General features: G+C 68.4%; 50 protein-coding genes and 1 riboswitch (2 of these 51 only partly in view). Of the genes, 26 read left to right on the top strand and 24 right to left on the bottom strand.

Annotation, left to right across the window (positions count from 1 at the left end):
* The 7 genes from ASE22_RS27330 to crtY all read right to left on the bottom strand — a co-directional run.
* Window positions 1-133, bottom strand: the 5' portion of a protein-coding gene (locus ASE22_RS27330) for a Thivi_2564 family membrane protein (protein ID WP_012049385.1). Its footprint begins 41 nt before the window's first position; 133 of the gene's 174 nt are visible here — the first part of the coding sequence; it begins with the start codon at window positions 131-133; the stop codon falls past the left edge of the window.
* Window positions 134-292: 159 nt separating this feature from the next.
* Window positions 293-1,222: an electron transfer flavoprotein subunit alpha/FixB family protein gene (locus tag ASE22_RS15890; protein ID WP_056361727.1), complete on the bottom strand. Its 930-nt coding sequence runs from the start codon at window positions 1,220-1,222 to the stop codon at window positions 293-295.
* On the bottom strand, window positions 1,219-1,968 hold the full coding sequence (locus tag ASE22_RS15885; RefSeq protein WP_056361725.1) for an electron transfer flavoprotein subunit beta/FixA family protein: 750 nt from the start codon (window positions 1,966-1,968) through the stop codon (window positions 1,219-1,221). The genes ASE22_RS15890 and ASE22_RS15885 overlap by 4 nt, the downstream gene beginning before the upstream one ends.
* Window positions 1,969-2,163: 195 nt before the next feature.
* Entirely contained in the window at window positions 2,164-3,363 is a 1,200-nt protein-coding gene (gene sucC / locus ASE22_RS15880) for an ADP-forming succinate--CoA ligase subunit beta (protein WP_056361722.1), read from the bottom strand.
* A 124-nt stretch (window positions 3,364-3,487) separates the two neighbouring features.
* Window positions 3,488-3,934, bottom strand: a complete 447-nt coding sequence (locus tag ASE22_RS15875) for a hypothetical protein (protein WP_414886673.1) — start codon at window positions 3,932-3,934, stop codon at window positions 3,488-3,490.
* 94 nt (window positions 3,935-4,028) lie between these two features.
* The gene (locus tag ASE22_RS15870) at window positions 4,029-4,613 is read right to left on the bottom strand and encodes a TIGR00730 family Rossman fold protein (RefSeq protein WP_056361719.1); all 585 of its coding nucleotides are present in this window, start codon (window positions 4,611-4,613) and stop codon (window positions 4,029-4,031) included.
* On the bottom strand, window positions 4,610-5,743 hold the full coding sequence (crtY, locus tag ASE22_RS15865) for a lycopene beta-cyclase CrtY (RefSeq protein WP_235536447.1): 1,134 nt from the start codon (window positions 5,741-5,743) through the stop codon (window positions 4,610-4,612). The genes ASE22_RS15870 and crtY overlap by 4 nt, the downstream gene beginning before the upstream one ends.
* A 93-nt stretch (window positions 5,744-5,836) precedes the next feature.
* A riboswitch (TPP riboswitch) is annotated at window positions 5,837-5,941 on the top strand.
* A gap of 46 nt (window positions 5,942-5,987) precedes the next feature.
* Here crtY and thiC point away from each other — a divergent pair.
* From thiC to ASE22_RS15825, 8 genes are all read left to right on the top strand, one after another.
* Window positions 5,988-7,862: a phosphomethylpyrimidine synthase ThiC gene (gene thiC, locus ASE22_RS15860; RefSeq protein ID WP_056362457.1), complete on the top strand. Its 1,875-nt coding sequence runs from the start codon at window positions 5,988-5,990 to the stop codon at window positions 7,860-7,862.
* A gap of 106 nt (window positions 7,863-7,968) precedes the next feature.
* The gene (locus ASE22_RS15855) at window positions 7,969-8,958 is read left to right on the top strand and encodes a DUF4272 domain-containing protein (RefSeq protein ID WP_056361713.1); all 990 of its coding nucleotides are present in this window, start codon (window positions 7,969-7,971) and stop codon (window positions 8,956-8,958) included.
* 420 nt (window positions 8,959-9,378) lie between these two features.
* The gene (locus ASE22_RS15850; RefSeq protein ID WP_056361710.1) at window positions 9,379-10,071 is read left to right on the top strand and encodes a hypothetical protein; all 693 of its coding nucleotides are present in this window, start codon (window positions 9,379-9,381) and stop codon (window positions 10,069-10,071) included.
* A 100-nt stretch (window positions 10,072-10,171) separates the two neighbouring features.
* Window positions 10,172-10,642, top strand: coding sequence for a hypothetical protein (locus ASE22_RS15845; protein WP_056361708.1), 471 nt, complete (start codon window positions 10,172-10,174; stop codon window positions 10,640-10,642).
* 104 nt (window positions 10,643-10,746) lie between these two features.
* A complete protein-coding gene (locus ASE22_RS15840; protein WP_056361705.1) occupies window positions 10,747-11,295 on the top strand; it encodes a 2'-5' RNA ligase family protein in 549 nt (182 codons plus the stop codon).
* 88 nt (window positions 11,296-11,383) lie between these two features.
* Entirely contained in the window at window positions 11,384-12,172 is a 789-nt protein-coding gene (locus ASE22_RS15835; RefSeq protein ID WP_056361701.1) for a hypothetical protein, read from the top strand.
* A gap of 292 nt (window positions 12,173-12,464) precedes the next feature.
* Complete coding sequence (locus ASE22_RS15830) at window positions 12,465-13,088, top strand: hypothetical protein (RefSeq protein ID WP_056361698.1); 624 nt, start codon at window positions 12,465-12,467, stop codon at window positions 13,086-13,088.
* 208 nt (window positions 13,089-13,296) lie between these two features.
* Window positions 13,297-13,887, top strand: coding sequence for a permease (locus tag ASE22_RS15825; RefSeq protein ID WP_235536448.1), 591 nt, complete (start codon window positions 13,297-13,299; stop codon window positions 13,885-13,887).
* 157 nt (window positions 13,888-14,044) lie between these two features.
* Here the strand turns inward: ASE22_RS15825 and ASE22_RS15820 are convergent, their stop codons facing one another.
* The 4 genes from ASE22_RS15820 to ASE22_RS15805 form a co-directional block, all read right to left on the bottom strand.
* The gene (locus ASE22_RS15820) at window positions 14,045-14,509 is read right to left on the bottom strand and encodes a pyridoxamine 5'-phosphate oxidase family protein (RefSeq protein WP_056361696.1); all 465 of its coding nucleotides are present in this window, start codon (window positions 14,507-14,509) and stop codon (window positions 14,045-14,047) included.
* A gap of 58 nt (window positions 14,510-14,567) precedes the next feature.
* Window positions 14,568-15,221 (bottom strand): GNAT family N-acetyltransferase, encoded by a 654-nt coding sequence (locus ASE22_RS15815; protein WP_056361692.1) that lies wholly within the window; start codon window positions 15,219-15,221, stop codon window positions 14,568-14,570.
* A gap of 7 nt (window positions 15,222-15,228) precedes the next feature.
* Complete coding sequence (gene ung, locus ASE22_RS15810; RefSeq protein ID WP_056361690.1) at window positions 15,229-15,936, bottom strand: uracil-DNA glycosylase; 708 nt, start codon at window positions 15,934-15,936, stop codon at window positions 15,229-15,231.
* Window positions 15,937-16,005: 69 nt separating this feature from the next.
* Window positions 16,006-18,432: a hypothetical protein gene (locus ASE22_RS15805; protein WP_056361687.1), complete on the bottom strand. Its 2,427-nt coding sequence runs from the start codon at window positions 18,430-18,432 to the stop codon at window positions 16,006-16,008.
* 112 nt (window positions 18,433-18,544) lie between these two features.
* Here ASE22_RS15805 and ASE22_RS15800 point away from each other — a divergent pair, with 112 nt between their 5' ends.
* The 4 genes from ASE22_RS15800 to ASE22_RS15785 all read left to right on the top strand — a co-directional run bounded on the left by ASE22_RS15800 (window position 18,545) and on the right by ASE22_RS15785 (window position 22,646).
* Complete coding sequence (locus ASE22_RS15800; RefSeq protein ID WP_235538170.1) at window positions 18,545-18,808, top strand: hypothetical protein; 264 nt, start codon at window positions 18,545-18,547, stop codon at window positions 18,806-18,808.
* Between the two features lie 125 nt (window positions 18,809-18,933).
* Window positions 18,934-20,142, top strand: coding sequence for a hypothetical protein (locus tag ASE22_RS15795; protein ID WP_056361680.1), 1,209 nt, complete (start codon window positions 18,934-18,936; stop codon window positions 20,140-20,142).
* Between the two features lie 42 nt (window positions 20,143-20,184).
* Complete coding sequence (locus tag ASE22_RS15790) at window positions 20,185-21,297, top strand: DUF2336 domain-containing protein (RefSeq protein ID WP_056361678.1); 1,113 nt, start codon at window positions 20,185-20,187, stop codon at window positions 21,295-21,297.
* Window positions 21,294-22,646 (top strand): sensor histidine kinase, encoded by a 1,353-nt coding sequence (locus ASE22_RS15785; RefSeq protein WP_056361673.1) that lies wholly within the window; start codon window positions 21,294-21,296, stop codon window positions 22,644-22,646. Before ASE22_RS15790 ends, ASE22_RS15785 begins: the two co-directional genes overlap by 4 nt.
* Window positions 22,647-22,737: 91 nt before the next feature.
* On the opposite strand, the gene ASE22_RS15780 is transcribed toward ASE22_RS15785, so the two are convergent.
* Window positions 22,738-24,021 (bottom strand): citrate synthase, encoded by a 1,284-nt coding sequence (locus ASE22_RS15780; protein ID WP_056361672.1) that lies wholly within the window; start codon window positions 24,019-24,021, stop codon window positions 22,738-22,740.
* Between the two features lie 65 nt (window positions 24,022-24,086).
* Window positions 24,087-25,499 carry a glutamate--tRNA ligase gene (gltX, locus tag ASE22_RS15775; protein WP_056361669.1) on the bottom strand — a complete coding sequence of 471 codons (1,413 nt, stop codon included), beginning with the start codon at window positions 25,497-25,499 and terminating at the stop codon, window positions 24,087-24,089.
* Window positions 25,500-25,635: 136 nt separating this feature from the next.
* On the opposite strand from gltX, the gene ASE22_RS15770 reads away from it, so the two are divergent.
* On the top strand, window positions 25,636-27,780 hold the full coding sequence (locus ASE22_RS15770) for a ComEC/Rec2 family competence protein (protein WP_082545354.1): 2,145 nt from the start codon (window positions 25,636-25,638) through the stop codon (window positions 27,778-27,780).
* A 95-nt stretch (window positions 27,781-27,875) separates the two neighbouring features.
* On the opposite strand, the gene ASE22_RS15765 is transcribed toward ASE22_RS15770, so the two are convergent.
* Entirely contained in the window at window positions 27,876-29,114 is a 1,239-nt protein-coding gene (locus tag ASE22_RS15765; RefSeq protein WP_056361666.1) for a flavin monoamine oxidase family protein, read from the bottom strand.
* Between the two features lie 29 nt (window positions 29,115-29,143).
* Entirely contained in the window at window positions 29,144-31,027 is a 1,884-nt protein-coding gene (locus tag ASE22_RS15760; RefSeq protein ID WP_056361664.1) for a CocE/NonD family hydrolase, read from the bottom strand.
* 182 nt (window positions 31,028-31,209) lie between these two features.
* Between ASE22_RS15760 and ASE22_RS15755 the strand changes: the two genes are divergently transcribed.
* From ASE22_RS15755 to ASE22_RS15735, 5 genes are all read left to right on the top strand, one after another.
* The gene (locus ASE22_RS15755; protein WP_056361661.1) at window positions 31,210-31,803 is read left to right on the top strand and encodes an anthranilate synthase component II; all 594 of its coding nucleotides are present in this window, start codon (window positions 31,210-31,212) and stop codon (window positions 31,801-31,803) included.
* Between the two features lie 2 nt (window positions 31,804-31,805).
* Window positions 31,806-32,804: an anthranilate phosphoribosyltransferase gene (gene trpD, locus ASE22_RS15750; protein ID WP_056361657.1), complete on the top strand. Its 999-nt coding sequence runs from the start codon at window positions 31,806-31,808 to the stop codon at window positions 32,802-32,804.
* 91 nt (window positions 32,805-32,895) lie between these two features.
* Window positions 32,896-34,383, top strand: a complete 1,488-nt coding sequence (locus ASE22_RS15745; RefSeq protein ID WP_056361654.1) for an ATPase domain-containing protein — start codon at window positions 32,896-32,898, stop codon at window positions 34,381-34,383.
* The gene (locus tag ASE22_RS15740) at window positions 34,373-36,466 is read left to right on the top strand and encodes a hybrid sensor histidine kinase/response regulator (protein ID WP_056361651.1); all 2,094 of its coding nucleotides are present in this window, start codon (window positions 34,373-34,375) and stop codon (window positions 36,464-36,466) included. Before ASE22_RS15745 ends, ASE22_RS15740 begins: the two co-directional genes overlap by 11 nt.
* 172 nt (window positions 36,467-36,638) lie before the next feature.
* The gene (locus tag ASE22_RS15735) at window positions 36,639-39,071 is read left to right on the top strand and encodes a TonB-dependent receptor (RefSeq protein ID WP_056361649.1); all 2,433 of its coding nucleotides are present in this window, start codon (window positions 36,639-36,641) and stop codon (window positions 39,069-39,071) included.
* 197 nt (window positions 39,072-39,268) lie between these two features.
* On the opposite strand, the gene ASE22_RS15730 is transcribed toward ASE22_RS15735, so the two are convergent.
* Window positions 39,269-39,889, bottom strand: a complete 621-nt coding sequence (locus ASE22_RS15730; RefSeq protein WP_056361646.1) for a Yip1 family protein — start codon at window positions 39,887-39,889, stop codon at window positions 39,269-39,271.
* Window positions 39,890-39,967: 78 nt separating this feature from the next.
* Window positions 39,968-40,378: a VOC family protein gene (locus ASE22_RS15725; protein ID WP_056361643.1), complete on the bottom strand. Its 411-nt coding sequence runs from the start codon at window positions 40,376-40,378 to the stop codon at window positions 39,968-39,970.
* Between the two features lie 386 nt (window positions 40,379-40,764).
* Between ASE22_RS15725 and ASE22_RS15720 the strand changes: the two genes are divergently transcribed.
* Window positions 40,765-42,396 (top strand): Na+/H+ antiporter, encoded by a 1,632-nt coding sequence (locus ASE22_RS15720; RefSeq protein WP_082545356.1) that lies wholly within the window; start codon window positions 40,765-40,767, stop codon window positions 42,394-42,396.
* 118 nt (window positions 42,397-42,514) lie between these two features.
* On the opposite strand, the gene ASE22_RS15715 is transcribed toward ASE22_RS15720, so the two are convergent.
* Window positions 42,515-43,411 carry a LysR family transcriptional regulator gene (locus ASE22_RS15715; RefSeq protein WP_056362445.1) on the bottom strand — a complete coding sequence of 299 codons (897 nt, stop codon included), beginning with the start codon at window positions 43,409-43,411 and terminating at the stop codon, window positions 42,515-42,517.
* 89 nt (window positions 43,412-43,500) lie between these two features.
* Between ASE22_RS15715 and ASE22_RS15710 the strand changes: the two genes are divergently transcribed.
* The 5 genes from ASE22_RS15710 to lexA all read left to right on the top strand — a co-directional run bounded on the left by ASE22_RS15710 (window position 43,501) and on the right by lexA (window position 47,617).
* Window positions 43,501-44,361: an oxidoreductase gene (locus ASE22_RS15710; protein ID WP_056361640.1), complete on the top strand. Its 861-nt coding sequence runs from the start codon at window positions 43,501-43,503 to the stop codon at window positions 44,359-44,361.
* A 72-nt stretch (window positions 44,362-44,433) separates the two neighbouring features.
* Window positions 44,434-45,228, top strand: coding sequence for an indole-3-glycerol phosphate synthase TrpC (gene trpC / locus ASE22_RS15705; protein WP_056361637.1), 795 nt, complete (start codon window positions 44,434-44,436; stop codon window positions 45,226-45,228).
* Window positions 45,225-45,698, top strand: a complete 474-nt coding sequence (moaC, locus tag ASE22_RS15700) for a cyclic pyranopterin monophosphate synthase MoaC (protein ID WP_056361634.1) — start codon at window positions 45,225-45,227, stop codon at window positions 45,696-45,698. The genes trpC and moaC overlap by 4 nt, the downstream gene beginning before the upstream one ends.
* On the top strand, window positions 45,698-46,885 hold the full coding sequence (locus tag ASE22_RS15695; RefSeq protein WP_056361632.1) for a molybdopterin molybdotransferase MoeA: 1,188 nt from the start codon (window positions 45,698-45,700) through the stop codon (window positions 46,883-46,885). The genes moaC and ASE22_RS15695 overlap by 1 nt, the downstream gene beginning before the upstream one ends.
* A 57-nt stretch (window positions 46,886-46,942) precedes the next feature.
* The gene (gene lexA, locus ASE22_RS15690) at window positions 46,943-47,617 is read left to right on the top strand and encodes a transcriptional repressor LexA (protein WP_056361629.1); all 675 of its coding nucleotides are present in this window, start codon (window positions 46,943-46,945) and stop codon (window positions 47,615-47,617) included.
* 106 nt (window positions 47,618-47,723) lie between these two features.
* On the opposite strand, the gene ASE22_RS15685 is transcribed toward lexA, so the two are convergent.
* The 3 genes from ASE22_RS15685 to ASE22_RS15675 are packed head-to-tail and all read right to left on the bottom strand — an operon-like array spanning window position 47,724 to window position 51,916.
* Window positions 47,724-49,274 carry a DHA2 family efflux MFS transporter permease subunit gene (locus ASE22_RS15685; protein WP_056361626.1) on the bottom strand — a complete coding sequence of 517 codons (1,551 nt, stop codon included), beginning with the start codon at window positions 49,272-49,274 and terminating at the stop codon, window positions 47,724-47,726.
* Window positions 49,271-50,449, bottom strand: a complete 1,179-nt coding sequence (locus tag ASE22_RS15680; protein ID WP_056361623.1) for an efflux RND transporter periplasmic adaptor subunit — start codon at window positions 50,447-50,449, stop codon at window positions 49,271-49,273. Before ASE22_RS15680 ends, ASE22_RS15685 begins: the two co-directional genes overlap by 4 nt.
* A gap of 3 nt (window positions 50,450-50,452) precedes the next feature.
* Window positions 50,453-51,916, bottom strand: coding sequence for an efflux transporter outer membrane subunit (locus ASE22_RS15675; protein WP_056361620.1), 1,464 nt, complete (start codon window positions 51,914-51,916; stop codon window positions 50,453-50,455).
* Between the two features lie 309 nt (window positions 51,917-52,225).
* On the opposite strand from ASE22_RS15675, the gene ASE22_RS15670 reads away from it, so the two are divergent.
* Entirely contained in the window at window positions 52,226-52,648 is a 423-nt protein-coding gene (locus tag ASE22_RS15670; RefSeq protein WP_056361617.1) for an Ohr family peroxiredoxin, read from the top strand.
* A gap of 21 nt (window positions 52,649-52,669) precedes the next feature.
* Here ASE22_RS15670 and ASE22_RS15665 read toward each other — a convergent pair whose 3' ends face one another.
* The 3 genes from ASE22_RS15665 to ASE22_RS15655 all read right to left on the bottom strand — a co-directional run bounded on the left by ASE22_RS15665 (window position 52,670) and on the right by ASE22_RS15655 (window position 56,263).
* Entirely contained in the window at window positions 52,670-53,731 is a 1,062-nt protein-coding gene (locus ASE22_RS15665) for an isopenicillin N synthase family dioxygenase (protein WP_082545357.1), read from the bottom strand.
* Window positions 53,732-53,978: 247 nt separating this feature from the next.
* Window positions 53,979-54,905, bottom strand: a complete 927-nt coding sequence (locus ASE22_RS15660) for a LysR family transcriptional regulator (protein WP_056361614.1) — start codon at window positions 54,903-54,905, stop codon at window positions 53,979-53,981.
* A gap of 110 nt (window positions 54,906-55,015) precedes the next feature.
* Window positions 55,016-56,263 (bottom strand): DNA adenine methylase, encoded by a 1,248-nt coding sequence (locus ASE22_RS15655; protein ID WP_082545358.1) that lies wholly within the window; start codon window positions 56,261-56,263, stop codon window positions 55,016-55,018.
* A gap of 231 nt (window positions 56,264-56,494) precedes the next feature.
* Between ASE22_RS15655 and ASE22_RS15650 the strand changes: the two genes are divergently transcribed.
* Window positions 56,495-56,946: the start of an FAD-dependent oxidoreductase gene (locus ASE22_RS15650; protein WP_056361608.1), read on the top strand. 1,330 nt of this gene lie beyond the right edge of the window; only the first 452 of its 1,782 coding nucleotides appear in the window; it begins with the start codon at window positions 56,495-56,497; its stop codon lies off the right edge, out of view.

Below are 56,946 nucleotides of genomic sequence, written 5' to 3'. Positions count from 1 at the left end.
GCCACAGGATCACGACGATCACGACGACGACGTTCAGGATGCTTTTGATCTTGCCGTCCATCGGGATGTAGTTGTTGATCAACCACAGCAGAACGCCGACAATAATGAGTACGATAATGATATGAATCAGCATGGGGTCCTCCCCGTTTGTGTTTAGAATTGCTGGTGTCCTTACGAACCCGGAACAGCGATGTTTGTTCCGGGGTCCGCCGGAGCGGCGCGGCATGCGGTCCAAACAAAAAGGGCGGGTCGCCCTGCGGCGCCCGCCCTTCGCGTGTCCGGATTGATCGGATCAGAGCTTGGAAGTCAGCTCCGGCACGACCTTGAACAGGTCGCCGACGAGGCCGTAATCGGCCACCTGGAAGATCGGGGCTTCCTCGTCCTTGTTGATCGCGATGATCGTCTTCGAGTCCTTCATGCCGGCGAGATGCTGGATCGCGCCCGAGATGCCGATGGCGACATAGACTTCGGGAGCGACGATCTTGCCGGTCTGTCCGACCTGATAGTCGTTCGGGACATAGCCCGCGTCGACCGCAGCGCGCGAGGCGCCGACCGCGGCGCCGAGCTTGTCGGCGAGCGGCTCGATGATCGCGTGGAAGTTCTCGCCGTTCTGGAGAGCCCGGCCGCCCGAGACGATCACCTTGGCCGACGTCAGCTCGGGGCGCTCGGACTTGGAGATCTCGGCGCCGACGAAGCTGGAGAGGCCGGCGTCGCCGCCGCCCGAAACCGCTTCGATGCTGCCCGAGCCGCCCTCGCGCGCCGCCTTCTCGAAAGCGGTGGCGCGGACGGTGATCACCTTCTTGGCGTCCGAAGACTGCACCGTCGCGATCGCGTTGCCGGCATAGGTCGGACGGGTGAAGCTGTCCTCGCTCTCGACCGAGAGGATCTCGGAGATCTGCATGACGTCGAGCAGGGCCGCGACGCGCGGCGCGATGTTCTTGCCGTTGGCGGTGGCCGGCGCGACGAAGGCGTCGTGATGGCCCATCAGCTCGACGACCAGCGGCGCGACATTCTCCGGCAGCGCGTTGGCATAGGCCGCGCCGTCGGCGACATGGACCTTGCCCACGCCGGCGATCTTCGCGGCCGCGTCGGCGACGCCGCCCACGCCCTCGCCCGCGACCAGCAGGTGGACCTCGCCCAGCTTCGACGCGGCGGTGATCGCCGAGAGGGTGGCGTCCTTGACGGCGCCGCCCTCATGCTCAACCCAAACGAGCGTCTTCATGCCGCAACTCCCAGAGCCTTGAGCTTGGCCACCAGTTCATCGACATCGGCGACCTTGATGCCGGCTGAGCGCTTCGGCGGCTCGGCGACCTTGAGCGTCTTGAGGCGCGGGGTGACGTCGACGCCGTAGTCGGCCGGGGTCTTCTGCGCGAGCGGCTTGGACTTGGCCTTCATGATGTTCGGCAGCGAGGCATAGCGCGGCTCGTTGAGGCGCAGGTCGGTGGTGACGATCGCGGGGGTCTTGAGGCTGACCGTCTCGAGGCCGCCGTCGACCTCGCGGGTGACCTTGACCATGTCGCCCTCGACCTCGACCTTCGAGGCGAAGGTGCCCTGCGGCCGGCCGGTGAGGGCCGCCAGCATCTGGCCGGTCTGGTTCGAATCGTCGTCGATCGCCTGCTTGCCGAGGATGACGAGGCCGGGGGCCTCCTCCTCGACGATCTTGGCGAGCAGCTTGGCGACGCCGAGCGGCTCGACCTCGGTCTCGCTGACGATCAGGATCGCGCGGTCGGCGCCCATCGCGAGCGCGGTGCGCAGCGTTTCCTGCGCCTTCTGCTCGCCGATCGACACCGCGATGATCTCGGTCGCGACGCCCTTTTCCTTCAGGCGGATCGCTTCTTCGACCGCGATCTCGTCGAACGGGTTCATCGACATCTTGACGTTGGCGAGGTCGACGCCGGTGCCGTCCATCTTGACGCGCGGCTTGACGTTGTAATCGATCACCCGCTTCACGGGTACGAGGACCTTCATAGCTTCACTCCTTGGCCTTGGCATCTGCCCTGGGGAGGCCGTATCCATATCCATGAGGGGCCGCTCCTCGGGGAAACGGCCGGTGCCCGATCGCCATTGCCGCTCGGGCCGGTCAAATCAAATGCGAACTTGCGAAACTGCGAACTACCGTTTTGCAAATGCGACGGGATGCTTGGCCGGCCCGTGACGGGATGCTCAGGCCGCCTTCTTCACCTCGGCGACGATCTTGCGCGCGGCGTCGCCCAGGTCGTCGGCCGCGACGATCGGCAGGCCCGAACCCGCGAGGATGTCCTTGCCCTGCTGGACGTTGGTGCCTTCGAGGCGGACGACCAGCGGCACTGACAGGTTCACTTCCTTGGCGGCGGCGACGATGCCGTCGGCGATGATGTCGCACTTCATGATGCCGCCGAAGATGTTGACGAGGATGCCCTTCACCGCGGGATCGGCGAGAATGATCTTGAACGCCGCCGTCACCTTCTCCTTCGAGGCGCCGCCGCCGACGTCGAGGAAGTTGGCCGGGAACATGCCGTTGAGCTTGATGATGTCCATCGTCGCCATGGCGAGGCCGGCGCCGTTGACCATGCAGCCGATGTCGCCGTCGAGCTTGATATAGGCGAGATCATATTTGGACGCCTCGATCTCGGCCGGGTCCTCCTCGGACTCGTCGCGCAGGGCGAGGATGTCCGGGTGGCGGTAGAGCGCGTTCGAATCGAAGCTGACCTTCGCGTCGAGGACGAGCAGCTTGCCGTCGGTGGTCTCGACCAGCGGATTGACCTCGAGCATCGACATGTCGGTGGCGACGAAGGCGTTGTAGAGCTGCTCGGCGAGCTTGACCGCCTGCTTGTTGAGATCGCCCTTCAGCTTGAGCGCGAAGGCGACCGCGCGGCCATGGTGCGGCTGGAAGCCCTCGGCCGGGTCGATCACGATGGTGCGGATCTTCTCGGGGGTCGAATGGGCGACCTCCTCGATGTCCATGCCGCCCTCGGTCGACACGATCATGGCGATGCGGCCGGTCTTTCGATCGACCAGCATCGACAGATAATATTCGGATTTGATGTCGGCGCCGTCGGTCACATAGAGGCGGTTGACCTGCTTGCCGGCCTCGCCCGTCTGGATGGTGACCAGCGTGTTGCCGAGCATGTCGGTGGCGTTGGCCTTCACCTCGTCGATCGACTTGGACAGGCGGACGCCGCCCTTCGCCTCGGCCGGCAGTTCCTTGAACTTGCCCTTGCCGCGGCCGCCGGCGTGGATCTGCGCCTTGACGACATAGATCGGCCCGGGGAGCTTCTTCGCCGCCTCGACCGCCTCGTCGACGGTCAGCGCGGCGTAGCCGGCCGGGACTGCGGCGCCGAACTTCGCGAGCAGTTCCTTGGCCTGATATTCATGGATGTTCATGCGTGAGCGTCCCTTGAAAACCGATCGGATCGGCAGGCGCTAAAGCATGAATGGGCGGCGTTGAAAACCCCAACATGGGCGAATCGGATATTGCGCCGCGATAGAGATTCTTTCGCGAATGCAATCAGCCCGCGATCGAGCAGCCGATTCCGGACTTGAGGACGACCGAGACGATCTCCGGATCCTGCAGCGCGCGCAGCCGGTGGACCAGCTCGTCGATGCTCATCCCGCGCACGTCGTGGCTGTCCAGTCCGCCGAGCGACTGGAGCCGCTTGAGCTGGACCAGCGACAGCCGGTCGACCATCCGCTCGGCCATGCAGCCGGCGACCGGGGGGCGGATGCCGGCCTCGATCAGCTTGCTGCGCACCCGCGCCTCGGGCGAGACGGTGGCGCAGCCGGCCAGCGCGGCGAGCAGGGCGACGGGGGCGAGAAGGGCGAGCGGACGGACCATGGCCTGATCTTTCGGGAACGGAACGGCGCGCTTCTGCGCCGGGCCGGCTTGATGCGCCATGAACGAATGGAAGCGGAGGATGACCTTTTCTCCATCATGCCAGCGAAGGCTGGGGTCCATGTCTCTCGTCTCCTTGATGACCATCGCGGGTGAAAACAGACATGGATGCCAGCCGCCGTTGGCATGACGTTCACTTTTCAGTTTTCCAATCGCTTCACCGCTGCTCGCGCCCGATCCACTTCTCGACGATGGGCGGCCGATAGTCCTGCATCCGCCGCACCAGCGCCGCCGGGTCGTCGTCGACCATCAGCATCGACCGGTGGGCGTCGCGCAGGAAGCCCGCCGCGACGACATCGTCGAGGAAGCCCGCCAGCTTGTCGTAGAAGCCCGCGACGTTGAGCAGCGCGACCGGCTTGGCATGGTCGCCGAGCTGGCCCCAGGTCCAGATCTCGAACAGCTCCTCGAAGGTGCCGATCCCGCCCGACAGCGCGATGAAGCCGTCCGAGCGGTCGGCCATCAGCGCCTTGCGCTCGTGCATCGATCCGACGACGTGCAGCTCGGTCAGCCCGCGATGCGCGACCTCCAGGTCGGCGAGCGCCCGGGGGATCACGCCGGTGACGCGGCCGCCCGCCGCCATCACCGAATCGGCGACCATGCCCATCAGGCCGACCCGGCCGCCGCCATAGACCAGGTCGATCCCCGCGCCGGCCAGCGCGGCGCCGAGCGCGCGGGCGGCGGCGCCGTGGGCCGGGTCGAAGCCGGGGCTCGACCCGCAGAACACGCACAGCGTCCTGATCATCGGCCCCGCACCGCCGCGCGGAGCGGCATCGGCCCGTCGCCCAGGCCGAGCGCGATCCGGTCGGCGAAGCCGAGCCGCATGCCGTGGAAGCGCGCGATCAGGTCGGCGTCCATCGCATAGAGGCTCTCGAGCATCCTGTACCCCTCCTGCGGCGGCGTCTCGCGCAGCATCCGGCGGGCGAAGCGGCGATAATAGTCGCGTTTCGCCCAGGCGCGGGCGGCATGGTCGTGAAGCATCGCGTGGAGCGCGGCCCCCGACCAGTCGTCGGCCTGCGCCACCAGCTGCGCGGTGCGCGCGGCATCGGCCAGCGAATTGCCGCTGACCGGATGGAACAGCCCGGCGCGCAGCCCGACCTTGGCGACACCCTCGCCGCCCGAGCGCCAGTAATCGGCGAAGTCGCCGCCCAGCGCGATCGGCAATATCCCCGCCTGGCCGCGCGCCGACCCGCGGATCCGCCAGCCGAACCGCGCCGCATGGTTGACGATGCGGTTGCCATGGTCGGTCATGTCGATGTCGGGCCAGCTTTCGTAGCGGACGTCCTCGATGAACAGCCGGTCGGCCTCGATCGGCAGCATCTCCATATATTGGAAGCCCTCGGCCGGATCGGCGGCGGCGTCGATCAGCGTGGCGCGGCGCACGCTGTGGGGGCCGTCGAGGGTCAGCTCATAGCCGACGAACTTGCGGTAATGGAGGTCGAGCAGCGACAGGTCGGCGGGCCCCCGCGCGTCGATGACGCCGCCCGCGCCGATCATCGTCCCGTCCTCCAGCACCACGCCGTCGGGCGCGACCCCCAGCGCGCGCCGCCCGGTCAATATGCTCTCGGCCGGCATCGCCTCGCGCAAGGTCGCGTCGAACCGGTCGGACCGGATGCTGTAGAAGGGAAAGGGCAGCGCCCGCTTGTACTGCGGGAAGACCACCGCGAACTCGCGCCAGCCATAGTTGACCAGCGGCTGGAGCAGCGGGCGGTCCTCCTCCGCGATGTCGCTGTCGAGGAAGGACCACAGATGCGCGCCGCCCAGCGACGGCGCCGCCTCGATCAGCAATATGCGCCGATCCGGGCGCGCCCGCCGCGCGGCCAGGGCGATCAGCCCGCCCGAAAGGCCGCCACCGATGATGGCGAGATCGCACATAACGCCGCTCATGGCGCCGGCTTATACATTGGTTGCGCGCGATACCAGTACGCAGACGCCTCTTTCGCCCGGCCGCGTCTTCCGTTACCATCGCCGGCATCCCCGGGGAGCCTTAGGCTGAGAGGTGGGCTGCGATGCCCACGACCCGCTGAACCTGATCCGGCTCGCACCGGCGTAGGAAGGGAGTGCCGGCAGCGGTGTTTCTTCCCTTTGCGCGATGCGAGCCACCTTTGGAGTGCTCGACATGGCCGATATCCCCGCGCGTACCGAAATGAAGGTGACCACCGGTCCGATCCGGGGATCGCGCAAGATCCATGTCGAGGGCGCCCCCAATGCGTCCCGCCCGCCCGTGCGCGTCGCCATGCGCGAGATCGCGCTGGAGCCGTCGGCGAACGAGGTGCCGGTGCGCGTCTACGACTGCTCGGGCCCCTATACCGACGGCAACGCCCATATCGACATCATGGCGGGCCTGCCCGCGCTGCGCCGCGACTGGATCGTCGGCCGCGGCGACGTCGAGGAATATGACGGCCGCGGCATCAAGCCCGAGGACAATGGATTGAAGGGCCCCGACCGCTCGGGCGGCGTCACCCCCTTCCCGAACGTGGTGCAGCGCCCGCTGCGCGCCAAGGCGGGGCAGAACGTCTCGCAGATGCATTATGCCCGGCGCGGCATCATCACCCCCGAGATGGAATATGTCGCGATCCGCGAGAATGTCGGCCGCGCCGCGCTCAAGGAGAAGCTGCTGCGCGACGGCGAGGATTTCGGCGCCGAGATCCCCGATTATGTCACGCCCGAGTTCGTCCGCAGCGAAGTGGCGCGCGGCCGGGCGATCATCCCCAGCAACATCAACCACCCCGAATCGGAGCCGATGGCGATCGGCCGCAACTTCCTGGTCAAGATCAACGCCAATATCGGCAATTCGGCGGTCGCCTCCGACGTCGCGGCCGAGGTCGACAAGATGGTCTGGTCGATCCGCTGGGGCGCCGACACCGTCATGGACCTGTCGACCGGCCGCAACATCCACGACACCCGCGAATGGATCCTGCGCAACTCGCCGGTGCCGATCGGCACCGTGCCGATCTACCAGGCGCTGGAGAAGGTGAACGGCGTCGCCGAGGACCTGACCTGGGAAATCTTCCGCGACACGCTGATCGAGCAGGCCGAGCAGGGCGTCGACTATTTCACCATCCATGCCGGCGTCCGCCTGCCCTTCATCCCGATGACCGCAAAGCGCGTCACCGGCATCGTCAGCCGCGGCGGCTCGATCATGGCGAAATGGTGCCTGAGCCATCACAAGGAAAGCTTCCTCTACGAGCGGTTCGAGGAAATCTGCGAGATCATGAAGGCCTATGACGTCGCCTTCTCGCTGGGCGACGGCCTGCGTCCCGGCTCGATCGCCGACGCCAATGACGAAGCGCAGTTCTCCGAGCTCAAGACGCTGGGCGAACTGACCCAGATCGCCTGGAAGCACGATGTGCAGGTGATGATCGAGGGCCCCGGCCATGTGCCGATGCACAAGATCAAGGCGAACATGGACAAGCAGCTCGAGGCGTGCGGCGAGGCGCCCTTCTACACGCTCGGGCCGCTGACCACCGACATCGCCCCCGGCTACGACCATATCACCTCGGCGATCGGTGCCGCGATGATCGGCTGGTTCGGCACGGCGATGCTCTGCTACGTGACGCCGAAGGAGCATCTCGGCCTGCCCGACCGCGACGACGTCAAGGTCGGCGTCGTAACCTACAAGCTCGCCGCCCATGCGGCCGATCTCGCCAAGGGCCACCCGGCCGCCAAGCTGCGCGACGACGCGCTGAGCCGCGCCCGCTTCGAATTCCGCTGGCGCGACCAGTTCAACCTGTCGCTCGATCCCGACACGGCCGAGCAATATCACGACCAGACCCTCCCGGCCGAAGGCGCCAAGACCGCGCATTTCTGCTCGATGTGCGGGCCGAAATTCTGCTCGATGAAGATCACCCAGGAAGTCCGCGACTTCGCCGCGACCAAGAACGCCCCGGTGGACAGCTTCATCGCGGCGGGCGACGCCGAGGCGGGGATGCGCGCGATGAGCGAGGTGTTCAAGGAGAAGGGCGGGGAGATCTACCTGCCGGCGGCGGAGTGAGCGATCTCCGTCTGACCTGTCCGATCCGTTTCTGATGCCATCAGCGGGTTGCAATTGACGCTCCGGCCAGTATCGTTCTCCTTACGTTCCGATTCGGGGAGGCGATATGGCGGGTATCTTCATGACACGGGCGGATTTTGCATTCCCTGTCCTGGGCTTTCCCAGGGACGGGGACGTGATGCCGTTCGAAGACAAGGCGCTTCTTCTCGGCAAGACGGGCTGGCTCGCGGGCCAGGACCGCCATCTGGGACTGGAGATCGTCGACAGCGCCGGACGACGCTGGGTCGTTTCGGGGCTGGTCCCGGCCGAGCCACCCCGGAAGAGGTGGTGGCGGTTCGGCCGGGCCGACGCCGACCGAGAAGAACTCGAGGTTGAGCTTCAGGAGATCGAGCCCCAGGACTTCCTTGCCGCGCGGGCGCGTGTCGAAGCGGAGGCGGTGCGGATCTTCGACGAGGGCGACGAGGCGCTGGCTGGCATTCGGTCGGCGTCGACCATGGCACAGCTCAGCGAGGCCTGTTTCGAGATCACGCTGCGGGGGCAGGGCTGCCGGATACTGTCCGGCAATCGCGGCATCCCGATTCGATCGGCATCCGAAGTGGCTGGCAGAGCCCTGCTTCTGTCCGCCGCTGTCCAGTTGTCGCTCGGTGTGGACAGGCTCAAGATTGTCGAATGGCTCGCCGAACAGGCTCTGCCTGTTGTCATGACGTCGGATGAAGTCGACCTGTTCGCCAAATTCCGTTTGACGGATCAGCGCCGCGCTGCGGCGGGGTGGGAGGTAGAGCGGCTGATAGCCCTGCTCTGGGCGCTCGGCGCCGCCGATATGTCGCCTGCTGGCGAGGACCCCGACATATCCACGATCATCGAAACCGTGCCGCCGGCCGGCTCCATGAGCGTGGAGCGGTTCCTGGCGGCAGAACTGAGGTCCGCGCGGGAGCTCGCGGGCATGGCCGAGCGATATCGTGACCTCTCCCGTCACGCCGACGCGGAATATGCCCGCGATCCCTCCGATGAAAACGCCTATAAGGTCGAGTCCGCCCAGCGCCGCTACGCGGCGTTGCAATGGGTCATCAATCCCGATCGGATCAGTTGGAGCTGATAGCGATATGCGGGACCTTGTATAAGCGGTTGCGTCCGAAAATCCCCCGACCGTCATCCTGGCGAAAGCCGGGATCTCCCTTCTCTTACCGGGAGATGCGCCTGCCCGCAGGTCCAGGATCAATGATCTACCGGCTTTCGCCGGAATGACGAGGCGTTGCTCATGGCTCCCGCAACATGCTGGCGTTGATCGTCAGAATGGCAATTTGACAAACCGCGTGTTCCTATTTTGTTCTTGACACGTAACATGTTTTGTGCAAGTGTTCTGCCACCGTAGAAATCGGTATCCGTTCACCCGCTCCCTGAGCGGACAAGTCCGGTACTGACACACGGCTTTCTCCCCAACGCAGACCTCTGTCGGATGACGCGATGGCGTCATCGATGACGTGTCGCGTGCCATCAAGAACAGGACGTTGAAGCCATGACTCACTATTCGCAGCGATTGCGCCCGACGGGCGGAATAGCGGCATCGCAGGAGGAGCCTCACGATTGGCAGACCAGGGCGCTCAGGGCGCTCAACGAGTCGAGAAAGGCGGTCACCAACTGGAACGGAAGGATCGCACGGCCGGGAACGGGCGCGTCCCTCCTACCCGTCGTCGGACCCGCCTGGGAAGCGGCGGCCGACTTTCAGGACGGCGACTATGGTAGCGCCGCTTTCAACACCGCTATGGCCGTCGCCGACGCGCTACCCATTGGAGCGGTCCTCAAGGTCGGGCGGGTGATGAAGGTCCTGAAAGCGGCCAACAACGGCAGGCCTCTATCGTCCCTGACCGCCGCTCAATTGGCCAAGCTCTACACCAAGACCGGGCTGAAGAAAGCCGGCGAACATCTGCACCACACGATCCCCCTGGGCAAATGGGACCTTCTTCCGAAAGCAACGCGGTTTACGCCTGGCCTTATCCGGAACCATCCTGCGCTGCTCAAGGTCATGAGCCAGAGCAACCACCACTTGGCGCATGGCAACAACGGCGCCGGTCGCTTGCGTCAAGTCTGGCACGGTACGAACGAACTGGAAAAGGGTGTGGCGGCGGGTGTCGTCGGCAAGGGCGCTGACGGCGTGGAAGCCGTGACGGAAGAGCGCCAGCCCCCACCGCCTGCAGCGCGTCGTCGATAATCCCGACAAGGAGAGATCCGTCCTTCGCTATCAGGAATCCTCGCTGTTGATTTCGTTTCCGATATGTTCCAGTCTATGGCGATGTCATGAGGAGCATGCCATGATGACGTTGACCCGGCATATCGATGCGGATCTGGCCTATCCGGTGATGGCTTTTCGCACCACCGGCGACATCGAATATTTCGACGACGAGTGCTGGTTCACCGATTTTCAGGCATGGGTGTTGGACGGTGGCATTCTCATCGGCCTGGAACTGGTCGACAACGATGGCGAGCAATGGTTCGTGCGCGCCGTCGATGTCCATGAGCCGCCGCCGCTACGGTGGTGGCATATCGTGAGGCGCTTGCTTATCCCGACTTTCCGCGCCGACCTCTGGCTCGAAAAGGGTAGCCATGTCGCCTTCGACGTCGTCCGCCAGCGCGTTTGCGATCGATCGGTGATCGACTTCAGGGCGATGGGAGAAGACGATGAGCAGATCCGCGAACTGCTGGATAGTCTTGCGGACACCCAGACTAACGGGGACATATCCCATATCCTCGGGCTAGCAGACTGGGGTGGCTTCCACCCCTGACCGGGTCGGCAGCAGAGGCCCGATCGAACTCCTTTGTCCGCGACATGTTTCTTCTTTTGTTCTTATCGATGATCCTGTATCGATAAGAACAAAGGAGAAACATCATGAGTCTTCTGCGGTCTGTCGACAGTGACGAAATCCTTCTCCATCGCCTGTTCTTCGCGCTGAAGCCAAGCGCGGAGGCGGTGGCCGAGATCGCGGATGTGCGCGGGGGGATCGGGGTGGCGCGGAGCCATGTGCTCGACCACCGGCTCCACCTCACCCTCTGGTCGCTCGACTTGCCGATGACCCCCACCCGGGGCCTCGTCGATGCGCTGTGCGCCGCCGCCGCCCGGGTGCGCGGGCCGGCACTGCGGATCGCGATGAACGAGCTGGTCGGCAACGGCCATGTCACCTGCCTGACGCCGGGCGAGCCGATGCCGGTGCTCAAGACCTTCCAGCGGAAGCTCCAGCTCGCCGTCGCCGACGCCGGCATCTGGCCCAATCGCGGCTTCCGCTTCGAACCCCATGTCACGCTGGCCTATGGGCAGGAGACCGGCCAACGCCGCGCGATCCTGCCGATCAGCTGGCGGGCGCATGAGTTCTCGCTGGTCCACAGCCTCGTCGGGCTGACCGAGCATGTCGACCTCGGCCGCTGGGTGCTGGAGGGGTAGACCGTTCCACGCTCGTTTTGCGGCCGATGCGGCTTGTGTTTCGCGTCGAGACGATGGAACTTCCCTTGGCGTTTAGAGGAAAACCGAGATGGCGCTCGTCAGCTCAAACGATATCGCGTTCGAATTCCCTGTCCAGATTATCGAGGGCGACGGCGAGCGCTGGACATGTCGCAAGCTGAACGATCTTACGCGCGTCATTCCGGCCCGGGCAAAGAGGGGTGCGTATTCCGACATGCAAATCATCGATGCTTCGCAGCGTCGATGGATCGTCCGGTCGTTTCGGAAGATCGAGAGAATTGAATATTCGGAGCTAACAGGCTTCGCGCTGCCCAATTGGCGTGTGGAATATATGCTCGAAGAGCTTCCACCTGTTCCGCCAAGAGTTCGGCCCGCTTGTCGTCCCCGCAAGAGTCGAACGCCATTACCGCTTCGTGACCGAAAGCCATCGAGCGTCGGAAAGACGATCAAGGCGTCGGAGACGGATTTCATATTTCCGCTGGCCGGGTTCACGGACAAGGAAGGCGCGCTGCTCTTCGATAGCCTCGCGGGTTTGACGCATTGTCCTCCGGACCATGTTCGCCGCGAAACGCTGATCGGAATGGAGTTGGTCGACAACCATGAGCGGCGATGGATTGTCCGGTCACTCATTCTCGCTCGTCCGCTCGCGAAAAAGCGCTGGTGGCAGTTGTTCACGCCTGCCGCGGAGTTCGATCTCGAGCTCGAGGAAATCGATCCGATCGGCTTGGCAGAGTTTAAATCCCGTCTCATCGCCGACTGGGAACCCGATTCTCCGGACGAGGGGGATGCGATCTGGGCGGCGCCCGACCTGGCGACGATGATGAAGGACACTTACAGACAGGCGACGAGCCTGTTCTGATCTAGCCAATGTTCCCATTTTGTTCTTGACACGGAACATGTTTCGTGCAAGGGTCGGCATGCCTTGAACGAATGCTTCGGTCACCCGCGCGGCTAGCGGACAAGTCCGGCACGAGCAGGCGCCCCCAATCCAACAGTCGGTGACGCGGTTCGCAGATGCTTGTCTGCGCGGCGATCCCGCGCACCGTTCCTCAACGGAGCAATCGACGATGAGCTTGCCACCCCGGCAGCCGCGGCCCCTGGCGGCCGCCGGCGCGCCTCGCAATCCGGCCGCCCGGCCGACACCACCCAACATGAGTTTCGAACAGCGCGTGCAACACGCGCTCGACATGTCACGCGCCAATATCCCCGATATTCCCGACCCCGGCTATTATGCCAACGTTCCCGTCGTCGGTAGCGCCTGGCAAGCGGCCGCCGATCTCCAGGACGGGGACTATGCCGGTGCCGCGTTCAACACGGCCATGCTCGCGGCCGAGATCTCGCCCTTCGCGCCAATAGCAAGGGTCGTGAAACTGACCAGAGCGGTGAACAAGATGAGGAAGGCGCGGCTTCTCGCCAGTTCGAGTACGCAGCTTAGCCGGATCAGGAAGATCGAACAAAAGGCCAGAAATCTGGCGGGCAATACCGAAGAGTTCGTGATCCACCATGTTTACCCCATGAAGGGAGCGGCTCCGACGTCCCGCGAAGCCCGGCGCATCGAGGGGCTGTGGCGCAACCATCCGGCCAACATGAAAATACTGCCGAAGCATATTCATGAGGGCGTCCACAACGGCTTCGGGAACCCCGTCACGGACCCGGTGTTGAAGCTTTGGCACGGAACCAACGATCTGCATAAGACCTCAGCGGCCTTCACCGGCGCCGCCGCGGCGGACGTCGCGCAGAATGTAAGCCAGCCGAGGCGTACGCCGCAGCGCTGAAGCCGCGCGCGGAGACGGTCGCCGAGATAGCGGACATGGTCGAAGGGGTAGCGTGGCGGGGCGCCACCAAGGTTCCCCGCCATCGCCTCCGTCCGGAGGTAGAGCGGGCGACGGGTGTGGCGGCGCGTGCGGGGGATGCTGTTCAGCCGCCGCGCGCCGCGCTACACCGGTTGCGTCGCATCGGTGACGATCAGGTCGGGGGACCAACATGTTGAACAGGCGCAGCCTGCTGGCCGCCGTGCCGGGATTGTTGCTCGCGGGCAGGGCGTCGATCGCCCGCGCCGGCGACGCGGGGATAGCCGCGCAGGCTGGTTTCCAGGCGGCGCTCGCGCCCTTCTGGGACCAGCTCGCCATGCTGCCCAGCATCCGCGAGCCCGCGCGCGAGGCGCCGTCGGACGGCATCTGCTACATGTTCACCAACAAGGACTGCGCGGTCTGCCAGGTCGTCCACCAGCAATTCCCCGACGGCTTCCGCAAACTCGAGATGCGCTACGTCGTCTATCCCTGGCCGGGCGAGCCCTATCGCGAGCTCAACTATCTCTACCGGCCCGAGACGACCCTGGCCGAGTATCGCGCCTATATGGACCGCAGGCTGAACGCGACCGTGCCGTCGGACAGCGGCGCCCAGGTCGACCTCGTCATGGCGGTGGCCGCCGACATGGCGGCGCAGCTCGTCGAGGGGGGAGGCTTCGGCACCCCCTTCTTCTTCCACGCGGTCGAGGGCGCGACGCCGGGCCGGCTGTTGTTCAGCGCCGGCGACATCGTCGCGATGGGGCCGCTGCTCGATCGGGCGGCCTGAGCCCACCCTTCCGGCCGTCATCGCGGCGGAGGCCGGGATCTCGGGAGAGTGGAGACGCGCGCGAGGCGGGAGCCGCCGAGATCCGACCTCCGCCGGAATGACGCATGCGAGGCGATGCGGCGGCGGCGGCCCAGCCGGTCGCGCTAGGCGCTCATGCTTACGCCCCCGCCCGCCCGGTCGGAACCACCTCGCCCTCGTCCTCGCCGTCCCAATAATGGACGCGCTCGGCGCGGACGTGGATCATGACCAGGCCGGGGGTCGCGATGCCGTCGGGGAACCAGCGGTCGAGGTCCTTGCTCCAATGCTCCTCGAAGCGGTCGCCGTCGCGGACGATGTCGGCGCGGCCCTCGACCGCGACGAAGAAGGGGCGCAGCCCGAGCAACCCGCTCTTGCCCTGGAAGCTCAGGCCCATCCTGGGCTCGGCGCGGATGTCGGCGACCATCAGCGTGTCTTCATAGGTGAAATAATAGCTGTCGCCGTCATAATCGACCTCGCGGTTGTTGCTCATCGGCCGCGCGCCGATCGCGCCGCCCGCGGTCCGGGTCGACAACATCGCGAAATCGATGTCGCGCATCTTCTCGGCCAGTTCGGCCAAGGTCCGTTCGCCCGTCCGTCCGTTCATGGCAGCTCTCCTCACATTGGGGAGGGGGAACGCGGACGGCGCGCGATCGCTCCGCTCGTTACGCGGCCGACGCCGGGGCCGGGATCGCGGCCGTGCTCCACGGGCAATGCACCCGCCAGCCGAGCGCCGTGTAGAGCGCGCGCCCGTCGGTGGTGGCGGTCAGCACCTGGCGGGAGGCGGATGCGCGGCGGGTGCCCTGGAGGGCGAGCATCAGCGCGCGGCCGAGCCCCAGCCGGCGGTGCGGCGCTTCGGTCGCGATCCGGTCGTAGATGAAGATCCCGTCGCGCTCGGCGGCATGGCCGCTGGCCGCGGTGCCGCCGTCGGCGGCGACGATCCGCGCGAAAGCCCGGTCGCCGTCGCGCTCGAGCAGCAGCCGGTAGCCGCGCGGCAGGTCGGGCAGGTCGCCGCCGCCGAAGCCGCCCGCACAGGTCATGACATGGGCGAGCGGCTCCAGCCGCCAGCGCGGCGGCAGCAGTGCCGCCAGCTCGGCATGGGTACCCGCGAGCTTGAGCAGCACCAGCGGCTCGTCGATGGCGGCGCCCAGCGCGACCAGCCCGGGGCAGGCGGCGGGAAAGACATGGCGGCGCGTCTCGCCCGGCAGGCCGGTGTCGACCCGCCAGCCGCCGCGATCGGACACCGGCGCGGGCAGGCCGCGCACCGCCGACCGCGCCGCGAGCCAGCCCGCGATCAGCCCGGCGTCGACCGCGGCCATGGCGGGCTCATGCCGCGGCCTCGACCGGCGGCAGCGCCCAGTCGATCGGCGGCAGACCATGGTCGGCGAGGAAGGCGTTGGCCTTGGAGAAATGCCGGCAGCCGAAGAAGCCGGCATGCGCCGACAGCGGCGAGGGGTGCGGCGCCTTCAGCACCAGGTGGCGTCCGCCCCTGTCGGTCGAATCGACGAAGGCCGCCTTCTTCTGCGCGTAGCTGCCCCACAGCATGAAGACCACGGGATCGGGCTTGGCGTTGACGAGGCGGATGATCGCGTCGGTGAACGTCTCCCACCCCCGGTCGCGGTGCGAGGCGGCCATGCCCATCTCGACCGTCAGCACCGAATTGAGCAGCAGCACCCCCTGCCGCGCCCAATGTTCGAGGAAGCCGTGTCCCGGCCGGGCGATGCCGAGGTCTGCGTGCAGTTCCTTGTAGATGTTGACGAGGCTGGGCGGCGGCCGGACGCCGGGGCGGACGCTGAAGCACAGTCCGTGCGCCTGGCCGAGCCCATGATAGGGATCCTGGCCGAGGATCACGACCCGGACCTTGTCGAGCGGGGTGAGGTCGAGCGCGCGGAACCATTCGCCGGCGGCGGGGAAGATGCGCTTGCCGCCGGTCCGCTCGCTCGTGAGAAACGCCTTGAGCGCGGCCATGTAGGGCGCCGCGAACTCGTCGGCGAGCGGTGTCTTCCAACTGTCGTGGAGCTTAATCTCGGCCATGCCGGCTGTGTGCCGCAGGACGCCGCCTTCTTCAATCCTCCCCGCTTCGGCGAGGAGGATCGGGAAAGGTCATATAAGCAGGCGTTCGATCGCCTGGGCGAGGGCGACGTAGAGCTTGCCCATGTCGGACGACAGCACCGTCATCGCCAGCGCGCCGCCGTCGCGGCTCGCCAGCACCCGGCGGAGCAGCGTCTCGAAATCGTGGATATAGCGGTTCACATGCTCGCGGAACGCGGGATCGCCATCGTAGAGCTGCGCGATGCCGTTCGCCTCGTCGCGCTTGAGCAGGCGCACGGCGGAGCGGGTGAAGGCGCCGTGGTCGCCGTGGAGATAGGCCTTCCAGGCGCCGTCGGGGACGTCGTGCGACAGCAGCTTGGTGACGTCGACCGCCGCCGAGTTGAGATGCTCGATCAGGATCGCGACCTCGCGGCTGACCGTCTCCTGCGACACGCTGTCATGCCGGGTCTCGGCCTCGGCGACCCGCTTCTCCATCGAGGCGGCGGCCTCGGTGATCGACAGCATCTGGGTCAGCAGCCGCTCGCTCGCCATGTTGGCGGCGACGACGGCGGCCTCGGCGGTGTCGGAGATCAGGTGGATGCGCTGGGTGATCTGGTCGCCGAAGGCGCGCTCGATCGCCTCGGCGCCGCTGCGCGCCAGCTTCTCGCTAGCGTCGGGGATGATCGATTCGAGCGCCGCGCGGGCGCCGCGCGCGGCCTCGGACGCGGTCTCGCGCACCTTGAGGATCGCGTCGACCAGCCGCCCGCCCGACAGTTCGGAGAGCGAGCGCATGTTGGCCTCGCTCTCGGCGATCAGCCGGCCCAGTTCGTTCGAATGGTCGCGCAGGGCCTCGAGCCGGGCATTGGCCTCCTCGGCGAAGGCGTCGGACAGCTCGCGCTGGCGTTCGAGCAGTGCATCGCCCTCGGCGGCGATGCCGGCCATGCGGCGCGCGGCAAGGTCGCCGAGCCCGGCGATCGCGTCGCGCTGCCGGTCGATCATCATGTCGGCCGAGCCGAGCCGGTCGGTGGCGCGCTCGACCGTCTGGCTGAGCTGCTCGGCCTGGGCGGTGATCGCGCGCATCGTCGCGTCGCCGCGCGCCGCCTCGCTCTCCACCTTGTGCATCACCTGGGGCAGGTCGCGCTCGACATTGCCGATGATCGAATCGAAGGCGATCCGCAGCGCGTTGGCGCGGTCGGTCAGGGTGCGCGCGCCCGCCAGGCTGTTGGTCACCGCCTGGCCGAGGCCGTCGACATGCTCGCTCAGCGTGACAACCAGTTCGGCGAGGTCGGCGGTCTGCTCGGTGCCGGTCGCGCCCAGCGCCTCGAAGCGGCTTTCGATCGCGCCCAGCGCATGTTCGAGATTGGCGAACAGGCGGCGCGCATCCTCGTCCTGCTGGACGAGCTGCTGCGACAGCGCGTTGGCGAGGCCGCCCATGTCGGTCAGCCGCTGCGCGATAGCGGCGGCGGCCGCAGTGCCGGCTTCGTCCAGCGCGGCGCGGCCATGGTCGATCATCGCGGCCATCGCCTCGCGTTGCGCGTCGAGGCCGGTGCGGGTCTGCTCGATCGCGAGCGCGGTCTTGTCGAGCGTCGCGTCGATTGCGTGGCCGAGCGCGGAGGTGGTCTCCTCGATCGTCCGGGTGGTGCGCTCGGTGCGGGTCTCGATCCGGCCGATCTGGGTCGCGAGCCGGCCCGACGCGGCACCGATCATCTCGTCCGCCTCATGGCTGCGCGCGACGATCGCCGACAGCGCGTCGGACAGGCCCTGGGCATGATCGCGGGCGGTGCCGCCGATCGAGCCGATCCGGTCGGACACTTCCCTGACCATGTCGAGCGAGCGGGGAAGGTCGAGCATCAGTCCGCTCATGTCCGAACGGGCGACCCCGGCGGCATTGTGGAGCAGTTCGGTCTGGCGCGCGAGCAGGTCGGTCTCGTCGCGCATGTCCATGCTGATCTGCTGCAGCTTCTCGGCGGCGCGGTTGCCCTCGTCGAGGAGGACACTGGTGTGGCTGCCCAGGTCGGCGCGGCGGTCGTCGAGCGCGGCGGTCACGCGGGCGACCGCCTCTTCCAGCCGGCGGGCTTCCAGCCGCATCGACAGCGCCGTCTCGCCGAAGCGCGCCGCCTCGCGCCGCGCGCCGCGCTGAAGCAGGATGTAGAGGATGCCGAGCAGTGCGAGCGGTCCGCTGGCCAGCGCGATGCTGTTGGCGATCGCGGGAAGGTCGGGCGAGGTCGGCACCACGCCGCCCACCAGGAAGCCGATCCAGCCCGCGCCGAGGAGGCCCAGCAGTACCCCGATCGCGACGTCGCCGAGGCGCCGCGGCGGCAGCGTCGCTGTGGCGTCCAGAGCGGGATGGTGGGGCTCGCCCAGCAGCAGCTCGCCGCCGGACCTGTCCTCGGGGGTGGACGGGGATGGCTCGCCGGTCGCGGCCGCAGCCCGAACGGCGTCCGCCTCGGCCGCGTTTGCGGCCCGCCAGCGATCCAGCGGATGCGGTGCCTTCCCCATGCGCTCTCCATCTACAGGAATCGCGAGTCGAGCGATAGCCTCGACTAACCGAATCTTCACTCTTCCCGTCTCCTATGCGGGGATGAGCATCGCCCCCGGAATTCTCGATAGCATGCTGGCCGAATCGGTCGGCGGAGACGGCAAGCTCGTCGCCGAACTGCGCGCGCTGTTCCTCGCCTCGGCAACCCGGCATGTCGCGGCGATGTCGCAGGCCCCGGGGGTCGCGGCCTGGCGCGACGAGGCGCTGAAGCTGCAGGGCCTGGCCGCCAGCTTCGACCTGGTCGACCTGATGGCGGTGGCCGCCCGCGCCGCCGATGCGGGGCCCGATCCGCTGCTGCTCGACGCGGTCGCCGACGCGCTGGCCGACTGCCGCTGACAGGCCGCCCGACCGGGTCGACCCGAATCCGCACAGTTTCCGCGCCATATCGCTTTGCAGAATCGCGCGACTGCTTCTATCCCGGCGGCTTGCCGACGGGGGACCGCTCATTGCCGCTCGCAGCATTGATTGCCGCGCAGGACCAGACGGATATCGGCGACGGGCTGCGCGCCACGCTGCCGCTCGCCGGCCGCACGCTGATCGAGCATCAGGCGGGGCTGGCGACTGCGGCCGGGGCGGCACATATCGTCGTGCTGGTCGAACGCGTGCCGGCGGTGCTCGCCCAGGCGATCGACCGGTTGCGGCGGCAGGGCGCGCGGATCGAGATAGCGCGCAGCGTCGCCGACGCGATCGATCGCTTCCACCCCGCCGAGCGGATCATGCTGGTCGCCGACGGCGCGGTCGCCGCGCAGGGCGCGATCGACGCGCTGGCTGACGAGGCGGGCGTCGCGCTGCTCGCGCTGCCCGACACACAGGATTATGCCGCGTTCGAGCGGATCGACGCGGCCGAGCGCTGGGCCGGCTATGCGCTGATGGACAAGGCGACGCTCGAGGCGACCGCGCGGATGCTCGGCGACTGGGACCTGAGCTCGACCCTGCTGCGCCGGCTGGTGCAGGCCGACGCGGTGCGGATCGACGCGCTCGACCCCAGCGGCGAGCGGCCGCTGCCGCCCCCGGTGCTCGCGATCGGCCCCGCGGCGATCGGGCCGATCGAGGCGGGGCTGATGCGCCGCGCCGATCCGGGCGAGGGCAACTGGGTCGAGCTCCATCTCCACCGGCTGGTCGCGGCGCCGCTGATCGGGCCGCTGATCGCGCGCCAGATCGACCAGCGGCTCGTCGCCTATGCCGCGGTAGGGATCGCCTGGCTTGCCGCGCTGCTGGCCGGTTGCAAGCTGTTCTGGGGCGCCGCGCTGCTGCTGCCGATCGGGGCGGCGACGGCATCGGCGGCGCAGCGCATGACGCGGATCTGGGGCGGCGTCGCCGAACCGGCCGCGCTGACCGCGCTGGCCCGCCACGCGGCGGCGCTCGCGGTGCTCGTGCTTCTCACCCGGCTTCTCGCGGCCGAGGGCGGCTGGGGCTGGTGGCTTGTCGCGGCGCTGCTGCCGGCCGCGCTGGCCGGCGCGGCTGCGCTCGACGTGGTCGTCGCCGCGATCCGCCCGGTGCCGGCGCCGCGCTGGCTGGCGAGCGGCGATGCGCTGGTCTGGGTCGCACCCCTGCTCGCGGTGCTGGGCGGCTGGCGCTGGATGCTGGCCGCGCTCACCGTCTATGCCGTACTATCCTTTCTCGAAAGGTTTCTTACGGCATGGAAGAGCGCTCGTATTTGTGACATTTGAGGGCTTAGCTTCGATTTAACGACATCTCGATATGAACGAAGCATGATGGGGCTGGACGACGAACGGCAGGAAATGGGGAAGGCTGCGTCGGCGCGCTGGCTGACCGATGCCGCGCGCGCCCTGGACAGTGCCGAAAATCGGGTCGGCCGGGCCGCGATCGACCTGTTTCGCGACGGCGCCCCCGACCTCTCCGACCAGCATCGCGCCCAGGTCGCCCAGCTGATGCGGGCGCTGATCGGCGCCATCGAGGACGACCTGCGCATCCGCCTGATCGAGTCGCTGGCGGACGAGCCGCGTCCCGAACTGCTCGCCGCCCTGGGATCGACGACGACGCCCATCGCGCAGCCGTTGCTCGAACGGACCGGGCTGCTGCGCGAGGCGGATCTGGTCGCGGCGATACTGCGCCGCGTCGACGAGCACCGCCTCGCGCTGGCTCTGGGCCGCGATTCGCCCTATCATGTCGCCGATCTGGCCCAGCGGCTGCTCGACCTTGGCGATGGCGAGATCGCCGAGGCGACCATGGCGTTGCTCGTCGCCGAAAGCCGCCGCTACGATCCGTTCGGCGATCCGGCACTGGCGCGCACCGATCTTCCACCGGGCCCGCATCGCAAGCTGCTCTGGGCGGTGGCCGCGGCGCTGCGCCATTATCTGATCCGCCACCACGCCATGCCCGACAGCCAGGCCGACCTGCTGCTCGCCGGCGCGGTGCGCGGGCTGCTCGTCGACCATGACGATGCGGACACGCTCGATGGCCGTGCCGACGCGCTCGCCGGGCTGTTGTGGCAGGCCGGGCTGATCGACGACAAGCTGCTCGCCGACGCGCTGGAGGAAGGCTGGCTGGCGCTGTTCACTGCCGCCATCGCGCGCCGCGCCGGGATCGATTCGGCCGGGGTCTGGTCGATGGTCACCGACATGTCGGGGATGATGCTGGGTACCGTCCTGCGCGCGATCGATTGCGGGCGCGAGGCCGCGGTGACGATGCTGTGGCGGATCGGCTCGGCCGAGGGCATCGACGAGGAGGTTCTCGTCGCGCGTGCCGACGCCTTTGATGCGCTTGGCCAGCGCGAGGCGGCCGAAGCGGTGCTGATCTGGCGGCTCGACCCCAATTATCGCCGCGCGGTGATCGAGATCGGCGAAGGCGGCCGGCGGCGATGAACGCGCCCCACAGCGTCCGCCCCGTGATCGGGAGGGTCGACGGACGGGGGCGGCTGATCGAGGCCGATCCGCCGCTGTCCCGTCTGCACGAGCGGGCGGGCGGGGTGGCGGGCGGCCCGCTTGCCGTCCCGCAGCTCTCCTCGGTCGCGCGGCTGGCGCGGCGGCTCGGGATCGCCCTGTCGCGCCGGGTGATCGCGGCGCAGGGCGACCAGGATGTCGAGCTGTGGGTGCGGGCGCGGCCCGACGGAACCGGTGCCGAACTGGCGATCACCGGCTGGCAGGAGACGCCGGCGATCCAGCCCCCGGCCACGCTGGAAGCGCTGCGCTGGCGCGACTTCAGCCGCGCGACCGCCGACTGGATCGTCGAGACCGACGCGATGCTGCGCATCACCCACCCGCCGTCGAACCTGCCGGGCGCGGTCGGCCAGCCGGTCGAGGCGCTGTTCGCACTCAGCCCGGTCGAGGAGGGCGTGTCGAGCATCGTCGCCGCGGCGCGGACAGCCGACCGCTTCGAGGATCACGACGCCGTCTTCCGGCTCGGCGCGGGCATCGCCGTGCATGTCGCGGGCGTGCCGCTGCTCGGCGAGACCGAGGGCTTCGCCGGCTACCAGCTGCTGGTCAGCCGCCGCGCGCCGCACGCGGCACCGTCGTTCCGCCTGCCCGATCCCGCCCCGCTCGAGGAGGCGTTCGGCAACCAGCTCAGCCAGGCGATGCGCGAGCCGCTCGACCGGATCATCGCCCATGCCGACAACATCTCGGGGCGCGGCGATGGACCGGTGCGGCGCGACTATGCCGCTTATGCCGAGGATATCGCCGGGGCGGGCCGCCACCTGCTCGCATTGGTCGACGACCTCGTCGACCTTCAGACGATCGAGCGCGCCGATTTCCGGCCTGAGGTCGACCTGGTCGATCTGGTCGAGACCGCCCAGCGCGCCGCCGCCCTGCTCGCGGTGCGCGCGGCCGGCGCGGGGGTGACGATCGAAGGCCCGCTGCCGGGCCAGCCGGTGATGGCGTTCGGCGACGTGCGCCGCATCCTGCAGGTGCTGATCAACCTGCTGAGCAACGCGATCCGTCATTCGCCGCCCGGGGGCCGCGTCTGGATCCGTTGCGAGCGCGAGGGCGACATCGCCGCGGCGATCGTCGCCGATGCGGGCGAGGGCATTGGGGAGGGCGACCAGGACCGCATCTTCGAACGGTTCGAGCGGCTCGGCCTGCGCGACGGCACGGGCAGCGGCCTCGGCCTCTACATCTCCCGCCGCCTCGCCCGCGCGATGGGCGGCGACCTCGGCGTCGATAGCGCGCCGGGGCAGGGCGCCCGCTTCGTGCTGACCTTGCCGGCGGGGCAGTAGCGGAAAACCGTTATCCCGGGAGAGGAGAGGCGGACACAGAAAAAGGCCGGAGCTTTCGCCCCGGCCTGCTTCAGTCTTCGATGGGATCGGATCAGCGCTGGCTGACCGGCACGTAATCGCGGTTCGCCGCGCCGGTGTAGAGCTGGCGCGGGCGGCCGATCTTCTGCTCGGGGTCCGAGATCATCTCGTTCCACTGCGCGACCCAGCCGACGGTACGGGCGAGCGCGAAGAGGACGGTGAACATCGTCGTCGGGAAGCCGATCGCCGACAGGATCACGCCCGAATAGAAATCGACGTTCGGATAGAGCTTCTTGTCGATGAAATACTGGTCCTTGAGCGCGATCTGCTCGAGCTCGCGGGCGGTGTCGAGCACCGGGTCGTTGATCCCCAGCTTGTCGAGCACCTCGGTCGCGGCCTTACCGAGCACCTTCGCGCGCGGGTCGAAATTCTTGTAGACGCGGTGGCCGAAGCCCATCAGGCGGAAGGGATCGTCCTTGTTCTTGGCGCGGGCGATATATTCCGGGATGCGGTCGGGCGTGCCGATCTCGCGCAGCATGTTGAGCGCGGCCTCGTTGGCGCCGCCATGCGCCGGGCCCCACAGGCAGGCGATGCCGGCCGCGATGCAGGCGAACGGGTTGGCGCCCGACGAACCGGCGAGGCGGACCGTCGAGGTTGAGGCGTTCTGCTCATGGTCGGCGTGGAGGATGAAGATCTTGTCCATCGCCGATTCGATCACCGGATCGATCTCATATTCCTCGGCCGGAACGCCGAAGGTCATGCGCAGGAAGTTGCCGGTGTAGCTGAGGTCGTTCTTCGGATAGAGGAAGGGCTGCCCGACCGAATATTTATAGGCCATCGCCGCGATCGTCGGCATCTTGGCGATCAGCCGGTGCGAGGCGATCATCCGCTGTTTGGGATCGTTGATGTCGGTCGAGTCGTGGTAGAAGGCCGACAGCGCGCCGACGACGCCGCACATGATCGCCATCGGGTGCGCATCGCGGCGGAAGCCGCGATAGAAGGTCGCCAGCTGCTCGTGCAGCATGGTGTGGCGGCTGATCGTGTAGGTGAAGTCCTCCAGCTCCTTGGCGCTCGGCAATTGGCCGTTGAGCAGCAGGTAGGAGACCTCCATGAAGCTCGACTGCTCGGCGAGCTGGTCGATCGGATAGCCGCGGTGGAGCAGGACGCCCTCGTCGCCGTCGATATAGGTGATCGCCGACTGGCACGATGCGGTCGAGGTGAAGCCCGGGTCATAGGTGAAGGCGCCGGTCGCGGCGTACAGCTTGCGGATGTCGACGACATCGGGGCCGACCGTTCCCGACAGGACCGGATATTCGGACGTCTTGCCGCCGAGTTCCAGTTTCACGTTATCCGCCATGTTCCAATCTCCTGTCGTTGGCCCCTAGCCGCGAGCGGCAGTCCCGGTTCAATCCTTGCGCCCGATCACCCCAACTGATCGTCGAGCCGCCCCAGACTCTCCTCACGGCCGAGGAGGGCCAGGACATCGAAGATGCCGGGGGACGTGGTGCGGCCGGTGAGCGCGGCCCGAAGCGGTTGCGCCACCTTGCCGAGGCCGATCCCCCCGCGTTCCGCCACCGACCGGACCGCCGCCTCGAGAGCGGGCGCCGACCAGTCGTCAGCAGCGGCAAGCGCCTCGCGAGCCTCGGCCAGCAACGCCTTGCCGGGTCCGTCTAGCAGCGATGCGGCCTTCTCGTCCATATCGAGCGGGCGGGTGCGAAACAGAAAGCTCGCACCTTCGGTCAACTCGTTGATATCCTTCGCTCTTACCTTCAGGAAAGGGATGCTGCGAAGCAGAAGGTCATGATCGTTCGAATCGAACTCCCGGCCCGCCTGCGCCGCGACTCCGGGGGCGATAAGCTCGGCCAGCCGGGCGTCGTCGGCCTCGCGCATATAATGGCCGTTGAGATTCTCCAGCTTCTTGAAATCGAAGCGCGAGGGCGAACGGCCGACCCCGGCCAGATCGAACCACTCGACCGCCTGCTCGCGGCTGATGATCTCGTCGTCGCCATGGCCCCAGCCGAGCCGCAGCAGATAATTGTTCACCGCCTCGGGCAGGAAGCCGAGCGCGTCGCGATAGGCATCGACGCCCAGCGCGCCGTGCCGCTTCGACAGCTTGGCGCCGTCGGCCCCGTGAATCAGAGGGATATGCGCGTAGACCGGCTCGGCCCATCCCATCGCCCGGATCAGGGCGAGCTGGCGGAAGGCGTTGTTGAGATGGTCGTCGCCGCGGATGACATGGGTGACGCCCATGTCGTTGTCGTCGACCACGACCGCGAGCATGTAGGTCGGCGTCCCGTCCGAGCGGAGCAGGATCATGTCGTCCAGCTCGGCATTCTGGACCGTCACCAGGCCCTGGACCTGGTCGTCGATCGTCACCTCGCCCTCGCGCGGGGCCTTCAGCCGGATGACGAAGGGCGCGCCTTCGGGCGCCTCGGAGGGATCGCGGTCGCGCCAGCGGCCGTCATAGCGCAGCGGCTGCCTGGCGGCGCGCTGCTGCTCGCGCAGCTCGGCCAGCTCCTCCGGCGTCGCGTAGCAGCGATAGGCATGGCCCTTGGCCAGCAGTTCGCGGGCGACCTCGGCATGGCGTTCGGCGCGGGCGAACTGGTAGACGACCTCGCCATCCCAGTCGAGATCAAGCCAGGTCATGCCGTCGAGGATCGCCTCGATCGCCGCGTCGGTCGAGCGGGCGCGGTCGGTATCCTCGATGCGGAGCAGGAACTGGCCGCCATGGTGGCGCGCGAACAGCCAGTTGAACAGCGCGGTGCGGGCACCGCCAATATGGAGGAAGCCCGTCGGCGACGGCGCGAAACGGGTGACGACTGTCTGCTTTTCCATGCTTGCGCCCACGCGCGCTTTCTCCAAGATCGGGTCCGATGGCCTGCGATGTCGATGCGCCCCGTAAAGCATTTTCCTGCCGGGTCAAATTGACGCACGGGCCGATGGGCCTGAATCGAGGGGGGCGATCGCTGCCATGCTGAAAGCCGGGCTTTTCGGGACGGTGTTTCCTGTCTGGCCCGCCGGCCGCCTGCCCCGCCCCGGCGCGCTCGCCGCGCGACTCGAAGCCTGGCTGGAGGCGGAGCGCGACCAGCTGGCGCTGTGGCTGCCGGTCGCCCTCGGCGGCGGGATCGCGCTGTGGCTGGCGCTGCCGGGTCGCGACAGCTGGCTGGCGGCGCTGGCCGGACTCGCCGGGCTCGCTCTGTGCGGGGCGGCGATCGGGACCGGGCGGCGGGCGGGACGGATGCTGCTCGTCGGCGGGCTCGCGGCGTTTGCCGGGCTGGTGCTGGTCTGGACGCGCGCCGACTGGGTGGCGGCGCCGCGTATCGACCGGCCTGTCGTGGCCGGGGTCGCGGGCCGCATCGAGGCGGTCGAGCGGATGCCGGCGCGCGCGCTGACCCGGCTGACGATCGCCCCCGATCCGGGCTTGTCGATGCCGCACCGCATCCGGTTGAACGTCGACCAGGCCGACCTCGAGGGCCCGGTCGCGGCGGGCGGGCGGATCGCGGTGCGCGCCCGGCTGATGCCGCCCGCACCGCCGGCGGTGCCCGGCGCCTATGATTTCGCGCGTGCCGCCTGGTTCCTGGGGATCGGCGCCACCGGCAAGGCGCTCGATCCGCCCCGCATCGAGCCGGCGGGGGGCGAGCGCGGCCTGCTCGCCTGGCTGGCCGACCGGCGCGCCCGGCTGTCGGAGCATATCGAGGCGCGGGTGACCGGGGCCAGCGCCGGGGGCATCGCCGCCTCGCTCGCGACGGGCGACCAGGGCGCGATCGCCGAGGAGGATGCCGAGGCGTTGCGCCGCTCGGGCCTCGCCCACCTCCTGTCGGTGTCGGGACTCCATGTCTCGGCGGTGGTCGGGGGCGTGCTGCTGCTCACCCTGCGGCTGCTGGCGCTCAGCCCCGCGCTCGCCCTGCGCGCGCCGCTGCTCCTGATCGCGGCGGGGGCGGGGGCGCTGGCCGGTATCGTCTATACATTATTGTCGGGCGCGCAGGTTCCGACGATCCGCTCCTGCGTCGCCGCGCTGCTGGTGCTCGCCGGGATCGCGATGGGACGCGAGGCGATCACCCTGCGGCTGGTCGCGACCGGAGCCCTGATCGTGCTGCTGTTCTGGCCCGAAGCGCTGGCAGGACCGAGCTTTCAGCTCAGCTTCGCGGCGGTGACCGCGCTGGTCGCGACGCTCGATCATCCGCGCGTCGCCGCCTTCGCCGCCCGCCGCGAAGAGGGGGCCGCGATACGCTTCGGCCGCGGCCTCGCGGTGCTGCTGCTGACGGGCCTGGTGATCGAGGCCGCGCTGGCGCCGATCGCGCTGTTCCACTTTCACAAATCGGGGCTCTACGGGGCGCTCGCCAATATCGTGGCGATCCCGCTGACCACCTTCGTGATCATGCCGTTCGAGGCGCTGGGGCTGTTGCTCGATACCGTCGGGATCGGCGCGCCCGCCTGGTGGCTGGTGTCGCAGGGGCTCGCGCTGCTGCTCTGGATCGCGCACACCGTCGCGGCAGCCCCGGGCGCGGTCACGATGCTGCCGACCATGGCCTGGGGTGCCTTCGCGCTGATGGTGGCGGGCGGGTTGTGGCTGGCGCTGTGGCGGACGCGGGCGCGGCGCTGGGGGCTGCTGCCGCTCGCGGCGGGGGCGGTCTGGACGCTGCTGTCGCCGACCCCCGAACTGTTGGTGACAGGCGATGGCCGCCATGTCGCCTTCGTTCTGGGCGACGGGCGGGTGGCGCTGCTGCGCGATCGCGCGGGCGACTATGTCCGCGGGATGCTGGGCGAGGCGGCGGGCGTCGACGGCGACGCGCTGCCGGTCGACGCGCTGATGCAGGCGCGCTGCTCGGCCGACCTATGCATCACCGATATGCGGCGGGATGGGCGGCGCTGGCGGATCCTGGCGACGCGAAGCCCCTATCGGCTTGACTGGAACCGGCTGGCGCGGGCCTGCGCGAGCGCCGACATCGCGATCAGCGAGCGGCGCCTGCCGCGTGGCTGTACCCCCCGCTGGCTGAAGATCGATCGCCCGCTGCTGGCCCGGACCGGCGGGCTCGCCATCGACCTCGATCGCGGAACGGTGACGAGCGTCGCGGAAGCGGTCGGCCGCCATCCCTGGTCGACCTTCCGGGAGTGAAGGCAGGCGGTGGCCGAGATCCGCACTGCGCGCCTGCTGCAGCGCCCCGCCGTGCCCGGCAACCCGATCCTGGTTCTTGCCGCGGTGACGAGCCGTCAGGCCAGACTCGCCAGTACCGCGCGCGCCGCCGCGATCCCGGTCTCCAGCGCGCCGTGCGCGGTCGAGAAGTCGCTCGCCGAGCAGGCCTCCCCCGCGAAGAAGATGCGGCCCTCGACGGGTGCGGCGAGCACGCCCCGCCGGTCCGCCATCCCCGGCAGCGCATGGCTGTAGCCGCCCTCGATCCAGCGCGTCGATCCCCAGGCCGATCCGCCGATCGGGGTCAGCCGGTCGCGGACGCCGTTGCCGAGCAGCCCCGCCAGCTCGTCGATCGCGAAGGCCGCCGCACCCTTCTGCCCCAGTTGCTCGAGCATCGCCGCGGCGCGGCCCCCGAAGAAGCCCTCGACCACCGGATGGCCCATCGGCTGGAGCTGGTAGCTGCCGGTTTCGGCGCTGTGAGGATTGCCGATCAGATGCGCGTCGCGCGGAAAATCCTCGGGCCGGTCGACCCCGAGGAAGATCTTGTCGGCGAGGCCCAGCGGCAGGGCGGCGGCGGCATCGCGCTTGGCGTCGAGCGCCGGCCGGAAGGCGAGCGCGCCCGAAGCCAGCACCGATGTCGGCACGGTGACGATCACGCGGGCGGCGGCGATCGTGCCCGCCGCGGTCTCCAGCCTGGGCAGCGGTCCTTCATGGTCGATCAGCGTCACCGGACAGCCGAGCCGGAGCGCGATGCCGTCAGGCAGCGCCGCCCCGATCAGCGCGCCATAGCCTTCGCGGACCCGCCAGTTGTTGTCGCTCGCCGCCGCGTCATAAGCGAGATAGTCGCGCGCCGAGACCTGGCCGAAATCGGTGCCGTTGATGTAGGCTGACAGCGCCTCCGCATAGGCGTTCCACCGACAGCCGGGGATCAGCGCGTCGGCCGCGCGGTCCGACGCCGGCGGATCGGCGCGCAGCCGCGCAGCGATGGCGTCGAACGCCGCGCCGGCGGCCGCCTGTTCGTCGGGCGGAAAGCCGAGGTCGCGATATTGCCGGTCCCAGCCCGGATCGGACCGGTCGATGGTGAAGCCCAGCCCCTCGCCGATCGGCACCCAGCCGTTGCGCTCGGCCGAATGGAGATAGCCACAGCCGAGGTCGACCGCCCAGTCGCCGAAGCGGACGCTGTGCGCCCGGCCGCCGATCCGATCGAGCGCATCGACCACGAGCAGGTTCAGCCCCCGTCCCGCCAGCGTGCGCGCCGCGCCTATGCCGGCGGCGCCCGCCCCGACGATGACGACATCATGGTCCCGATCGCTATCCATCCCTGCTCAACGCACGAACACGCCATTGTTCAATCGACCACCGGCAGCAGGATCGCGCTGGCGGCGGTGCCCCCGGTCAGGATGCTCTGGGTCGCCTTGCGGTAATCGCCGGGCTTCGCGTCGAAGATGTTCGCCACATAGCTTTGCGGATTGCGATCGTAGAGCGGAAACCAGCTCGACTGGACCTGCACCATGATCCGGTGGCCTGGCAGGAAGCTGTGATTCACCGTCGGCAGCTCGAACCGGTAATTCTCCGCCTTGCCCGGCTCCAGCGCGCGCGGCTTGTCGAAGCCGTCGACATAGCGGCCGCGGAAGATTTCCATGCCGATGCCGAGCTGGTAGCCGGCGAGCTTCGGATCTGAACTCATCTCCTCGGGGTAGACGTCGATCAGCTTGACCACCCAGTCGCTGTCGGTGCCGCTGGTCGTGGCGAACAGGTCGACGAGCGGCCGGCCGAGGATGTGGACCGGTGCCGCCAGCGGCTCGCTGACATAGGTCAGCACGTCGGGCCGGCCGTCGGCGAAGCGCTGATCGGCGACCAGCCAGGGCTTCCAGACGTCGGCGTTGCCCCAGTCGATCGGGCGCGGCAGGAAGGGCACCGGCTTGGCGGGATCGGAGACATAGTCGTCCTTCCCCGCCGCCTGGCCCTTGTCCCAATCGAGCGCCGCCCCCGCCCGCAGGTAGAGCGGCTTGAGCTTGGTGTCGAAGATCGTCGCGGTCGCCTGCCAGCGGTTGCGACCGCTGTCATAGGTCAGCACCGGCGGGGTCGGGACCCTCGGCGCGCCGCTCTTGAGGAACTGGTCGAGGAAGGGCTTCATCACGTCGCGGCGGAACTGCAGCGCGGTGTCGCCGGTGAAGCGCAACGGGCCGAGCGAGGAGCCGTCATAGTTGACTCCGCTGTGGCGCCAGGGGCCGACGACGAGGTGGAGCCGGCCGTCCTTGTCCTTGGGCTTGAGCGCACGGTAGACCGCCGCGGCGCCATAGCTGTCCTCCTGGTCCCACTGCCCCACGACCAGCATCATCGGCACGGTGAACGGCCGCGCCGCCAGCAGCCGGTCGACCGCCTGCTGGCGCCAGTAGTCGTCATAGGCCGGGTGCTCGGCGAACTTGCGCGCGACCGGGAAGGCGCCGAGCCCATAGGCGCTGGCATAGTCGCCCGCCGATCCGGTCCCGAGCCACAGCGCATAGCGGTCGCCGCTGCCCGATGCGACCGGATCGCCATCGTCCTTCGACGCCATCTGGCCGGTGAGATAGTCGTAGCTGTTCTGGCGGAAGGCGCCGTTGTGGAACCAGTCGTCGCCGATCCAGCCGTCGACCATCGGGCTCATCGGCACCACCGCGCGCAGCGCCGGATGCGGGTCGATCGTCGCCATCAGCGTGGTGAAGCCGGGATAGGAGGATCCGGTCATGCCGACCCGCCCGTTGCTTTCGGGGACATGCTTCACCAGCCAGTCGATCGTGTCCCAGGCATCGGTCGCATGGTCGACCTTCGTGCTGTTGAGCGGGCCGCGCAACGGCCGGTTCATCACATAGTCGCCTTCGGAGCGGTTGCGGCCGCGCACGTCCTCGTAGACGCGGATATAGCCGTCATCGACGAACTCGGCGTCGGAGACCGGCAGGATCTCCTCGATCTTCTGGCTCGGGTTGCGGCTCGCCGTCTTGCCGGCGTTATAGGGGGTGCGGGTCAGCAGGATCGGCGCGTCGGTCACCCCCTTGCGCATGACGATGACGGCGAACATCTTCTTGCCGTCGCGCATCGGGATCATCACCTCGCGACGGACATAGTCGGCCTGCGGGGTCGCCGCGTCGAACGTCTTCGCCGGAATGTCCGGGGTCATCGGCGGCGTCTGGGCGAAGGCGCCGGCCGCAAGGGCGACGAGCGCCGCCGCACCGAGAATATGTCGCTTGGTCATGGAGCACTCCAGGAGGAACGTGGCGCGACGCTATAGCGATCGTCATTCCGGCGAAAGTCGGGATCGCACGGCCTTCGGGCGACAGGCAATGCGGAAGAAAAACGCGGTCGCGGCGTTCGCCCGGATGCCGGTGGAGAGAACGCACTTCCACGGCCGGCGCTAAGCCGTTAGGGGCCAGAAGCATGATCCTGGTCATCGACAATTACGACAGCTTCACCTGGAACCTCGTCCATTATCTGATGGAGCTGGGCGCCGAGGTCGAGGTCGTCCGCAACGACGCGATCGGCGTCGGCCAGGCGATGTCGAGCGGCGCCGAGGCCTTCCTGATCTCGCCCGGCCCCTGCACCCCGAACGAGGCGGGCATCTCGCTCGAGCTGGTCGGCGCCTGCGCGGCGGAAAGGCGGCCGCTGCTCGGCGTATGCCTCGGCCACCAGTCGATCGGCCAGCATTTCGGTGGCCGCGTGGTCCGCGCGCCGGAGCTGATGCACGGCAAGACCAGCCCGATCCTCCACGACGGCACCGGCCTCTACCAGGGCCTTCCGTCCCCGTTCACCGCGACCCGCTACCATTCGCTGGTCGTGCCCGAGGAGACGATGCCCGCCGATCTGGTGATCAACGCGCGCACCCCCGACGGCCAGGTGATGGGCGTGCGCCACGCGACGCTGCCGATCCACGGCGTCCAGTTCCATCCCGAAAGCATCGCCACCGAACATGGCCATGCGATGCTCGCGAATTTCATGCGCAGCGCCGGCATGGCGGTGAAGGAGCGCGCCTGACCTTGGCCAAGGCCGCGCCTCTTCCCGACCCGTCCTCCCCGCTCGACCAGCAGACCGCCTACGAAACATTCGCGGCGATCCTGGACGGAGCGTTCGACCAGGAAAGCGTGTTCGCCTTCGTCAGCGGGATCGCCGAGCGCGACGAGACCAGTGCGGAGATCGCCGGCGCGGCGCTGGCGATGCGCGAGCGGATGATCACCATATCGGCGCCAGCCGATGCGATCGACGTCTGCGGCACCGGCGGCGATGGCGCCCATAGCCTCAACGTGTCGACGGCGGTCGCGATCGTCGCCGCGGCGGCGGGCGTGCCGGTCGCCAAGCATGGCAACCGCGCCGCCTCCTCCAGGGCCGGGGCGGCCGACACGCTCGAGGCGCTCGGCCTCGATCTCGACCGGGCCTCGGACCGGGCCGAGGCCAGCCTGAACGAGCTCGGCATCTGCTTCCTGTTCGCGCAGAAGCACCATCCCGCGCTGAAACCGCTCGCAGCGATCCGCAAGCGGATCGGCCGGCGGACGATCTTCAACCTGACCGGCCCGATCTGCAATCCGGCCGGGGTGCGCCGCCAGTTGATCGGCGTCGCCCGGCCCGACTACCTCTCGACCTATGCCGGCGCGCTCGACCGGATCGGCTGCGACGCGGCGATGATGGTGTCGGGCGACGAGCCGCTCGACGAGCTGTCGATCGGCGGGCCGAGCAGCATCTTCCGGCTGGGCGGGATCGGCTTTGGCCATGAGCGCTTCGAGCCCGAAACCGCGGGCCTGCCGCGCCACCCCCTCGACGCGATCCGGGGTGGCGACGCCAGCTATAACGGCGCCGCGCTCCAGCGCCTGCTCGACGGCGAGGCCGGCGCCTATCGCGACGCCGTCCTGCTCAACGCCGCCGCCGCGCTGATCGTCGCCGGCCGGGCCGGCGACTGGCGCACCGCCGTGGCGATCGGCGCCGAGGCGATCGACAGCGGTGCCGCCGGGGCCCTGCTCGCCCGCTGGATCGCCTTCGCCTGACGCTCGCGCCGCGACGGCGGCCCTGCGGAACCGCGCGGGGCCCTTACGTGTTCGCAATGATCACGTCGTCGTACTTTAGAGTTGGGCATTGATGTCGAGCAGGATTTCCACGGGCAACGCCGGCCTGGACACGATATTGAAGGGTGGCCTTCCCCCGAAACGGCTTTACCTCGTCGAAGGCTCGCCCGGTGCCGGCAAGACCACCTTCGCGCTCCAGTTCCTGCTCGACGGCGTCGCGAGGGGCGAAGCCTGCCTCTACATCACCCTCTCCGAAACCAAGGAGGAACTCCACGCCGTCGCGGCATCGCACGGCTGGGATCTCGCCGGTATCGACCTGTTCGAACTGGCGTCGGCCGAACAGGTGCTCGGCAGCGCGCGCGACCAGTCCGTGCTCTATTCGTGGGAAGTCGAGCTCGGCGAGACGGTCAAGCTGATCGAGGACGAGGTGGAGCGGATCAACCCGCGCCGCGTGGTCTTCGACAGCCTGTCCGAGCTGCGGCTGCTGGCGCAGGATCCGCTCCGCTACCGGCGCCAGGTCCTCGCGCTGAAGCAATATTTCACGGGCCGGGATGCGACCGTCGTGCTGATCGACGACCTGACGTCGATGGAGGGCGGCCGCGACACGCATCTCCACAGCCTGTGCCACGGCGTCGTCACGCTCGAGCGCCTGACCCTCGATTTCGGCCCGGCGCGGCGGCGGATGCAGGTTCAGAAGATGCGTGGCGTCGATTTTACCGCCGGCTATCACGACCTGCTGATCCGCACGGGCGGGATGGAGATCTTCCCGCGCCTGATCGCCGCCGACCATTTCCAGGATTTCCCGGAAACCCTCACGTCCAGCGGGATCGCGGAGCTCGACAATCTCTTCGGCGGCGGCCCGATGCGCGGCACGAGCACGCTGATCACCGGACCCGCGGGCGCGGGCAAGACGACGATCGCGATGCAGTTCGTGACCGCCGCCTGCCGGCGCGGCGAGCGGTCGACGGTGTACCAGTTCGACGAGCGGGTCGGCACGCTGCTGTCCCGCAGCGGCAATCTCGAAGGAAGCCTCCAGGATCATATCGATTCAGGCGAGCTCTCCGTCCGGCAGATAAACCCGGCCGAGTTGTCGCCCGGCGAGTTCGCCACGATGGTCCGCAGGGAGGTCGAGGAGCGCGGCGTGCGGATGATCGTCATCGACAGCCTCAACGGCTATCTCGCGTCGATGTCGCAGGAACAGCAGCTCGTCCTGCAGATGCACGAGTTGCTGTCCTATCTGAACCAGCACGGCGTCGTCACCTTCCTGATCAATCCGCAGCATGGGCTGGTGGGCACGATGTCGACGAGTCTCAACATCTCCTACATCGCCGATGCGGTGATGCTGATCCGGTTCTTCGAGGCGGAGGGCCGGATCCGCAAGGCGATCTCGCTGCTCAAGAATCGGGGCGGCGCGCATGAGGACGCGATCCGCGAGCTGCGGATCGACGCGCAGGGCATCCGGATCGGCGAACCGCTCACCACTTTCCGTGGCGTGCTGACCGGGACCCCCGAATATGTGGGGTCCGCGGCTCCGCTGATGGAAGATCGCGGTGCCTCATAGACGTGCCGAGCCCGGCCAGAAGGTCCTGATCGTCGCGCCGTTCGGGCGGGATGCCGAGAGCATCGCCAACCTGCTCGTCCGCGAGGGGCATGATGCGGTGACCGGCAGGGACCTCGCCGGCATCGCTCCGCTGATCGACGACCGCGTCGGGGCCGTCGTCCTGACGGAGGAGGCGCTCGCGACCGGGCGCTCCCAGCTTCACAGCGTTCTCGACGCGCAGCCGGCCTGGTCCGACATCCCGTTCGTCGTGCTCGCGGCGCGGCGCACGGGGCCGGTGCCGGCCGGTCAGGCGGCGGTGCTGCGCATCTCCGAGGTGATCGACAATTTCACCGTGCTTGAACGGCCGCTCAGTTCGGTCTCGTTGGTGAGCGCGGTCTCGTCGGCGATGCGGTCGCGCCGCCGGCAGTTCGAGATTCGCGACCGACTGGCGGAAATCGAGGCGCGGACCGAGGCGCTGACCCGCAGCCGGGAGGAGCTGCGCGAGAGCGAGGCCAAGTTCCAGGCGATCGCCGATTCGATCGACCATATGGTCTGGTCGACGCTGCCCGACGGGTATCATGATTATTACAACCAGCGCTGGTACGACTATACCGGCGTGCCCGAGGGCTCGACCGACGGCGAGGCGTGGAACGGGCTCTTCCATCCCGATGACCGGGAGCGCGCCTTGACCCGCTGGCGCCATTCGCTGACCACCGGCGAACCCTATCATATCGAATATCGGCTACGGCACAGATCGGGGTGCTATCGCTGGGTACTGGGGCGTGCCCAGCCCATGCGCGATCGGGGGGAGATCGTCCGCTGGTTCGGCACCTGCACCGATATCCAGGAGATCGTCGAGGCGCGGGAAGTGCTCGCGCAGGGCCGCGAGGAGCTCGACGCGATGGTGCGCGAGCGCACCGAGGAGCTCCAGCGCGCCAACGAGCTGCTCCATCAGAGCCAGAAGATGGAGGCGGTCGGGCAGCTCACCGGCGGCATCGCCCACGACTTCAACAATATGCTGACCGGCGTGATCGGATCGATGGACATCATGCGCCGCCGCATCGCCCGGCAGCGCTACGAGGATCTCGACCGCTACATGGACGCTGCGACGACGTCGGCGATGCGTGCGGCGGCCCTGACCCAGCGGCTGCTCGCCTTCTCCCGCCGCCAGTCGCTCGACTCCAAGGCGATCGACGTCAACGCCCTGGTCGGCTCGCTGGGCGATCTGCTCGGCCGCACGATCGGCGAGCAGATCGCGCTCACGATGCAGCTCGATCCCGCGATTCCGGCCGGGATCGCCGACGTCAACCAGCTCGAAAGCGCTCTCCTCAACCTGGCCATCAACGCCCGCGACGCGATGCCCGATGGCGGCGCCCTCGACGTCGCCACGCGCTTCGTCGAGCTGGACGCGGAGGCGGCGTCGCACATGCCCGAGGCCGAGGGGGGCGCCTATGTGGTGGTGAGCGTGTCGGACTCCGGCGTCGGCATGTCGCCAGCGCTGCGCGAAAAGGTGTTCGAACCCTTCTTCACCACCAAGCCGCTGGGCCAGGGCACGGGGCTGGGCCTGTCGATGGTCTATGGCTTCGCCCGGCAGAATGGCGGCCATGTCGCGATTGACAGCGTCGAGGGCGAAGGCACGACCGTCAGCATCTATCTGCCGGCCGCGCGCCACGCCGATCCCGTGAGCCAGCGGACGATCCCGAGCGTTCCGCGCGGCACCGGCCAGCAGGTGCTGGTCGTCGAGGACGATCCGTCGGTCCGGCTGCTGATCGGGGAGGTGCTGCGGGAGATCGGCTATACCGGTATCGAGGCGGCGGACGGGCTGACCGCCATCCCGATCCTCGAATCCGACCGGCGCATCGACCTGATGATCTCCGACGTCGGCCTGCCCGGCATGAACGGGCGGCAGCTCGCCGACACCGCCCGCCATCACCGTCCGGCGCTGCCGATCCTGTTCGTCACCGGCTATGCCGAGAATGCGGCGATCCGCTCGGGCTTCCTCGGCACCAACATGGCGATGATCGCCAAGCCCTTCTCGCTCGACGCGCTGGCCGAGAAGATCGACGAGATGCTGGCCGATCCGCCTTCCGCGCCTACAGTCTGAGCCCGCCTCCGCGCGTCCGCCCGCCGCCCTTCCCGGCAATAGAGGCGGGTCCATGCATACGTAAATCTGCACTCATGCATAACTGCAAATGAGAATCGTTCTTACAAAGAATTTGCGAATCATTTTCAATAGCGATAGTCGCCCTCCTGTGTAACGACAGGGAAGGGACCCGATGACCAACAGGGATATGGCAGGCAGCAGCTTTCTGGCGCTGGCCTGCGTCGGTTTCATCGCCAGCGCGCCGGCTGTGGCGCAGACGGCGGAGAAGCCGGCGGACGGCGAGAAGCGGCTCGGCGGCATGACCGTCAGCGCATCGGCGATCGACGAGACGGTCAAGGTCGATCGTCCGGAGTCACCCAAATATACCCGCCCGCTCCTCGACACGCCGCAGACGATCACCGTCATCGGCAAGGCGACGATCCAGCAGCAGAATCTGCTGACGCTGCGCGACGTGCTCAGCACGGTCCCCGGCATCACCTTCGGCGCCGGCGAAGGCGGCTTCGGCTATGGCGACCGCATCATCCTGCGCGGCCAGGACGCCAAGAACGACGTCACCGTCGACGGCGTGCGCTCGGGGGCGTTCCTCAACCGCAACGAAGTCTATAATATCGAGCAGGTCGAGGTGACCAACGGCGCCAACTCCGTCATGAACGGCGGCGGCTCGGTCGCGGGCACCATCAACCTGGTGACCAAACGGCCGCTGGCCGACGACCAGACGTTGCTCAGCGCCGGCGTCGGCACCGACAATTATTATCGCGCGACCGTCGACACCAACCAGCGGATCAGCGACCTGATCGCCGTGCGCCTCAACGCGGTCTATCACGAGAACGACGTGCCCGGCCGCGACGTCGAGGATTACAAGCGCTGGGGCCTCGCGCCGGCGATCACGATCGGCATCGACGGCCCGACCAGCCTGACGCTCCAGGCCGAGCATCTCGACGACAAGGCGATGCCCCAATATGGCATCCGCTATTATGCGAACAATGGCGGCATCCTGTCTGACTTCGATCGCGGCGGCTATTATGGTTTCGCCAATCTCGACCGGCAGAACAGCAAGACCAACGCCCTGCAGGCGATCTTCAGTCACGCGTTCAGCGACAGGCTGAGCATCCGCAACCTCACCCGCTACGAGAAGATCCGCCAGAACACGATCACCAGCCAGCCGAACGGCACCTTCTGCCTAGCGTCGACCGGCCTCCAGCCGATGGACATCAACGGCAACAGCGCCGCCTGTCCCGCCACCGTCCCGGCCGGCTATTACCTGCCTACCGGCGGCCGCGGCGTGCAGCGCTTCATCAACAACGAGACCCATTACAGCCAGACCGACCTGACCGCGACGGTCGACACCGGCGGGATCGAGCATTCGATCGTGCTCGGCGTCTCAGCACTGTGGGAGGATTATCGCCAGAAGCAGGGCACGCTGCCGCGCAACGCCGACGGCTCGATCCCGGCTTTCCCGCTGGTCAGCATCTCGAACCCGGGGGCCACCGTCCAGGGCCCGGCCGGCTTCGCCTATGGCAACAACGATTATACCGGCCCGATCAACTTCATCCTGGCGAGCCGCAATTTCGGCACGCAGCGCAGCTACGCAGCCTATCTGTTCGATACGATGAAGTTCACCGACTGGTTCGAGCTCAACGGCGGCATCCGCTATGAGGACGTCAAGGGCTCCAACCGGACGCTCAGCTACGTCACGACGGCGGGTGCCGCGAATCTCGGCGACCTCAATACCGCGACCGGCCCGTTCAATTTCGGCGACAAGCTCGCCTCCTACCGTATCGGCGCGGTGCTCAAGCCGACGCGGAACACCAGCCTCTATCTCGCCTATGGCAACTCGAAGCTGCCGTCCAAGGCCTCGGTCGACGGCGCCTGCTCGGCGGCCAATTGCCGGCTGAAGCCGGAAACGACAGAGAATTGGGAAATCGGAGCCAAGGCCGACCTGTTCGATGCCCGGCTGCTCCTGACCGCCGCGATCTTCCGCAACGAGCGCAACTCGATCAAGGTCAACTCGAACAATCCGAGCCTGCCCGACCAGACGCTCGACGGCGGCCAGCGGGTGGAGGGTCTGTCGCTTGGAGCGTCGGGCAACATCACCGGCAACTGGACGATTTCGGCCAACTATATGTACCTGAAATCGAAGATCCTGCAGGGGGTGTCGGACTTCTGCCTCGCCAACCCGGGCACCGGGCTCAACCCGGCCACGCTGACCGGCGGCTGCGGCAACAATGCCGCTTTCCCCGATCCGACCAAGGGCTATTCGCTGACCAACACGCCGAAGCATTCGGGCAGCCTGTTCACCACCTATCGCTTCGACTTCGGCCTCGAGCTCGGTTACGGGCTGACCTACCAGGGCAAGTTCCTGCTCAACCAGCCGTCGCTCGCGCAGCTGGCCGCCAGCAGCTATGTTGCCTATCGGGTGCCGAGCTACACCATCCACCGGTTCATGGCCTCCTATCCGATCACCGATCAGTTGAAGGCGCAGGTGAACGTCCAGAACTTCACCAATGAGAAATATGTGACGACGGTGCGCAACTCGCTCAACGGCAGCTGGGCGCAACCCGCCGCGACCCGGTCGGCGGTGTTCAGCCTCAACTATCGGTTCTGATCGAGGAGGAGAGGCATCGGCGCGGGCACCGAATAAACTTGCGAATAATTTTCATTAGCAATACATATCCCTGAGGCGGGCCGATCCCTTCGGCCGTCGCTCAAGCGACGGTCGGCATCCAGGGTTTCCACGTCCCTTGAATGCCCGGCCGTCGCGGGGCCCGGCCTTGCGGTGGCCGGGCCCCACCCCTTCGGGGATCAGAGTATGTGGGCGCCGGCGGGCATCACCGGCGTGAAGATGCTGCCCACCGCCCCCACCACCGCGCCGACGACGACGAACAGGATGATCGCGGCGACGATCGTCACGATCGTGTAAGCCAGCGCCTTTTCCTTCGGCGCCTTCATCACCACCGGCAAGCCAAGATAGAGCAGGTAGAAGCCGTAGAGGCTGAGCAGCCCGGCGATCGGCACGAGCTGCGGGATGATCGACAAGATACCCGCCACCCATCCGGCGGTGTTGGAATAGGCCGCGACCTTGAAGCCCTGCACCTGGCTGCGGGTGCCGCCGAAGCTCGGCGCCAGCGCGTCGATGATCAGGCCCAGCACATAGACGCTGACCAGCGACAGGATATAGGTCGCGATCGCCGACGACAGAGCGGTGACGATGGGCACCCGGTACGCCACGCCCAGCACCGAATAGCCGAACAGCGCGTTGCCGATCAGCCCGGCGATCGCCGGTATCGCCGCCAGTACCAGCACGTAATTCTTGTAGATGCCGCCGACCGTGGACGGTTCGGCGTCGATGACGGGCCATTCGGTCCTGGGGGTGACGAGGATGTTCTTGGCCCGTTCGACGAGGCCCGGATGCGCGGAAACCATCGATCACCTTCCTTTTTCAAGGTGTCGCCCGCCCCCCGGCATGATCGTGCAGCTTGATGGCCGCCGCAAGCTTATTCGTTACGGGCGGCGAAAAGACTCGTCGCCACCGCGGTCGCGCGGATAGGGCCGGGTGATCGCTTCGAGCAGATGGCCGTCGGGATCGGCGAAATAGACCCCGCGCCCGCCGCCATGCCTGTTGATCGCACCGGGCCGGGTCCGCGCCGGATCGGCCCAATGGTCGATGCCCTTCGCCGCGATCCGGCCGAGCACGGCGTCGAACGTCGCCTCGTCGACCAGGAAGGCGTAATGCTGGGGCGCGACCGTCCCCTCCTTCTCCATAAAGTCGAGCGAGACGCCATTGTCCATGTCGACCACCAGGAAATGCAGGAACGGCACCGGCGCCGGCCGCCCGAGCATCTCCGCCAGGAAGCCCGCCGAGCGATCCTTGTCGCTGCACCAGATGATGCTGTGGTCGAGTCCGACCGTCATGGACCGAAGATAGGCCCGGCGCGCCCACCTTGCCAGTCCCTCGCGGCCGCCGAACCGTCGGCGGGCATTGCATCGCGGAGGAGTCCCCGTGAACCAGCCGGCGGAGTGATTTTCTACGAGCGGCGCCTTCCGGCGCGGGCGATTGCAGGCCGTTCCCGCGGGGCTCACCCCGTCGGAGCGGCGACGCGCTCGCCGCCGACCGGTATGCCTTCGCACTGTGGCGGACCAGCGCCAAGGGCTTTACAGCCGGCTCGGGACGAAGCCCAGGACCGGCAGCGTCACGATAAACGGGCATGAGCGGAATAACGGCGCCTTCCGGAGCGTATGGCTGGTAGGAACCAGCGTCCGGCGACCGTGCGGAAGCCCCCCCTCAACGGAGCGAGAGTTTGGAAACGGTATCGATCGTGCTCTTCCTGCTGCTGGCGGTCGTCGTCAGCGGCGCCCTGTCCAGGATGCTGCCGGTGTCGGTGCCGACGCCGCTGGTACAGATCCTGCTGGGCGCGGGCATCGGCCTGTCGACCTCCTACCGCGTCGAGCTCGATCCCGAGCTGTTCCTGCTGCTCTTCCTGCCGCCGCTGCTGTTCCTCGACGGCTGGCGCATCCCCAAGGACGAACTGCTCAAGGACGTCTCGACCGTGGTGGAGCTGGCGCTGGGCCTCGTCCTTTTGACCGTCCTCGGCATGGGTCTGTTCATCCACTGGATGATCCCCGCGATGCCGCTCGCCATCGCCTTCGCGCTGGCGGCCGTCGTCTCGCCGACCGATCCGATCGCGGTCTCGGCGATCGCCGCCCGCGTACCGATCCCCAGGCGGATGATGCACATCCTCGAAGGGGAATCGCTCCTCAACGACGCCTCGGGCCTGGTCTGCCTGCGCTTTGCCGTCGCGGCAGCTCTGACCGGCACCTTTTCCGCCGGTAGCGCCGCACTCGACTTCCTGTGGGTCGCCGGGGTTGGGCTCGCGATCGGCGTGGCCGTCACCCTGGCCGTCACCCGCGTCAAGGCCTGGGTCACGCGGCGCTGGGGCGAGGACACCGGCTCGCAGATCCTCGTCAGCCTGCTAATCCCCTTCGGCTCCTATCTGCTGGCCGAGCATTGGCACGCGTCCGGCATCCTGGCGGCGGTAAGCGCGGGCGTGACGATGAGCTTCGCCGAAATCTCCCGCCAGACGATGGCGGTGACGCGGATGCGGCGCAATTCGGTGTGGGATACGATCCAGTTCGCGCTGAACGGCATCATCTTCGTGCTGCTGGGCGAGCAGTTGCCGGCGATCCTGGCCGGTGCGGAGCAGACCGTCGCGCTGACGGGACACAGCGCGCCGATATGGCTGGGCGTCTACGTCATCGCGATCGTCGCCGGCCTGGCCGCATTGCGCTTCCTGTGGGTGTGGGCGTCGCTCAAGCTGACCATCCTGCGCAAGCGCGACCGGCAAACCGCGCTCCACAGCCCCGACTGGCGCCTGGTCGCGGCGATGTCGTTCGCCGGCGTTCGCGGCGCGATCACCCTGGCGGGCGTCCTGACGCTGCCGCTCGCCCTCGGCGACGGCACGCCTTTTCCGGCGCGCGATCTCGCGATTTTCCTCGCCGCCGGGGTCATCATCGTCTCGCTGGTCATCGCCAGCATAGCCCTGCCGATGCTGCTCAAGGGACTGACCATGCCCGCCGAGCCGTCGAGGCAGGCCGAGGAGGATGCCGCGCGGGTGGCTGCGGCGGAGGCGGCGATCCGTGCGATCGAACATCGTCAGCATGCGCTGGCGGTCGACCATGGCGAGGCCGATCGCTACGCCGCAGCCGGCGCCCGGGTCATGGACCTCTACCGCGAACGCATCGAAAGCCGCAGCCAGGGCCTGTCCGACGCGACGCGCGCCGAAGAGGGGCTCGTCCGCGAATTCGGCCTCGTCGGGGTCAAGGCCGAACGCGCCGCGCTCGCCGAACTTGCCCGGGCGCGACAGATCGGCAGCGAGACGGCGCGCAAGCTCACCCGCGAACTCGACTTGTCGGAGGCGCGTCACCGCGGCTGAGGTGCGCGCGTCCGACAGGCGATCGCGAGAAGATGCCGCCGCTATGTCCGGCGAGCGATTCCGGCGACGGCGATGGTCGCCCCGACGAACGGCAACCGCTCCGTCGCTGGCGCGCGGATCAGCGGGCCTTGATGAAATCGACAAAAGCGCGCAGCGGCGCGGGGACGAGGCGGCGTCCGGGATAATAGAGAAACGGGCCGCGGAAGGATTCCCACCAGGGTTCCAGCACAGGTTCGAGCGCGCCACTGTCGATATGCGGCCGCAGCCAGTCTTCGAACAGGTGGATGACGCCCAGCCCCGCGATCGCGGTCTCGATCGCCAGTTCCGCGGCGCCACCGGGGCTCACCACCAGCGGGCCGTTGGGTTCGATGCGCACCATCTCCCCGTCCCGGACATAGTCCCAGGGCGGCATGGCCCCGCTGGAGAAGCGCCCCCGCAGGCAGGCATGGTCGAGCAGGTCGCGCGGATGCTCGGGCCGGCCGCGCGCATCGAGATAGGCGGGCGCGGCGGCGGTGGCGAAGCGCTGGACGCGGGGACCGATCGGCACCGCGATCATGTCCTGCTCCAGCCGCTCGTCATAGCGGATGCCGGCATCGCAGCCCGCGGCGAGCACATCGACGAAGCTGTCCTCGGCGGCCAGCTCCATCCGAATCTCCGGATAGGCTTTCAGGAAGGGTATGACGATGGCGGGCAGCACCAGCCGCGCGACGCTGACCGGAACGTTGAGCCTGAGCGTGCCCGCCGGCCTATCGCGGAAACCGTTGACCACGTCGAGCGCGGCCTCGACCTCGCGCAGCGCCGGGCCCAGGCGCTCCAGCAGGCGAAGCCCCGCTTCGGTCGGCACCACGCTGCGCGTCGTGCGGTTGAGCAGGCGTACTGCCAACTGCGCTTCCAGACGCCGCACCGCCTCGCTGATGCCCGAGGCACTGACGCCGTTTATCCGCGCGGCTTCGCGGAAGCCGCCTGCACGGGCGACCGCGACAAAGGCATTCAGTTCCTCCAGATCGGTGCGAATCGTTCGATTTCCCGTACAACCTGTCCAGATGTTGGCAACTAATCGAACGCCGCGGCAAGCCCTAGATGGTGGGCATGAAGGAGACCGCCATGCCCACCGCCATCGTCGACGACAGCTTTTTCCTCGCAGGCCGGCCCGTGAGGCGGCTCGGCTATGGCGCGATGCAATTGGCCGGCCCAGGCGTGTTCGGGCCACCGAAGGACCATAGCGGCGCCATCGCGGTGCTGCGTGCGGCGATCGATGCCGGCGTGAACCATATCGATACCAGCGACTTCTACGGTCCGCAAGTCACCAACCGGCTGATCCGCGAGGCGCTGGCCCCCTATCCCGACGATCTCGTCATCGTCACCAAGGTCGGCGCCCGCCGCGACGGCGCGGGCGCCTGGCTGCCCGCAATGGCCCCGGCCCAGTTGCGTCAGGCCGTACATGACAATCTGCGCAACCTGGGCCTCGACCGGCTCGACATCGTCAACCTGCGCGTCATGGGCGATATCCACGCGCCGAGCGAAGGATCGATCGAGCCCGAACTGACCGTGCTGGCCGAGCTCCAGCGCGAAGGCCTCGTCCGGTCCATCGGCCTGAGCAACGCCACCGCGTCGCAGATCGAGGAAGGCCGCCGCATCGCCGACATCGTCTGCGTGCAGAACATGTACAACATCGCGCACCGCGACGACGACGCGCTGATCGACGACCTCGCGGCCAAGGGGATCGCCTATGTCCCCTTCTTCCCGCTGGGCGGCTTCACCCCGCTGCAATCTTCCACGCTGTCCGAGGTCGCGGCGGGCCTGGACGCGACGCCGATGCAGGTCGCGCTCGCCTGGCTGCTGCGGCGCTCGCCGAACCTGCTGCTGATACCCGGGACCGCCTCGGTCGCCCATCTGCACGAGAATCTCGCGGCGGCCGCACTCGAACTGCCGGCGGAGGCGATGGCGGCACTGAACGCGATCTGATCAGGAGTTTGGGGTTCCGGCTATCTCACAAAATCTGGACCCCCGATCGCCCGCCCGCTATGCCGCCCGGCGATGAGCAACAAGCTGACCGAGATCTGCGCCGCCAAGCGCGACCATGTCGCACGGCGCAAGGCGGAGACCTCCTTCGCGGATCTTTCCGCGCGGGCGAACGCCGCCGGCGCACCGCGCGGCTTCCGCGCCGCGCTCGACCGCAAGGTGGCCGAGGGCGGCTACGGCCTGATCGCCGAGATCAAGAAGGCCTCCCCGTCGAAGGGCCTGATCCGCCCGGACTTCGATCCGCCCGCCCATGCCCGCGCCTATGAGGCGGCCGGAGCGGCCTGCCTGTCGGTGCTGACCGATGCCCCCTATTTCCAGGGTCATGACGATTATCTGGTCGCGGCGCGCGCCGCCTGTGCGCTGCCGGCCCTGCGCAAGGACTTCATGGTCGATCCCTGGCAGGTGACCGAGGCGCGCGCGCTGGGCGCCGATGCGATCCTGATCATCGTCGCCGCACTGGACGACGGAGAGATGGCCGAGATCGAAGCTGCCGCGATCGAGCATGGCATGGACGTGCTGGTCGAGGTGCACGACGATAGCGAATTCGACCGCGCGCTCCGGCTCCGCTCGCGCCTGATCGGGGTGAACAATCGCGACCTGCGCGACTTCACCGTCGATTTCTCGCGCACCTACGAACTGGTCGGCCGCGCGCCCGAGGGCTGCACCTTCGTCGCCGAAAGCGGCCTCGGTTCGAAGGCCGATCTCGACGCGATGGCCGGGCATGGCGTGCGCTGCTTCCTCGTCGGCGAGGCGCTGATGCGGCACGACGACGTCGCCGCCGCCACCCGCAGGCTGCTGACCGGGGCATGACATCCGGGCTCACCCATATCGACGCCGAGGGCGCCGCCCGCATGGTCGACGTGTCGGCCAAGGCAGAGACGAAGCGCGAGGCGGTAGCCGAAGGACGCATCCTGATCGGCCCGGAGGCGCTCGACGCGATCCGCGCCGGATCGGTCAAGAAGGGCGACGTCCTGGCGGTCGCCCGCATCGCCGGGATCATGGCGGCGAAGAAGACCGCCGACCTGATCCCGCTCTGCCATCCGCTGCCGATCTCGGGCGTGACGGTCGATCTCGCGATCGAGGCCGACGGCATCCGTGCAACCGCGACCGTCGTCACCACCTACACCACCGGCATCGAGATGGAGGCGCTGACCGCCGTCACCGCCGCGCTGCTGACCGTCTACGACATGGCCAAGGCGCTCGACCGGGGAATGCGGATCGAGGGCGTCCGCCTGCTGTCCAAGACCGGCGGCCGGTCGGGCGACTGGAAAGCTGGCTGATGGCGATGATCGCGGTTGCCGAAGCGCAGGCGCGCATGCTCGCGCTGAAGCCGCCGCTCGCGATCGAGACCGTCGCGCTGACCGACGCGGCCGGCCGCTATACCGCCGGGGACGTGCGCGCGCGACGCACCCAGCCCGCCGCCGACCTGTCGGCGATGGACGGCTATGCGATCCGCTTCGACGAGCGGCCGGGCCCCTGGACGGTGGTGGGCGAGAGCGCGGCCGGCGGCGGGCTCGATCGCGCGCTGGCGCCGGGCGAGGCCGCGCGGATCTTCACCGGCGCGCCGCTGCCGCAGGGCGCCGACGCGATCCTGGTCCAGGAGGAGGCCGCGCGCGACGGCGACCGGCTGGCGATGGCAGGCGAGGGGCCGCCCCGGATCGGGGCGCACATCCGCCGCCGGGGCAGCGACTTCGCCGAGGGCGACCTGCTCCTGCCGCCGGGCATGCCGATCGGCGCGGCGGCGATCGCGCTCGCGGCGAGCGGCGGCCACGGCGCCATCGCCGTCCGCCGGCGCCCCCGGATCGCGATCCTGTCGACCGGCAACGAACTGCTGCCCGCCGGCGAACCGACCCCGGGCGCGATGCTGCCCGCGTCGAACGGGCCGATGCTGGCGGCTCTGCTCGGGTCCGGCGCCTGCGAGGTGCGCGACCATGGCATCGTCCGCGACGATCTCGACCTGATCACCGCCGCCTTCGCCGCGATGGCCGGGAGCGCCGACATCATCGTCACCACCGGCGGCGCTTCGGTCGGCGACCATGACCTCGTCCTTCCCGCGCTGGAGAAGGCGGGGGCCAGCATCGATTTCTGGCGGGTGCGCATGAAGCCGGGCAAGCCCGTGATGATCGGCACGCTGGGCGACGCGGTCGTGCTGGGCCTGCCCGGCAACCCCGTTTCCGCCTTCGTGACGGCGATGCTGTTCGCGCGGCCGCTGATCGCGCACCTGCTCGGCGCCGCGACGCCGGTGCCCGAACCGATGATCGCCCGCCTCGGCGCACCGCTCGCCGCGACCGGCAACCGCGCCGAATATTTCCGCGGCCACTGGGTCGACGGCCGCGCCGTCCCACTGGCGGGTCAGGACAGCGCGGGCCTGTCCGCGCTGGTCGAGGCCGCCTTCCTGATCGCCCGGCCGCCCGACGCCCCGGCCCTTGAGCCCGGAGCCGAGGTGCCGATTTTCCCGATCGCTTGACAGATTCCGGCCGGTTGCCTAAATGTTCTCCGTCCGTTCCCGACGAAGGCGATCGCCATGCTGACCCGCAAGCAACATGAACTGCTATGCTTCATCAACGACCGGTTATTGGAAACCGGCGTGTCCCCCTCGTTCGAGGAGATGAAGGAAGCGCTCGACCTCAAGTCGAAGTCGGGCGTGCACCGCCTGATCAGCGCGCTCGAGGAACGCCATTTCATCCGCCGCCTGCCGAACCGCGCCCGCGCTCTCGAGGTGCTGCGCATGCCCGAGACGGCGGTCGCGAAGAGCACGCCTGCCCCCGCCAAGACGAGCAAGGCGACGCCGCCGGCCGTTCCACACGCCGCGAACGAGAATGTGCTGGAGATCCCCCTGCACGGCCGCATCGCCGCCGGCATGCCGATCGAGGCGCTCGAAGGTCAGAGCAGCCTGTCGGTGCCCGCCGCGCTGCTCGGCCCGGGCGAGCATTATGCGCTCGAGGTGTCGGGAGACTCGATGGTCGAGGCCGGCATCCTCGACGGCGACTATGCGCTGATCCGTCGCGCCGAGACGGCCCGCGACGGCGAGATCGTCGTCGCGCTGATCGCCGACGCCGAGGCGACGCTCAAATATTTCCGCCGCGAGGGCGCGATGGTCCGGCTCGATCCGGCCAACCGCGCCTATGATCCGCAGCGCTACAAGCCCGACCAGGTCCGTATCCAGGGCAAGCTCGCGGGGCTGCTGCGACGCTATTGATAAGGGGGAGGGCCTGGCTCCCCCCTTTTATCATGTCCCTGCGATGGCAGGGGTTCCCGTCTCGTCAGCCAGCGGAGTCCGGCTTTCGCCAGGATGACGACGTGACTCAATCCGCCGCCACCGGGCCGCTCAGCGGGGCCGGTTTCCGGACGAGCCACACCAGCGCGATCATCGCCATCATCGCCCAGGCGCTGACCCGGAAGATGTCGTTCGACGACAGCAGATAGGCCTGGCCCACCATCTCGCGGGTGAGCGCCGCATAGCCCTGCTGCGCGCTCAGCCCGATCTGGCCGAAGCCGTCGACCGCATGGCGGAACAGTGGGTCGAAGGGCGAGCTCGCGTCGGCCAGCCGGCTCTGGTGCAGCGCCTCGCGCCGGTCCCACATCGTCGTCACCAGCGACGCGGCGAAGCTGCCGCCCGTGATCCGGGCGAAGTTGGACAGGCCGGTCGCCGAGGGGGTCCTGTCGGCCGATACCCCGTCGAGCGAGATGCTGAGCATCGACACGAAGAAGGTGCTCATCCCAAGCCCCTGCACCAGCATCGGCAGCATGAAGTGCCAATAGTCGGTCTGGGCGCTGTAGCCGCTGCGCATCTGGTAGGAGATCGCGAAGGCGACGAAGGCGAAGCAGGCCAGCCAGCGCGCGTCGACCTTGCCCGAGATGCGGGCGACGAAGGGGGTCGCGATCACCGAGACGATCCCGCTCGGCGCGGCGACCAGCCCCGCCCAGGTCGCGGTGTAGCCCAGCTGCTGCTGGAGCCAGAGCGGCAGCAGCAGCGTGTTGCCGAAGAACACCGCATAGCCGAGGGTCAGCGCGGCGGTGCCCAGCGCGAAATTGCGGTTGCGGAACAGCGAGAGGTCGACCGCTGGGCGTTGCTCGGTCAGTTCCCAGATCAGCCAGGCAACGAAGCCGATCGCCGCCAGCAGCGCCATCGTCGTGATGAAGGGGGAGTGGAACCAGTCGTCGTTCTTGCCGAGGTCGAGAAATATCTGGAGCGAGCCGACCCAGAAGGCGAGCAGGCCGAGGCCGACCGTGTCGATCGGCACCTTCGCGGTCTCGGTCTCGCGGCTCTTCATGAAGCGCCAGGAGACGAAGGCTGCGGCGAGGCCGACGGGGACGTTGATCAGAAAGATCCAGCCCCAGTGATAATTGTCGGAGATGTAGCCGCCCAGGATCGGGCCCGCGACCGGGCCGACCAGGGTGGTCATCGACCAGATGCCGATCGCGGTCGAGCGGCGCTCGGCGGGGAAGATCGAGATCAGCAGCGCCTGGCTGCCCGGAATCATCGGCCCGGATACCGCGCCCTGCAGGATGCGGAACAGGATCAGCGAGGGCAGGCTCCAGGCGATGCCGCACAGGAAGGAGGCGAAGGTGAACAGGACCACCGAGACCACGAAGGTGCGCACCACGCCGAAGCGCCGCATCAGCCAGCCGGTCAGCGGCACGGTCACGCCGTTGGCGACGGCGAAGGCGGTGATCACCCAGGTCGAGGTATCCGAGCTGACGCCGAGATTGCCGGCGATGGTGGTCAGCGAGACATTGGCGATGGTCGTGTCGAGCACCTGCATGAAGGTGCCGAGCGCCAGCGCGATCGAGGCCGCGCCGAGGGCGATCCCGCCCAGCGGTGCGGGCTGCCCCGTCGAGGCGGCGGCGGTCACCGGATCCGGCCGCTGTTGGCGGCGACGATCGAAGCGATGCGGGCCTCGACCCCGGGGCCGCCGTCCTGGCTGGCCGAGCGCGGGACGGGCGGGGCGGCGACGCGCGCGACGGGAACGCCGCGATGATCGTCGGTGTCCACCGTGACCTTGGCCGAGACGCCGATCCGCAGCGGGTTGGCGCGCAGTTCCTTCGGATCGAGCGCGATGCGGACAGGGACGCGCTGGACGATCTTGATCCAGTTGCCGCTGGCGTTCTGCGGCGGCAGCAGCGCGAAGGCGTTGCCGCTGCCCGCGCCGAGGCCGAGCACCTTGCCATGATAGGTGACCGAGCCGCCATAGATGTCGGTCTCGATCTCCACCGGCTGGCCGACGCGCAGGTCGGCGAGCTGGGTCTCGCGGAAATTGGCGTCGATCCACAGCCGGTCGAGCGGCACCACCGCCATCAGCGGCGTGCCCGGTGCGACCTGCTGGCCGAGCTGCACGGTACGTTGGGCGACGACGCCGTCGAGTGGCGCGATCAGGTGCATATGGCCCTGGACGATCGCGGCGCGGCGGACGGCGGCGGCCGCCGCGAGCACGTCGGGATTGGTGCCGACCCTGGTGCCTTCGACCGTCGAGCGCGCCTGCGCCTGCCGGCTTCGGGCGAGGTTGAGCGTGGCGGTGGCGGTGCGGACGCTGTCGGCGGCGTGCGCGACCTCCTCGCCCGAGACCGCGCCCTCGGCGGCGGCGGCGCGGCGGCGCGACAGGTCGTTGCGGGCGCGGGCCAGTTCTGCCTCGGCCTGGACCACCTCGGCACCGGCCTCGTCGACCTTGGAGAAGTCGGAGCGGACCGCGCGGACCGCGCGGGCGAGGTTCGCCTCGGCCGAGGCCATCTGCGCGTCGGCGGTGGCGGAATCCAGCTCGATCAGCGGCTGGCCCTGCCTGACGCTCTCGGTACTGTCGGCGTTGATCGCCAGCACCGTGCCCGGCTCGCGCGCGGTGATCGCCACCACGTCGCCGGCGACATAGGCGTCGTCGGTGGTCTCGGTGCTCGGCCCCAGCAGCTCATAGCCGCCATAGCCTGCGGCCGCGATCAGAACCGCGGCACCGAGCATCAGGAAGCCGCGCTTGCGGGTGCGAAGGGCACCCTGCCGTTCGGCGGCCTCGTCCTTCTGGATCTGGGTGTGGGCGTTCACGGATTATCTCCCGGTTGCGGCGGCGCCGGTGGCCGACGCGAGATTCGGATGGGCCAGCGGATCGAAGCTTCCGCCGACCGCGACGAGCAGGCGGACGCGCGCGGCGGCGCCGTCGGCGGCGAGGTCGACCGCGCGCTGGTTGGCGGCGAGCAGCCGGTCGCCGGCATCGAGCACGTCGAGCCGCGCGCCGAGCCCGGTGCGCACGCGCACCTCGTCGAGCCGCACGGTCTCCGCCAGGCCGGCGACGACCTTGCGCTGCTCGGCGGCGTCGGCGGCGTTGGTGCCGATCGCGGACAGTGCGTCGGCGGTCTCGCGAACAGCGCCAAGGACGGTGCCGTTATAGCCGGCGATCGCCTCGTCGATCCCGGCGATCGCGCCTTTGTAATTCGCCTTGAGTCGGCCGCCTTCGAAGATCGGCAGGTGGAGCGCGGGGCCGGCGCCGTAGGTCGCGGCTCCGCCGGTGAACAGCGATCCGAGGCCGAGCGCCTGCAGGCCGACCAGGCCCTTCAGGTCGAGGTCGGGGTAGAAGTCCGCGCGCGCGACTTCGCGCCCCGCCTCGGCGACGTCGATCCGCGCGCGGGCGGCGAGGATGTCGGGGCGGCGGCCGAGCAGGTCGGCGGGGAGCGCGGCCGGCACCGGCAGCGCGGTGTCGAGCGCCAGCGACGGATCGGCGATCCCGGCATAATAATCGGCGCCGCGTCCGGCGAGGGCGGCGAGGGCGTGGATCATCAGCTGGCGGGCACCATCGGCGCGGATCTGCGCCTGGCGCGCCTCCGCCAGCAGGGTCTCGGCGGCGCGCAGGTCGAAATCGCTGCCGAGATCGGTGCGCTTGCGGGTGCCGGCGAGCCGCAGTTGCTCCTCGCGCGACGCGACGAAACGGCCGGCGATGCTCGCCTGCCCGGTCGCGCGGGCGAGATCGACATAGGCCTGGGCGACAGCGCCCGAGAGCGTGACGCGCGCCGCCTCGACGTCGAGCGCGGCGGCCTCGGCCGAGGCGCCCGCCTGCCTGATCAGCGCCTTCTGCCGGCCGGCGAGATCGAGCGACCAGTCGAGATTGGCCTGGGCGCTGCCGATCCAGCGGGTGCTGCCGCCATAGGGCGGGGGAATGATATATTTCTCGCTGAGCCGCTGACGCATCGCCGAGGCGTCGCCGCTGAGCTGCGGTAGCAGCCCGGCCTTGTTCGCGGCGATCCCGGCCTGCGCGCGGGCGAGCCGCGCCATCGCGGCGTCGAGCGAAGGATTGCCCGCGAGCGCTTCGGCCATGATCCGGTCGAGCTGGGGATCGCCGAAGCCGTGCCACCAGTCGCCCGCCGCCGGCAGCGGCGCGGCATCGCCGAGTCCGACCGCGGCGGCGGAGGCGGCCTGAACCTGCGGCTGGACCTTCGGGACGGCGGCGCAGCCCGACAGCAGGGTCGCGACGAGGCCGGCGATCAGCGCCGGGCGGCGGAGCGGGGTCGAACGGGGCATGGCGGATTCCCTGAGCCGGTGAACGATACGGCAGATAGGCCGCGCCGCGCAGAGGGATTATCCACCAAATGTGCACAATAGAGATGGCGATTAGTTTCTAATCGTTACGGATGCGGGCAGCCGGGCGTTGTGCCCGCCGCGGCGGAGGCGGATTGATGCCTTTTCGGCACCAGTGAAATGATGATCGGCCGGCTAATCGTTTCGCCGGCTCATCATTAGATGGCTCCAAGCGCCGCCCGGCATTCCCCCCTGAACCCCCCTGGCCGGGCGGCGTACCCTTCTCCAGCCCCTCTCGGGAAGGCCCGATCGATGCGATCGAAGACGACCCTCTACCAGGCCCAGGCCACCGCCATCGGCGGCAGGGTCGGCGGCGCGGCCAGCGCCGACGGTCGGCTCAAGATCCGGCTCGACGATCCCGCCGATCCGGTCGGCAAGGGCACCAATCCCGAACAATTGTTCGCGGCGGCCTATGCCGCCTGCTTTCTCTCCGCGATCCGTCGCGCCGCCGATGCCGAGGGCATCGCGATCGCGCCCGACAGCCATGTCACCGCCGACGTCGCGCTGGACGATGTGGGTGCGGGTGGGGGCGCGGTGCTGGCGATCGAGCTGTCGGTAGACCTGTCCGGCCTCGACGATGCCGTCGCCGAACGGCTGGCGTCGGCGGCGCACGCGCTCTGCCCCTATTCGAAAGCGGTTCGCGGCGACGCCAAGGTCAGCATCCGCCTCGCCTGAGCGAGCGCGGCGCGTTCGCGGTCAGGCGACGTCCGCATAATGGGCGCGGGCCACGTCGGGGTGCGACCGCAGCCGCGCCTTCAGGTGATTGGCGCCGACGTCGCGGAACATCGGATTGCCGGGGTCGGAGCTGACGCCCCGTTCCGAACCCTTCAGTTCGGGCGGCAGGTCGATCAGCGGGATGCTGCCCTCGTGCGCGGCGCCCAGGAAGAAGGCGATCGAGTAGCGTTCGGTACCGGCGGGCGGCGAGATCGCCGCATGAACGTCGGCGCAGACGAAGCCGTTGGTTGCCAGCTCGAGAAGCTCGCCGGTGTTGACGACGAAGGTGCCCGGAACCGGCGGCGCGTCGATCCAGCTGCCGTCCTGGGCCTGGACGCGCAGCCCGGCCAGCCGATCCTGGAGGAGGATCGTCACCAGGCCGCCATCCTTATGCGCGCCGACGCCCTGGTCCGACGCGCCCGACGTCCGGCCGGGATAGCGCAGGATCTTCAGGTGCTGGCGGGGGCGGGGCCGGACCATCGGTTCGAACACGTCCTCGTCCTGGCCGAGCGCGATGGCGACCGCGCGAAGGACCTCGAGCCCGACGCGGGTGACTTCGGCCTGATAGCGCGAGATGACGTCGCGGAGCTCGGGCATCGCCGATGGCCATTGGTTGGGGCCGATCGTCCGCTTCCAGGCGGGCGTGTCGAGGCCGATCTCGAGCGCGGCCTCCTCGCAGTCGAAGTCGACCTGCTCGCGCCAGTCGGGCTGGCCCTGCGTCAGCTCGGCCCCGGCTCGGCTATAGCCGCGGAACTGCGGCGAGCGGATCATCTCGATCTCGAGCTTGTCGGCTTCGGGAAGCGCGAAGAAGCGCTTCGATGCCGCCAGGGTCTCGGCAACCAGCGCCGGATCGACCCCATGGCCGGAAAGATAGAAGAAACCATGCTCGTGAAGAATCGCGCGCAGATCGGCGGCGACGGCGGTGCGTTCTTCGGGCGTGCCCCGCATCCTCGCAATGTCGAGCGTCGGAAGATGTGCGGGCGCGGTGTCGGTCGTGACATCGGCCTCGTGGTTGTTGACGGCATCCGCTGCGAATTCGAGCATTTTTTATTCACCCGATATTGTGACTATTCAAAAGTCGGGCAAATATATGGTGGATATCGTGCCCGTTTATTGAAGGATAAGCATCGATATCATTGGGTAAACCACATTAACTCCCACGCTTTTCATGGGCTATCTCCCACGGGTGGGGCATGAGGAAGGGCTGTCCGGAGTGGGGAGACGCCCATCTTTCGCTCGTTCGGAGGGTGGGCCGAGCTCGTTGCCCACCGCCGCCCCATTGCGGGCGGGATCAGTTCTCGATGCCGTGGGCCCAGGGCTGGCTGGAGAATTGCCGGCGCAGAAAGTCGAGCAGGACCCGCACCCGGGCGGGCCGGGCGCGGCCGGGGGGAGTCACCACGCAGATCGGCGCCGACGGCACCGTCCAGCCGGGGAAGAGGTCGACGAGCCGTCCGTCCTCGAGCGCTTCCCAGATGAAATATTCGGGCATCGCGGCGCCGCCGACCCCGCCGATCAGCGCGTGCATCAATCCCATTGTGCTGTTCATGTGCAGGGCGCCCGAGACCGGCACATGGACATGCTGGCCGTTAGGACCGGTGAAATCGACCTCGCGACCCCAGGGGACATGGGTGGAAATGAGCATCGGGTAATGGGCGAGATCGGACGGGTGCGGCGGCCGGCCGGCCCGTTCGATCAGCGATGGGGCCGCGCTCACCCGGCGGCGGAGCGTGAACAGCCGGCTGATGCGGAGCGAGCTGTCGTCGGCATTGTCGCCGATCTGGATGGCGAGGTCATAACCTTCGGCAACGATGTCGACCTTGCCTTCGGTGAAGGTGATGTCGAGCCTTATGTCGGGATAGGCCGCCATGAAGGCGGGAAGCACCGGCGCCAGCGCGGTCTCCCCGAAGGTCGTCGAGGTCGCCATCCGGATCGTCCCGCGCGGGATGGCCGCCTCCTCGAGGATGTCGGCCTCGATCGCCGCGCCGTCGGCCAGGATGCGCAGTGCCCGGTCGAGCGACAGCCGCCCGCTCTCGGTCAGCGACAGCTTGCGCGTGGTGCGGTGGAGAAGGGTCGTCCGCATGCGTTGCTCGAGCCGGCTGATCGCCTTGGAGACGGTCGTCTTGGCCAGGCCCAGATCCTCTGCCGCCTGGCTGAAGGACCCTTTCTCGGCGACCTTGGCGAAGATCGCCCAGGCTTCGAAATCAGGCAGGTGCGGCATGTCGATCCCCCTCGGAAGCCATCCTAGCATCCGGGCGGCTTTGCATAAATCCATTCCGCCTTTTCGTCGTTATCCCGGCGAACGCCGGGATCGCCCTGCCTTCGCCGCTTTTACGCCTCTCCCCGCCCGGCGGCGAGTTCGGGATGGCTGCCGAGCGCGCGGCTTTCCTCGGCGAGGATCGCGTCGCAAATCTCTTCGGCCGAGCGCGCGTCGCGCGCGGCGGTGTCGATCAGCAGCACGAACTCGGCATTGAGCGGCTTGGGCGAGAAGCGCTGCGCGCTGACCCGGTAGCGCTTGTAAGGCTGGATGAACGGCGTGACCGCCCCCCGGTCGCAGCAGGCCTGGGCCATGTCGATCAGCGGGATGTTGCCATCGGTGCTGTAGCTGATCGCGATGAAGCGCGCCGGCAGCCCGTCGATCAGCGCGCGAAAGGCCTCGGTCGCGTGCCGCGCGCTGTTGTAGAGGCTGCGCCGTTCGGTCCGCCAGTCGAGCCGGATCCCCGACTTGTCGCCCCGGCCGCTGATCTTGGGGCTGAGGGCCGGTTTGTCCCACAGCGCCACGCTGTTGAGGACGTGATAATTCGACCCATAGGGATGCTGGTTGTAGGGCGGGTCGATATAGACGAAGTCGTAGCTCCGGCCATGCTCCCGGCCGAAGCCCTGCGCGTCGAGCCGGGTCACTTCGTTGAGGTGGCCATTGTCGAGGAAGATGGCAGGTTCCAGCGCAAGGTCGGCGCGAATCCGGTAGAGCGCGGTGCCGTTGCTGCCGCCCCAGCCCGCATGGAAGCCCTTGAAGACGCCCGAGGTGTTGCTGGTGTAGCAGCATTGGTAGATGAGCGGGGCGAGCAGGCAGGCGATCCGCGCCGGATCGAGCCCTTCGGCGATGGCGAGCCGCTCGATCTCGGTCCGGATGGCATCGATCCGCAGGCCGTTCTTGCGCATGTAGAACAGTCGATCGCGACCGATCTCGTAACGGTCGTCGTCGTCGGGGCAGAGATGGTCGGTCACCCAGCCCTGGACCGGCGCCAGCGCGTTCAGCCGCGCGATCATCTCCGCATAGGACCGGTCGCCATAGGCGGGGGCCGCGTTGCAGCCGACATAGCAGCGATTGAGTGCCTCCGCATAGGGTTCCCAGTCGTTGGCGATCACCCGGAAGCCGCGCGCCTTTGCGTAGCGGGCGACCACCCCGCTGCCGGCGAAAAGGTCGACGAAGCCGTCGCCCGGCGCGATCCCGCTCGCCTCGATCGCCCGGCCGATCAGCGGGAGCAGCTTCCGCTTGTTGCCGATATAGGGGATCAGTTGATGGAAGACGTAGCTGTCGGTGCTGCGGGCGGCGTGCCGGCGGCGATCATATCTCACAGGGCTGGATTCCGGATCACCGCGCCAGCGATAGAACGGGCGCCCGTACGTGTCGATTGGCCGGAATGGCGGAAGTCACCATAATTTTCATGGTGCGGGCTTGGCGAGGCCTATCGACGCGCGGTAAGACCCTGGCGTAGCTCCTGTGCGGCCACAGGGCCAACTCCCCGCCAAGAGAGGGAGTGTCCTTTCCGCCTACGCGCAGGAGCGCGTGGAGAGGAGTTGTACGCGTTGGAGCCTACCAACACCGAGGCACCCGATTACTTCCACAAGGTCGTCGATTGCCAATGGGCCTGCCCGGCCCACACTCCCGTCCCGGAATATATCCGCCTGATCGCGCAGGGGCGTCATGCCGACGCCTATATGGTCAACTGGAAATCCAACGTTTTTCCGGGGATTCTCGGCCGGACCTGCGATCGCCCCTGCGAGCCCGCCTGCCGGCGTGGCCGGGTCGACGAGGAGCCGGTGGCGATCTGCCGGTTGAAACGCGTCGCCGCCGACAACAAGGGCGACGTCGCCGCGCGCATGCCGACGCCGCCCAAGAAGCGTATCGGCAAGAAGATCGCCTGCATCGGCGCCGGCCCCGCCTCGATGACGGTGGCGCGCGACCTCGCCCCGCTCGGTTACGACGTCACCGTCTATGACGCCGATGCCAAGTCGGGCGGGATGATCCGCAGCCAGAT

Source organism: Sphingomonas sp. Root720 (genome assembly GCF_001428605.1).
GTDB lineage: Bacteria > Pseudomonadota > Alphaproteobacteria > Sphingomonadales > Sphingomonadaceae > Rhizorhabdus.
Note: the sequence above shows the minus strand (reverse complement) of the source record. Positions and strands in the feature narration are given on the sequence as shown.

Excerpts from the sequence above, each read along its gene's own strand:
- ASE22_RS15785 (WP_056361673.1), top strand. The coding sequence starts at position 21,294 with ATGAACGCGCCCCACAGCGTCCGCCCCGTGATCGGGAGGGTCGACGGA.
- gltX (WP_056361669.1), bottom strand. The coding sequence starts at position 25,499 with ATGGAAAAGCAGACAGTCGTCACCCGTTTCGCGCCGTCGCCGACGGGC.
- ASE22_RS15845 (WP_056361708.1), top strand. The coding sequence starts at position 10,172 with ATGATGACGTTGACCCGGCATATCGATGCGGATCTGGCCTATCCGGTG.
- ASE22_RS15850 (WP_056361710.1), top strand. The coding sequence starts at position 9,379 with ATGACTCACTATTCGCAGCGATTGCGCCCGACGGGCGGAATAGCGGCA.
- ASE22_RS15665 (WP_082545357.1), bottom strand. The coding sequence starts at position 53,731 with ATGCTCGAATTCGCAGCGGATGCCGTCAACAACCACGAGGCCGATGTC.
- thiC (WP_056362457.1), top strand. The coding sequence starts at position 5,988 with ATGGCCGATATCCCCGCGCGTACCGAAATGAAGGTGACCACCGGTCCG.
- ASE22_RS15870 (WP_056361719.1), bottom strand. The coding sequence starts at position 4,613 with ATGATCAGGACGCTGTGCGTGTTCTGCGGGTCGAGCCCCGGCTTCGAC.
- ASE22_RS15735 (WP_056361649.1), top strand. The coding sequence starts at position 36,639 with ATGACCAACAGGGATATGGCAGGCAGCAGCTTTCTGGCGCTGGCCTGC.
- ASE22_RS15825 (WP_235536448.1), top strand. The coding sequence starts at position 13,297 with ATGTTGAACAGGCGCAGCCTGCTGGCCGCCGTGCCGGGATTGTTGCTC.
- ASE22_RS15815 (WP_056361692.1), bottom strand. The coding sequence starts at position 15,221 with ATGGCCGCGGTCGACGCCGGGCTGATCGCGGGCTGGCTCGCGGCGCGG.
- lexA (WP_056361629.1), top strand. The coding sequence starts at position 46,943 with ATGCTGACCCGCAAGCAACATGAACTGCTATGCTTCATCAACGACCGG.
- ASE22_RS15780 (WP_056361672.1), bottom strand. The coding sequence starts at position 24,021 with ATGGCGGATAACGTGAAACTGGAACTCGGCGGCAAGACGTCCGAATAT.
- ASE22_RS15835 (WP_056361701.1), top strand. The coding sequence starts at position 11,384 with ATGGCGCTCGTCAGCTCAAACGATATCGCGTTCGAATTCCCTGTCCAG.
- ASE22_RS15755 (WP_056361661.1), top strand. The coding sequence starts at position 31,210 with ATGATCCTGGTCATCGACAATTACGACAGCTTCACCTGGAACCTCGTC.
- ASE22_RS15695 (WP_056361632.1), top strand. The coding sequence starts at position 45,698 with ATGGCGATGATCGCGGTTGCCGAAGCGCAGGCGCGCATGCTCGCGCTG.
- ASE22_RS15660 (WP_056361614.1), bottom strand. The coding sequence starts at position 54,905 with ATGCCGCACCTGCCTGATTTCGAAGCCTGGGCGATCTTCGCCAAGGTC.
- ASE22_RS15745 (WP_056361654.1), top strand. The coding sequence starts at position 32,896 with ATGTCGAGCAGGATTTCCACGGGCAACGCCGGCCTGGACACGATATTG.
- ASE22_RS15770 (WP_082545354.1), top strand. The coding sequence starts at position 25,636 with ATGCTGAAAGCCGGGCTTTTCGGGACGGTGTTTCCTGTCTGGCCCGCC.
- ASE22_RS15800 (WP_235538170.1), top strand. The coding sequence starts at position 18,545 with ATGCTGGCCGAATCGGTCGGCGGAGACGGCAAGCTCGTCGCCGAACTG.
- ASE22_RS15830 (WP_056361698.1), top strand. The coding sequence starts at position 12,465 with ATGAGTTTCGAACAGCGCGTGCAACACGCGCTCGACATGTCACGCGCC.
- ASE22_RS15710 (WP_056361640.1), top strand. The coding sequence starts at position 43,501 with ATGCCCACCGCCATCGTCGACGACAGCTTTTTCCTCGCAGGCCGGCCC.
- ASE22_RS15855 (WP_056361713.1), top strand. The coding sequence starts at position 7,969 with ATGGCGGGTATCTTCATGACACGGGCGGATTTTGCATTCCCTGTCCTG.
- ASE22_RS15875 (WP_414886673.1), bottom strand. The coding sequence starts at position 3,934 with ATGGACCCCAGCCTTCGCTGGCATGATGGAGAAAAGGTCATCCTCCGC.
- sucC (WP_056361722.1), bottom strand. The coding sequence starts at position 3,363 with ATGAACATCCATGAATATCAGGCCAAGGAACTGCTCGCGAAGTTCGGC.
- trpC (WP_056361637.1), top strand. The coding sequence starts at position 44,434 with ATGAGCAACAAGCTGACCGAGATCTGCGCCGCCAAGCGCGACCATGTC.
- ASE22_RS15725 (WP_056361643.1), bottom strand. The coding sequence starts at position 40,378 with ATGACGGTCGGACTCGACCACAGCATCATCTGGTGCAGCGACAAGGAT.
- ASE22_RS15730 (WP_056361646.1), bottom strand. The coding sequence starts at position 39,889 with ATGGTTTCCGCGCATCCGGGCCTCGTCGAACGGGCCAAGAACATCCTC.
- crtY (WP_235536447.1), bottom strand. The coding sequence starts at position 5,743 with ATGTGCGATCTCGCCATCATCGGTGGCGGCCTTTCGGGCGGGCTGATC.
- ASE22_RS15820 (WP_056361696.1), bottom strand. The coding sequence starts at position 14,509 with ATGAACGGACGGACGGGCGAACGGACCTTGGCCGAACTGGCCGAGAAG.
- ASE22_RS15675 (WP_056361620.1), bottom strand. The coding sequence starts at position 51,916 with ATGCCCCGTTCGACCCCGCTCCGCCGCCCGGCGCTGATCGCCGGCCTC.
- ASE22_RS15790 (WP_056361678.1), top strand. The coding sequence starts at position 20,185 with ATGATGGGGCTGGACGACGAACGGCAGGAAATGGGGAAGGCTGCGTCG.
- moaC (WP_056361634.1), top strand. The coding sequence starts at position 45,225 with ATGACATCCGGGCTCACCCATATCGACGCCGAGGGCGCCGCCCGCATG.
- ASE22_RS15670 (WP_056361617.1), top strand. The coding sequence starts at position 52,226 with ATGCGATCGAAGACGACCCTCTACCAGGCCCAGGCCACCGCCATCGGC.
- ASE22_RS15840 (WP_056361705.1), top strand. The coding sequence starts at position 10,747 with ATGAGTCTTCTGCGGTCTGTCGACAGTGACGAAATCCTTCTCCATCGC.
- ASE22_RS15805 (WP_056361687.1), bottom strand. The coding sequence starts at position 18,432 with ATGGGGAAGGCACCGCATCCGCTGGATCGCTGGCGGGCCGCAAACGCG.
- ASE22_RS15885 (WP_056361725.1), bottom strand. The coding sequence starts at position 1,968 with ATGAAGGTCCTCGTACCCGTGAAGCGGGTGATCGATTACAACGTCAAG.
- ASE22_RS15890 (WP_056361727.1), bottom strand. The coding sequence starts at position 1,222 with ATGAAGACGCTCGTTTGGGTTGAGCATGAGGGCGGCGCCGTCAAGGAC.
- ASE22_RS15760 (WP_056361664.1), bottom strand. The coding sequence starts at position 31,027 with ATGACCAAGCGACATATTCTCGGTGCGGCGGCGCTCGTCGCCCTTGCG.
- ASE22_RS15765 (WP_056361666.1), bottom strand. The coding sequence starts at position 29,114 with ATGGATAGCGATCGGGACCATGATGTCGTCATCGTCGGGGCGGGCGCC.
- ung (WP_056361690.1), bottom strand. The coding sequence starts at position 15,936 with ATGGCCGAGATTAAGCTCCACGACAGTTGGAAGACACCGCTCGCCGAC.